Here is a 57,671-nt window from a genome sequence, read left to right on the forward strand (position 1 = left end):
TTAGTTTCCTATACTTTTCCATGTCCCTCGTAATGAACACATTGACGGATCTCATTGCAAATAATTGGACAAAAGAAGAGTTGTTAAAAGACTTTCGCTATAAATCTCGTTGGATTGCTGAAGGTATACAATAAAAAGAAACAGCTATGTCTATTTGTCCTGATATTTTTATCAGGATAGTAGAGTATACATAGCTGTTTTTTGATTGTTTATAGTTCAAATAAGCGGATCAGTTCTTCTTCATTTGCGAATGACACACTATCATCAATCAACATATAAGGAACATGGGTATTCGGAATTGGTTGATTCGTGACGATCAGGTCATACTCAAGAAGATTGTACTTCGAAAGTTGATCTTCAGTGATAGCAGTTGTTTCAGAGTGAATCTTATGCACAGCAAGAACATCACTGACATATTTTTCAATGTATCGACTATGTCGAAGACTTAAATCACTGACGATTAGTATTTTTTTATCTGAAGTATAATGGTGTATTTCAGGATTACCGATAAGCATCCAAAATATATAGCTAGATAAATAACAAATCAAATTTCGATTCAGTAGGGTGGAATAAAATTGAAGTTCTGCACGAAATCCAGCATATAGACGTATATGGCGATGTTGCATCTGTTCTGCAAAGTAAGTGGCGCGAATCGTCAAATGAGTCGTGTCGTATGGGAAGATACGTGAGAAAAAATAAATTTGAGTTAAGAGTCGAACAACAAATTCTTCGTTTTTTTCTTTGCAATCAGCAGATGAAAATGAACAGTAGGATATATTTCTTCGTATTTGTTCACTGATTTCATTTTTTTCTTTCTCCGAAAATTCCGAAAAAATCGTATTGACAAAATAGTTCACTACTTTTATATAGCTGCTGTACTTCAATTTCCCTAAAAGATTTTTCAAGATCAAAAAGTCTTTTTTATCGATATTTATCAACTGTACATAAGAGTCTCCAGCTTTCCATTCGAATGGATTTCCTTGTGATTCCCGCATAAGATGCACAACAAAATACATAATAAAGAAAGATTGCTCATAAGGACTTTCTTCCTGAAACAAATTCAACTGACAATTATTCTTGACCATAATTTCTTTGATCTTCTTTTATTCGATTGGAAATGGCAACGTGCGTCTTCCGTAGTAACTTAAAAAGAAAAAGGTGACAAAGATACGCAGCTGGAGCTCACTTTTCAGGCTAGTCAACTGAAACCCTTGATCGACGATTACTTTTAATAAATAGCTTTCTAAAATTTGATTGCATTGTTTCAACTTACGCGTAAAAGAAGAACGACTAATCGAGATTTTTTCACAATAATACTCGATCATTTTGCCCGGATTGACAATGATTTCATTTAATAGACGACTATTTGTAGAACTTTGTGACATTTCCATCAGAACATTTAAATAAGCTGGTACATTCAAATGTTCAAGACGATACCCCAATTTTTGTGAAGATTGAATCGTTATATCCGTTCCCCAGCGGATTTTGATCTCTTCGATATACCTTACAAATGTAGATTCTGAACTACCAATTCGTTTGGCAAGTTCTTTTTTAGTCATCCACTTGTCAGAAATGGACAGAATTCGAATGATTTTTTCCATCTTTCTATAGTTTCCTTCCAACAACCTGATCATATGTTTTTCTCCCTCAACCCTTTTCTTTCAATGAAACGCTCAATAATCGAAGGAATCAACTTCATAAATGAACCCAATTGGTATGAAAATTGGTGTGATTCCCTTTAGCGCCCTTCGTATAATAATTATCATATTAAAATAAATAAAATTATGTAACGCCTGTTTATTTTAATAATTTTCACTATTCACGTCAAAACAGAAAAAAAGAAAAAGGAGGGGAAAAATGACGACCACAGGGAAGAAGCTGAAAGTTGTTTTTGTGCTGATATTATTGAGTTTATCGAACATCCTGCCTGTAACTGCAATAGCAGAAGCTGCAGATAATCCAACAATGTTAGAAATCATTTCAGCTGAAATCACTTCAGATCAATCTGGGAAAAAAGCACTGAACGTCAAACTAAATGCGAATAACAACAGTACAAAAAAGGTAGAGAAGGAAATTGGTCTAGTTGAGAATTACTTAAGTGATGTGGAAAGAAAGGAAGGAGATGGCTATGCTTATCAGGTAAAAAGCGGGAAAACCATGCTGGAAATCTCACCAAATACTAAACAAACGATCAATCTAAGTCTTCCAATCGATCCAACACTTTATCATAGCCAGACAAATAAGCTGATCGTCGATAATAAAGAGTATGACATTACTGATGCGAAAGAACACAAGAAAGAGACAGAAGTGTCAACATCAAATACAGACGAAACAAAAGAAGGAGTATCAGAAGAAAATGAAAATTCTGTCAGCCCCTTTACATTGCCTAGATTGTCTTTGCCGGCTGTGACTGTTTCAACTAACCAGACGATTTCTACAGAGTATACGACAGATGATCAAGGCACTTATCCTAAAGCCAATTGGCAACCTACAGGAAATACAAATGTTCTTGATCACCAAGGTAATAAAAATGGATCAAATCAATGGGATGGGATAAATTCTTGGGATGGAGATCCTAATGATCGGACTCATTCGTATATCGAATACGGGGGAACAGGCAATCAAGCAGACTATGCGATACGTAAGTTTGCAAAGGAGACAACTACACCTGGATTATTTGATGTTTATTTAAATGCCCGTGGAAATGTACAAAAAGATATCACACCTCTTGATCTCGTATTGGTCGTAGACTGGTCAGGAAGTATGAACGACAATGATCGGATCGGTGAAGTAAAAATCGGTGTCGATCGTTTTGTCGATACTTTAGCAGATAGCGGTATCACAGACAAAATCAATATGGGATATGTCGGCTACTCCAGCGAAGGCCATAATTATAGTAATGGTACTGTACAGATGGGTTCATTTGATTCAGTAAAAAATCAAGTAAAATCCATCACACCTTCATGGACAAATGGCGGTACTTTTACACAAAAAGGACTAAGAGATGCAGGAGACATGCTATCCGTTCCAAATGGACATAAAAAAGTGATCGTTTTGCTGACGGATGGTGTACCAACATTTTCCTATAAAGTACAGCGGGTACACGCACAATCAAGCAGCAATTATTACGGAACTCAGTTTTCTAATACGCAAGATCGGCCGGGAAATACTTCTCTAATCTCAAGAATCTATGATGCACCTGACCAAAACAATCTATCCAGAAGAATCGACAGTACGTTTATCGCAACCATCGGAGAAGCGATGGCACTCAAAGAACGAGGAATCGAAATACATGGTCTTGGCATCCAACTTCAAAGCGATCCGGCAGCTGGTCTCTCAAAAGCAGAAGTAGAGTCTCGTATGCGGAAAATGGTTTCAGCAGACGAAAAAGGAGACCTTTATTACGAATCAGCCGATCATGCAACAGATATCTCTGAATATCTGGCTAAAAAAGCTGTACAGATCTCTGCAACTGTAAGTAATGGACAAATAAATGATCCAATCGCAGAACCATTTATTTATCAACCTGGTACACTTTCAGTCAAAAGCGTGGGAACAAACCCTACAACAGTTACTCCAACTATTTCTATAGACGGAAATACGATCAAGAGCAATCAGATTTATTTAGGAAAAAACCAAGAAATCCAAATTCATTACCAAGTGAGGATCCAGACAGAAAATGAGGACTTCCACCCGAATTTCTGGTATCAAATGAACGGTAGGACGACTTTTCAACCAAGTATTGACACTGACGAACTAGCTGAATTCGGTATACCATCTGCTAAAGCTCCAGGAGTCAATCTTCACATCAAAAAATTATGGGAAGAATTTGACAATAATCCAGCTAATCGTCCAGATCAAGTCACTTTTGAAATCCAACGGAACCATACAACAGATGCTGCAGCTTGGAAAAACGGATATATCCGCATCACTAAACCAACTAAAGATACTGCAAATACGTGGGAACGTGCAGACGTCGAAAAACTGTCTGCAAATAGTGGAGAAAGTTATCAAGAGATACTATCACTGCCTCAATACAATAATCAAGGTCAAGCATTCAGTTACCAAACAATCAAAGAACTTCCTGTACCAGGATATGATTCTCAACAAATAAATGCACTGACATGGAAGAATACTAAACAATTCACACCGTTAGACTTAAAAATAACGAAAAATTCCTCTACAGGAGAAAAGGATCTCATTGGCGCTGTTTTCAAATTAACAGGAGATTCTATTGATACTTTACTAACTGATAATGGTGATGGGACCTATTCTCTTCCGGAAAATGTCAAATTGCAAAAAGAAATGACTTATACACTGACAGAAACAAAAGCTCCAGAAGGACATGAATTAAGCAAAAAGACTACTTGGAAAATCAAGATTGCTTCTAATGGTACGGTAACCGTTGATGGAAAAATAGTCACTACTTCCGATGATACGATTCAGTTGACCATTGAAAATCCTTTTATTGAAATTCCTATAGCAGTACGTAAGTATACGATGCAAGGGACGGGCAAAGAGATGAATCTTAAAGGTGCAGCTTTTGCCCTACAGAAAAAAGAAACAAACGGTGCTTATCAGCCAATGGACAACCAAACAACGAATGAAAAAGGTCTTGCCATTTTTGATTCACTCACACCTGGAGAATATCGAGTCGTTGAGACAGCTGGTCCTGCAGGATATGATACTTCACCGGGAAATTATGAATTCCAAATCGATAAATATGGAAAGATTATTTACACGGGGAAAAACATCGAGACAACGAATGGCATGTGGACGCTTACTCATCAAAATCGATTAAAAGCGTTTGACCTGACAGTACACAAAAAGGAAGACAACGGACAGGCATTAAAAGGAGCCAAATTCAGACTGCAAGGACCAGAAATAGACTTAGAATTGCCAAAAGATGGACAAGAAACGGACACCTTTTTATTCGAAAATTTAAAACCTGGAACTTATAAGCTGACCGAAACCTTTACACCAGGAGGATACCAAGGACTAAAAGATCCAGTTACTATCATCATAAAAGAAGATGGATCGATTCAAGTGGAGGGACAAGATTATGAGTCTGTTCTTTCACCAGGAGCCAAAAACAACCAGATTTCTTTAGACATCACGAATCAGGCAAAAGTACCATTACCTGAAACGGGAGGAATTGGCCGCTTAGGAATCTATCTAGTAGGGATGATTGGTTGTACATTTTCTATTTGGTATCTTTTTTTCAAAAAAGAAAGAGGGGGCAGCTAATATGAAAAAACTTGGTTGGCTTAGTATGTGTCTCTTCTTATTACTATTTAAACCTGTTTTTACTCAGGCAGTAACAGCAACAGAACCAGATATGGTCCAGATCACTTTGCACAAATTACTGTTTCCAAATGGCCAACTACCGGAAAACCAGCCAAGTGATGGACAAGAAAAAGAGTTATTGCAAACGTATCGGGGATTGAATGGAGCCACATTTCAAGTTTATGATGTCACAGAATCTTTTTACCATTTACGAGAAAAGGGGAAAACAGTAGAGGAAACACAAACAGAGATTGCAAAAAACGGTGTGTCTTCTGGCACGTTTATCGCAGAAGCAACGACCGAAACTCTGAACAACGAAGATGGTATTGCTTCTTTTTCTCTACCTGTCAAAGATCATAAAAAAAGAGAGAAAGCGTATCTTTTTATTGAATCCAAAGCACCAGAAGTCGTCAAAGAAAAAGCAGAGAACATGGTAGTTGTTCTACCTGTATATGGACAAAACGATCAAGAACTTTCATCTATCCATTTGTATCCTAAAAATGAAGAAAATAACTACCCTGATCCTCCTTTTGAAAAGGTATTAGAAGAATCGAGGGATGATTTTACGATTGGTGACAAAATCACTTATTCCTTGCACACGACGATCCCTATGAATATCTTAGACTATCAAAAGTTCGTATTATCAGATAGTGCGGATGGAGCATTAACGTTTTTACCTAATAGTCTAACGATTTCATCGAATGGACAAAAGCTATCAGAAGGATTTGTCATACACACGAAACCACACGGATTTGAAATTGCATTTTCGATTCCTTCGCTAGAAAAATATGCTGGAAAAAACCTGAATATTTCTTATCAGATGCAGCTAAACAGTACAGCTCAGGCGAACAAGGAAATCAATAACAACGGAACACTAGATTTTGGTTTTGGTATCAGTACAAAGAAAGTCTCTGTATATACAGGGAGTAAGCAATTTGTCAAAATCGAGACAAATAAACCAAACAAACGATTAGCTGGCGCAGTATTCCTTATTAAAAACAAAGCAGGAAATTACCTCCAGCGAACAGCCAATGGATACAAGTGGACAAGTAACGAATCAGATGCGCTTCACCTGACCTCCGATAAAAATGGCGCTTTTTCCATTATCGGGTTGAGAACAGGAGATTACTGGTTAAAAGAGCTCAAAGCACCATCTGGTTATATTTTAAGTGAAACAGAAATTCCGTTTACCATTTCAACTAGTCTCTCTGAGGATAAAGAGACTGTCGGTAGATTGAAAGTAGTGAACAGAAAAGAAAATAGTCGTCCATTTCTTCCTAAAACAAACGAAACGAAAAACATCCTTCTAGTCGTTGTTGGCATGGTGTTCGCAAGCCTTGCAATATGGTTGTTTATTAAAAAAAGAACAGGAGTGACAAAATGAAAAATCATAAAAAAATAAGCATTATATTAGGCGCACTTTTTCTTATTTTACCATTAATCACAAGTAGCTTCGGTGCAAAAAGAGTGTTTGCGGAGGATACAGCAGCTCAAGTCATTCTCCATAAAAAGAAAATGACTGATTTACCCGATCCTTTGATTCAAAACAGTGGAAAAGAAATGAGCGAATTCGATCAATACCAAGGATTAGCCGATATTTCATTTTCTGTTTATAACGTCACTCCAGAATTTTATGCGCAACGGGAGAAAGGAGCGTCGGTGGATGTAGCAAAACAAGCAGTCCAATCTCTGACTCCTGGTACACCAATTGCATCAGGAACGACAGATGCGGATGGAAATGTGACTTTATCTTTACCTAAAAAACAAAATGGGAAAGATGCAGTCTACACAATCAAAGAAGAACCAAAAGACGGAGTGACAGCTACCACAAACATGGTGCTCGCTTTTCCTGTATATGAGATGATCAAACAAACAGATGGCTCTTATAAATATGGGACAGAAGAATTGGACACTATCCATCTCTATCCTAAAAATATAGTTGGTAATGATGGAACGTTGAAAGTAACCAAAGTCGGTACTGCCGAAAACGAAGCACTAAACGGTGCAGCATTCATTATTTCTAAAGAAGAAGGAACACCAAGCGTCAAAAAATATATCCAAAGCGTCACAGATGGATTGTACACTTGGACAACGGATCAAACGAAAGCCAAACATTTCATTACTGGTCATTCTTATGATATCGGCAACAATGACTTTGCCGAAGCAACGATTGAAAAAGGACAGTTGATCGTCAATCATTTAGAGGTTGGAAAATATAATTTAGAAGAAGTAAAAGCTCCTGATAATGCAGAAATGAATGACAATCAAACAAACACACCGTTTGAGATCTTGGCAAATAGTCAAACACCTGTAGAAAAGACAATCAAAAATGATACGTCCAAAGTCGATAAGACAACTCCACAATTGAATGGAAAAGATGTCGCAATCGGAGAAAAAATCCAATATGAGATCTCTGTTAATATTCCTTTAGGTATCGCTGATAAAGAAGGAACACAAAACAAGTACACGACATTCAAACTCATTGATACTCATGACGCTGCTTTGACATTTGATCATGAAACTTCAGGAACGTATGCGTATGTCTTGTATGATGGGGATAAAGAAATCGATCCAACAAATTATTCTGTCACTGAACAAACAAACGGATTCACGGTTTCAGTTGATCCGAATTATATTCCTTCACTCACTCCTGGTGGTACGCTGAAATTTGTTTACTATATGTATTTGAACGAAAAAGCAGATCCAACAAAAGGGTTTTCTAACCAAGCAAATGTCGATAACGGACATACAAATGATCAAACACCACCGTCAGTCGATGTCGTTACTGGCGGCAAACGATTTGTCAAAGTAGATGGTGATGTTGCATCAGATCAAACACTTGCTGGAGCAGAATTCGTCGTTCGTGATCAAGAGAGTGACACAGCCAACTATTTGTCGATCGACCCATCTACAAAAGCCGTCAACTGGGTTTCGACGAAAGAATCAGCAACAGTTTTTACAACCACAAACAACGGTTTAGTTGATGTGACAGGTCTCAAATACGGCACGTACTATCTGGAAGAAACGAAAGCACCAGAAAATTATGTTCCATTGGCAAACCGCGTAGCATTTACTGTCGATGAACAATCTTACGCAACAGCAGGACAGTTGATTTCTCCTGAAAAAATACCAAATAAACACAAAGGTACACTTCCTTCAACAGGTGGTAAGGGAATCTATCTTTATATTGGTGCAGGAGTGATCCGTCTATTGATTGCTGGATTGTACTTTGCTAGACGCAAGCATAGTCAGATTTAATCTTTGTACATGAATTGGAAAGAGGAGCAGTGGCTTACGCAATTGCTCCTTTTTCTTTTATTAACAACTAGTCAGCACAAGGAGAACACAAATGAAACAAAAGAAAAGGAACTATCTAGACCTGCTAATGATTCTTCTGCTTCTGTCAGGGATAGGCGTCTTGGCTTATCCATTCGTTAGCGATGCGCTGAATAACTACCTAGATCAGCAAATCATCTCTCATTATCAGCAACAAGCAGTAAAAGAAAATGAAGCAGTCATGGCCAAAATCCAAAAAGACATGACAAAGAAAAACCAGCAATTAGCAAAAAAAGGAGGAAATCCCGGTGTCGATCCCTTTACTAAGAAAAAGGAACCAGTGAAAATGGACAAAACCTATTTTGAAAAACATACGATCGGCGTTCTGACGATTCCTGAAATCAATGTCCATTTACCGATTTTTGACGAAACAAATACCGTGCTGCTAGAAAAAGGCGCTTCGTTATTGGAAGGGACATCTTATCCTACTGGGGGAGAAAGTACGCATGCCGTTATTTCCAGTCATCGGGGACTGCCTCAAGCAAAGTTGTTCACTGACTTGCCAAAACTGACTTTCGGTGATTCTTTCTATATCGAGATCAACGGACAGACACTTGCTTATCAAGTCGATCAGATAAAGACGGTAGAACCAACTGATACAAAAGACCTGAGAATCGAAAAAGGGAAGGATTTCGTGACACTACTGACTTGTACACCTTATATGATCAACAGTCATCGCTTACTTGTCAGAGGGCATCGCATTCCTTATCATGCAAAAAAAGTACAGAAAGAAGTACAGAAAGTATCTGAGAACAAACGTTTCTTCCTGTACGGATTGATAGCTATAAGTATACTGATTTTTCTGTTTCTTATTTATCTTTTTCGGCAGACATTTAAAATAAGAAACAGAAGGTAACTGTGTCTCTTTTCTATGATAGATATATTCAAATCAATGCGTAAACAAATAGACTGGCTGAAGTTTGAAAAAGAAAACTTCAGCCAGTCTATATTTATAACGATATCAAAGAAAGCTTATCTCAATTTTTCCGATATTCTTTAAGAAGGCCTTTTTGCATCAATTCTTGTTTGTTTTTCAAGTTGCGGATATTCTCTTCAAAATTTTGAGAATATATCACTGAGAATAACGTATTTAATACGTAATCGAAGGCAATTTGAGAGGAGAAAGTCGCTACTTTAGCAAAATCATATTCCTCCTGCGATATAACAAGACACATATCAGCCTGTTTGGCCATTTCTGAATGCTGATTTCCGGTAATCAATAATGTTGGAGCTCCTACATGCTTTAGATAGGTCATTATCCGTTCATAATGATGAATACGACCGCTGTAGCTAATAAAAACTGCGCAATCCTCGCTAGTCAAATTGGCTGCATTCCAAGAAGAATCGCTATATTCTTCGGCCAAGATCAAAAATTTATTCAACTTGACCATTTTATTCTGGAACTTCCTTGCCGTGATTTGGGAATCACCTTTTGCAAAAAGAAAAATTCGCTGTGCGTTGTTCAATACTTTACTGATGTTTTCCAAATCTTGATGCTCGATCTGCAATTGCGCTTTTTTTATTGACTGGATCGACAAATCTGCCATTTTCTTTGCAATTTGCTGTGTGTTATCTTCACTTGAAAAAGGAAAATTAGGATCAATCGTTTGATTAAACTGGGCAATCAATTGATGAACTTCCCGTCCTAGTTCGAAACGAAATTCTTTAAATCCGCTGAAGCCCATTTTTTTGCATAAACGAATGATAGCTGAATGGGAAGTATACGTAGCTTTTGCTAATTCTTCAATCGTCATGTAGACTGTGGCTTCGATATTCCTCCGAATATAATCAGCGATCCGTTTCTCTGTCGTGGTAAACAACTCTTGTTTGGTTAATTTTTCTTCAATAAGCATGATCTGACCTCCAAATTCTATCTTACTGATAAATGCTTGGTTCCGCCACTCTCTTTTTGATTTTTTACCTTACTTTGAACATAAATTTCACCAAACCAAATGATAACAAATGTTTTTCTGAACTTTTTTGCCAGAATAGCTATTATAGACACTTTCTATATTTTTCTAAGATATACTGAAAACAACAATAAAAGGAGGCACAAATCATGCTTACAATCGCTTATCTCGGCAATGGAAAGAGTACAAATCGCTATCATTTGCCATTTTCAAGAAAACTTACGGACAAAATCAATATCAAAAAAATTTTTTCCCCATCTAAACCAGTGTGGGAAACATTTGAAGACATCGAATATACCGATCAGTTGTCTGATCTTTGGAATGATCCTGAGATCCAATTAGTTGTCATTACTACACCAAGTCAATTTCATTATGAATATGGAAAAATGGCACTTGAACATGGAAAGAATGTATTGGTAGAAAAACCTTTTGCAGAAACCTCAAAGGAAGCAGAAGAGTTATTTGCATTAGCAAAAGAAAAAGGGCTATTTATCCAATGTTACCAAAACAGACGGTTCGATTCTGACTTCTTGACAGTCCAAAAAGTAATCGAAAGCGGGAAATTAGGGGATATTTTAGAAGTAGAAATGCATTACGATTATTTCAGACCGGAAGTACCAGAAAATACACATGAATTTTCTACTGCAAACAGCTATTTATATGGACATGCTTGTCATACAGTAGACCAAGTTCTTTCTTATTTCGGCGAACCAGATGATATCCTCTATGATGTTCGTCAACTATTAGGGAAAGGACGAATGAATGATTACTTCGATTTGGACTTTTTCTACGGAAACATGAAAATTTCGATAAAATCCAGTTATTTCCGTATAAAAGAACGTCCAAGTTTCGTCGTTTATGGAAAAAAGGGGATGTTCGTGAAACAAACGAAAGATCGGCAAGAAGAACATCTTAAAATGTTTTATATGCCTGATCATGAAGACTTTGGGATCGACTTGCCCGAACACTACGGTGTATTGACTTATATAGATGAACAAGGGGATTATCATGAAGAAAAAGTGATTTCCGAGGTCGGTGATTATAGTCGCGTCTACGAAGGCATTTACGAGACATTAGTCAATGGCGCTGAAAAAGTCATTAAAGATGAAGAAACAATCTTACAGATGAAAATTTTGGAAGAAGGAATCAAAGGCATTCAAGAATCAGAAAATAAAAGATGAAAACATGACATATTTGTAAGAATCGGGTTTGTTTTTTGACGCACAAACTGTCTTATTGTACGATGAAAAAGTATAGAATTACTAGGAGGAACCAATATGACAAATTATGATGGTGAAAAACACAAACGATTAAGAGGTTCAATGGCCCCTAAAACGGAAGATGAAGTAGCTTTAGCAGGTACTAATTCTGGTGAAACAGAAGATAAAGAAGAATCATTAGCTGGTACAAACTCCGGTGAAACAGAAAACAAAGAAACAGCTTTATCTGGTTCAAATTCCGTAGAAGAAGAATCAGAATCTAACGAACCTAATCACCTCGAAAAAGATATCGAAAAAGCGGTTGAAGAGGTCAAAGAAAAATTTGAAGAACTGACTTCAAAAAATAAACACGATCATCATTAATTCATAAAAGCAGGGAGCCATTTGGTCACCTGCTTTTTTTATGTAACTCGATAGAGGTCGTTTAGTACAGTCGTAAAAAAAATCTAACTGTAAGTTGTACCAAACAATCCTCGCTTTAAAAGCGGTATCATACTAGAATACAAATAGGAGGTGAACAGCGCTGTGAATTACAAAATTAGTTATCTCCTGAAAACACCCAGAGAAATCAGTCTAGAAAAAGCAGCCGAGATCATCGAAGTAAATATAGACGAGGCAATTAACCAACTAGCTCCCTTTGCCGAATATATGGATGAGACCCATATCCGTCTGAAAAAATTTCGAGCGATCGACTGGGCAGAAAAATACGTGAATATCACTCGCTTTGAAGCGGTGTACACCGAACAAGAGCGTAGAGATCTTCTTTATTTGATGGTCTATTCGAATACCATACCTATTTCTGTATTTCATTTTCAAGACTTTCTTCAGGTTTCTAAAGGAACAGTCCTATCGGATATCAAAAAAGTAAGAAAGGAATTAGAAGGGGAAGAATGTCAGCTGACATATACTAGAAAAGCAGGCTTTAGGCTACTGGGGGCAGAAGTAATATTGAGAAAGGAAGCAAAAAATCGCACCGCTCGTTTAATGCAATCGCTTGCTGGAAGATTTGGTCTCACGTATTTAAACGCAATGCTTTCTCTTGATTGTTATGCAAAAGCTAGAGATTTGTTAGATAACACAATCTCTCTATCAGATCTACGCTTTGCACCCAATCGAATGGATGAGTTAGCGTATTATTTAAGTTTGACCACTAATCGAATGGGGAAAATATCTGTAGAAAAGGTAAAAGATGCTGAACTTTTAGCTTCTCTTGCAATCAATGACATCAGTCGACATGTATTGACTGGCTTAGGCTATTCCGAACATCTAGAGTCAGAGATTCTATTTTTCTCTCTTTGCTTAGCCTCCATTGTTGAAGGAGATATCCAGGAGCCTGCGCTTGATTTTTTGCTGGAATGTTCTTCAGAAGTCATCCATCGCATGGAATTCCTGATGGCCATAGAATTTGATTCATTTCGTGAATTATTGATGAATGTCTTTTATCACTTGGTACCTGCCTATTTTCGTATTTCTTATTCTTTTTACTTGCCTAATGTGATGATTGATCAAATCAAACATCAATATGCTACCATCTATGAAATGACAAGAAAAGCATTGCGTCCGTTAGAAAAACGGATAGGGAAGAGCATCCCTGAAGAAGAGGTTGGTTTTTTCACTATACTATTCGGCGGAGAAATAAGAAAAGTAGATGAAGAAGAAAGAAACAGAAAAATAAGAGCCGTGATCGTCTGTCCAAGTGGCATTAGCTCTTCATTGATCTTAAAAAGCGAACTTCAGCAATTATTCCCGATGATCCTTTTTACAGAGACCAATTCAGCTGATCGCTTGCACGAGGTTGATGAAACTTCTTACGATATTGTTTTTTCTACTGTGCCTCTCACGCTTACGAATAAGAAAAAGTCACTGTATGTCCTACAACCAATCATGACTGACTTGGAAAAAAACCAGCTGATCAATCAAGTACAAAGAGATTGGCTGATACCAGGATTCTCCATGCCTTCTGCTCAAGAATTGCTAGCTGCGCTACTTCCATATATCGAATTAAAAGAAGGTGTAGATGAAGAAAAGCTCTATCAAGTCTTAAATCGTAAAATGAACAAACTTTTAGAAAAGAAGGAGGATCAACGTCCTATGCTATCTGAATTATTAACAGAAGAAATGATCCAATTATCCGATCAACCAAAAAAATGGCAAGAAGCAATCACACTTGCCGCACAACCGCTATTATTAAAGAATAAAATAGAGGAGAGTTATATCAAAGCGATGATTGAACGTGTGGAGCAGTATGGTGCGTTTATCCACATCGGCGACCACATCGCACTGCCGCATGCTCGTCCGGAAGACGGTGTAAACGAAGTAGGGATGTCTTTGCTGAAACTTCAACAACCAGTTGATCTAATCGATGATCCTGCTCACCCCATCAGCTTATTTATCTGTTTAGCCGCTATCGATAACGAGGCACATCTTCGAGCGTTGGCAAATTTAACCAAGCTGCTTTCTAATAAACAAAATCTTCAACAGCTATTACAAGCCTCAACAAAAGAAGAAATACTAGCAATCATAAAAAAGGGAGACGAATAACATGAAAATTTTTGCAGTGTGTCAAAGTGGATTAGGAACAAGTTTTATGGTAGAGATGAACATCAAACAAGCTCTTGCAGATCTTGGAGCAGATGTGGACGATTTCGAAGTAAGTCATACGGATGTTGGGAGTGTATCTAGCGATATGGCGGATTATTTCTTCATTGAACATTCTTTGAAAGATACACTTACTTCTATACCGGATGAAAAACTCGTGCCGTTGCAATCGATCATCGATAGTGATGAAGTAAAAGAAAAAGTAGAACAGATTTTGTCAAAAGAATAAAAATGATTCAAGGGAGGAAATATCAATGGATAAATTGTTGAATTTGTTTGTTTCAATCGTCAGTCAGCCCTCCATCCTCGTTTCTCTGATTGCACTGCTTGGGCTTGTTCTGCAAAAAAAGAAATTTTCAGAAGTGATCCAAGGAACCATTAAAACATTTGTCGGGTTCTTAGTATTGATTGGCGGTGCTGGGCTGATCAGTAATTCATTAACCCCTTTCGCTTCGATGTTCCAAACGGCTCTGCATACCCAAGGTGTAGTTCCAAGTAATGAAGCAGTAGTGGCGATTGCTTTACAACAATTCGGGACACCTACTGCCTTGATCATGCTAGTAGGGATGATCGTGAATATTCTACTTGCTCGATTCACAAGATATAAATTTATTTTTCTTACAGGTCAAGCGATGCTTTACGTTTCTTGTCTGACAGCAGTCATTTTAGTAAGCGCTGGATTTACTGCAAACGTGTGGATGATCTTATTAGGAGGGATTTTTGAAGGAACACTATTAACTATTACGCCCGCACTTTGTCAACCATTCATGAAAAACATTACTGGGAACAACCAAGTTGCGCTAGGACATACCGGCAATATCGGTTACGCGTCTAGTGGGTGGATCGGTAAGTTCTTTGGAAATAAAGACCGCTCTACGGAGGACATAAAGATTCCTAAAAGTTTCAGTTTTTTGCGAGATTCTACTGTATCGATCATGCTCTTGATGTCAATCGTATATGTCGCACTTGCCTTATTAGCAGGTCCTGGATTTGTTGAAAGAGAATTAAGCAATGGAGATAATGCTGTAATCTTTGCATTGATCCAAGCTGGAACATTTACAGCAGGGTTTGTTATCGTCCTTCAAGGGGTTCGGATGGTGTTGGCAGAAATCGTTCCAGCATTCCAAGGAATCGCTAAAAAACTTGTACCTGATTCTAAACCAGCGTTAGATGTCCCTATCGTTTTTCCATATGCACCTAATGCTGTATTGATTGGCTTTTTTGTCAGCTTCTTTGTAGGAACACTATCGATGTTTGCCATGATAGGCTTACAGACTACAGTTATCATCCCTGGAGTAGTTGGCCATTTCTTCTGCGGAGCTGCTTCTGGTGTTTTCGGCAACTCGACTGGCGGTAGAAGAGGGGCGGTATTAGGTTCTGCTTTCAATAGCTTATTGATTAGTTGGTTGCCATTATTTATCCTTCCGGTATTAGGAGATCTTAAAATCGCTTCTTCTACATTTGCCGATACTGATTATCTAGTACCAGGACTTGTACTTGGGAAACTAGGAGAATACGGTCAAATGGCATTGACAGTCGGAATCATCGCTTTCTTTTTACTTGTCGTATTATCTAGCTTTCTTTTTGCCGGAAAAAGAACAAACATTGTTTCTAAAGAACAGAATTAAGCAAGTTTCAAAATAAAAACTGCTTGGACAATATCAGAAGACGATCGAATGTTTTCTGATATGTCGCAAGCAGTTTTTTGTTTTATGCATTTATTATTGAATGGCTTGTTAAGACAAGTGGCTGTTTTGCTAGAAGAGGATAACTTTTACCATTCATTTTCACTGTTCCGCCTGTTCTATCAGAAGTAATCACGATCTTATCTTCTGTTTTTTCCAGCGAAATCATTCCATCTTTGATAGGTAGCGTACAATTCAGTGTTTCAAATGAATCTAGATTAGGTTGTATCATAAATTCTTCATAACCTGGCTTTGTTGGATACAAACCGATAAAATAGCGTCCTAAAAGATAGATTGGGCTTGCTCCCCATGCGTGGCATAAGCTTTTTCCATAAGGATCTCCGTACATACTGTACTTTTCATTTCCTGTTTGAGTAGGGTCGTATTCTTCCCAGAAAGTTACCGCATCATGAGATAACATCCCTCCCCAATAATCAAGAATCGTTTGGTAGACGATTTCCGTCTGTCCGAGTTTGCATAAGGCATCTTGTTCATAGAATTTAAAATAGGGTGTAGTAATCTGTGTGATAGTATCATTCAATAAGACATTCTTTAAAATCGATTGCTGTTGTTCTTTGTTAGCAAAATCGAATAAAACAGCGAAAATATTCGCATGACGCGTCACATTTCTTTTCCCAGATTCATAGCAATCGATAAAAGCGCCAAGTTCTTCATCCCAAAAGTAGTCAAATAGGTTTTGTTTCAATACCTGATATTTTTCTTGATAGAGATCAGTAGGATAAATTTCAGCCTCTCCATATGTTTCAGCTAAGATATCTCCGCAAGTGATCATAGAGTGGTAGGCTTTCAGTAATAGGACTTGTTCTGCAGCAAGCGTTCCTTCTTTATCCATTTCAGACCAATCAATAAAGATCCAATCTTTTTCTCTTCCATAAATAAACCCTAATTCATTCGTTTGTTCCATCAAGTACCTCATCAAGGATTGCATCTTAGGATAGACAATGCGTAAAAATTCGCGGTCTTTCGTCATCATATAGTGGTTTTCGATGCCAATCAGCCATAAGATCGAATAGTCGACAATCGTATTCATATGTTGCTTGATTTCATTTTGTCCTCTTAATGCGAATATCGTTCGCTTATTGATTTCCTCGTCAAAGAAAAGATATTGATTGATCATGAATGATTGATACGCATCTCCAGACCAAATCCAGCGATCTCGTTTGATACCGTCGATAAAAAACAAATCACTACATAACTTGAAAGTTTCTTCTGATACTGACCAGATCTGATCCAATAAAGAAGAATCGCTTGAAAAAGTAGCTTGTTTCGAAAGAGATAAAAATTCATGAAAAACTTGAAGTTGAACCATTCCAGTAGAAACCTCTGGTATAAACAAATAGCGAAAAGCGCGTTTACGAGCTTTCATTTTTCTTGTCATTCCAATTTGTTTATAGTAACAATACTCGATATCCATAGCTTCTACATCGGACTCTCCATAACATAGAGTGTTGGATTCGATAGGATCGTCCAGAGACATTAGTTCTACACAGCCATTCACTGCTCGTCCAAAATCGAATAAGACTCCTCCATTAACTTCCCTTTCAGTAACTGGATGGACACATTCTTTTTGATAATAGATTTGATTTGGATCTTTAGCGATATCGACATAGAGTGGACTCCAACCAGCTGGGTATTCTTCAATAAAGTTGCTTGCTGTCCAGCCGATATCTGATTTTATTTCATCTCCCTCGATAAACATCGCTGGTAGCCCAGATGTATGTCCAACGAAGATCCGGATTTTTACTTTGCCAGCCGGACAAGTCAGCCATTTTCCAGATGGATGCTTTTCCCCATTAATTTCTACGTACCCAACTCCTTGGATCGTCACTTTGATCATGGAAGGATGATCAAGAAAGTAATATCTCTTAAACTTGACGTTCCGATGACAATCATCCATGTACCAGTACGCCGGCCAGTCGAAACCTCGTTCTTCTCGTTGGAAATTTTGTAGCAGTCCATGGCGGATCTCAAAGTCTCCAGGATACCAAAGCCATCTATTTTGTGATTTTTCATTTGTCATTTTGCGCGACCTCCATCAAAATTATTTTGTTGTCAATTGTTCTTTTATTTCTTCATCTACTCTTATTACTGACTTTCTATTCGTCCTGTATACCACTAGAACGCTAACAAGCGCGCTAATCAACAGCAAGATACTGCCATTAACGAAAACAGCAAGTGTCTTACTTCCAAGAGAAACAAAAGAGAGGAAAAGCAAACCATATGGTGCAATGAAAGTGCCTAAATTAGCGCCAACTAGTAAGATCGAGGTATTGAAATTCTCCGCATGCTTAGGCGCTTGGATGCTCACTTGGTTGAATAAATAAGGAATGAATAACGAAAAAGAAATCCCAGTTAAAATCGCGCCAAATCCAATCACATACAGATTCATGGCACTGGCAATCAATACAAAGCCAATACCCATCAGTAGTAAAGAAAGAGTAAGCATATAACGATATGCTTTTGCCTGAAGCCAGCCAAAACAAACTCCGGCGGCCATACTTGCCAACTGCATGATGGTCAAGATATTCGCTGCATTGGTTTCGTCTCCTAGAGAATAGGTCGTCAAGACTGTGGCTAATTTGATTGAGACAGCGTTATATATCACGATGATCAGTAAGAGAAAAATACCATAACTAATCATTTGGGGATTTGTTTTGATTACTTGTCTTGCTGAAGCTGTGCCTTGTACTTGAATCTTAGTTGTTTCAGGTCTAGGAACAAACAAAACAAACAAGATTAAAATAGGTAAGCTGATGGCGTAGACTAAAAAAGTATATTGCCAGCCGAACTGTACTAGTTGTCCTGCAACAAATGTCATTAGAGCTGCACCAAATCCCTGAAATGCACTTTGAAAACCAATCATAGATGCACGTTCATCTCCGTGATAAAAGGCAGCAATCATGCTGACTGCCAAAGAATTGATCAATCCGAAGCCAATGCCTAGCCCAGCTCGTGAAGCTAAGACGATACTGTAACTTTGCGAGAAGAGGGGGAGGACACCACAAATCGATGCAATCACTAACCCGATGATCACAGTCTGTTTTTGTCCGATTCTCCTAGCAATAAAACTACTAAACAAAACGAAAATAGTGACCATAAAAGATGGAGCAGTCGTTAGTAATTCAACAGCAGATAAAGAACGCGTGGCATAAGTAGCTGACATACTGGGAATCGCTGATGTGACCGCACCAGCAGAAGTCAAAATAAGAGAGACTGACAGTAGAGAAAATTTCATCATTTTTTTATTCATACACATATTCCTTTCACTTTTTGTAAGCGCTTATCAAAAATATAGTATGAAGTAGCTCTTCACTCAATAGCGGAACCACAGGAAATTCATGTCCCAACCATAGAAAGTCTTTGTGAAACCCAAAATAGCTTTGCATATAATTGCAGTACAGCGTAAACTAATAAGCGAAAGAAACTGCTTACAAGAAGGAGGAAGTCAATTGGAACTAGCTGAATTAGACACTTTTTTGCGTAATGAAGAATCAATCGAAACTCTGCAGCGTGAACAAGGAAAGAATGTCAATGACTTAAACTTAGCTTATCATCTTCAGACACCACCAAAAATCCACCGAGGAGATTTATTTCAAAACGGAAATATTCATATCAGTAAACACCGTCGATATGCGGAAGTTCCTGAGCATACACATGATTTTGTTGAGATCAATTATATGTATAGCGGAAGATGTTCACAGGTCATCAATGGGGAAAGGGTGGATATGGAAGAAAGTGACGTGGTAATCATTGATAAAGAAGCTACTCAAAGAATTGAATACACAGGGCAAGAGGATATTTTAATCAACATCTTATTAAAGGAAGAGACCTTATCTACAGAAATATTGAACCATTTGGCAAGCACCAATAATCTGCTTTCTTCTTTTTTGATCAATGCAGCAAAAGAAAAGGGAGAACATACGCAATTCATTCATTTTCATGGCGGAAAAACGAGTCGTTTGACGCATTTGATTGAAAATATGCTGTTGATTTATTTTGATACATACAGTCATAAAATCCGTTCACTAAACCTATATATATCACTACTACTAATCGAATTGACTCATTTATTAGAACAGCAAACCTTTTCGTCAGCAGATGGATACGCAGAAAACGAGATGCTTGGTATATTGGATTATATCGATAAGCATTTTACTTCTTGTACGTTAAAAGAAACAGCGGCTCATTTTGGCTACAATCCGGTCTATCTTAGTAATAAATTGAAAATGTATTTTGATGCTTCTTTTCAAGAACTGGTTCTACAAAAAAAATTTGACTTTGCATTGGAATTGATTCAAGAAACGAGTTTTTCGTTGGAAGAGATTGCTAATCGCATCGGATATAAACAAACCACTTCTTTATTCAAATTATTCAAAAAGTATTCAACATGTACGCCCAATGAATGGAGAAACCCCCGATAAGAAGAACAGTCTGACATGTAAAAAACAGATAAGACTATTCAAAGTCTTACCCGCGTATTAACTAAACTCAATCAAGAGAAGCAGGAAAAAGTTGATGGCACTATATAGGAGATAAGTTGCTATAAATAGATGTTTTAGTAGTGGCTGTTTCCACTTGTGCCTTCTCTTCATTTGATAAATACTCACTAGTAAGCATACAGTGATGATAGATACGCTGATCTTTCTAATTTGGAAGATTAGCGTCCAGAGATGGGAATCCATTGTTAATTGGATACGTGGCAGAAAAAAATAGAGGACACTCAAAAAGACATACTTTATCCAAGATGAACCATTGGACTTATTCTTAATAATATTCACTCATTTCAATAGGTTAGTCAGACAGATAGGCTTTTGTTTGGTACATATCATAAGGTATATCCGATACTAGTGTACTCATTTCTTATCTTCCAATAAACATATAGAAGGAACAGTTTTTTCATAAATAAGAAAAAGCAGTTCCTTTTTTAAACTTCTTTTATTGTATCCTTTAGATAATGTGATTGAAGAAGGGAGGAGGAGATGAAAATGGTAAAGGCTTGGTTGAGTGGTTTAGCTGCTTACAGCGTTGTTGGACAAACTGATTTATTTTCTGCGTTCGCTATGTATTTGTCTAAGTATCGTTTTGTATTATTAGGTGCTCTTTTTTTCGTGATTCTATTAACTGTTCTGTTGAGCAAAAAGATGTCCGCAAGTTCAAGTACGAAGAGTAAAGCACCTAGTAATAAGGGTTTTCAGAAGCAGCAGCAATATAAAAACTATCGTAAATGATATTTTCTATCTCTTTAAAGAAATCAAAGGATGATACGGCAATTATTTACTATTTACAATGAGGTGAAGCATGGGAAATTTTGCATTTATCATAACTTTTTTAAGCGAATTTGCTGTCTTAGCACAAAATGAAGGAACTGGTATTTTTGCCACCTTCGTTGCTATGTATCTCATCCGATACGGATTATCCACTTTTTTTGCCGTCTATCTGTTCATTTTTATCGTCAAACAGTTCTATGAATATCTAAAAGGCACCAGTATACGAAAAAACAAACGCCGATTTAAAAGACAGTTAGCTGCATCCTATAAAATACAAAAGAAAACGATCCAAGAAAATTATGGAAAAGGATTGACTGATACGGACAAAGTAAAGAAAAACGTTTATAACAAAACAAAACTTTAGATGTGACAATGAGGGAGCAGAGCAAATGGATATAGGGATTGCAATCGTAAATGAAGGGATATTGATTTTAGGTGCGATTGGCTTTTTATTATGGTTAATTATTTTTGGCTTGGTTTTATTTTCAGTTCTAAAGCGTACAAGGAAAAAGTATAGCTTTGATAAAGGTGGAGCTAAAGTAGCTCCATTAGTGATAGCGTTAGTACTTTTAGTTGTGTTGGCAGGGTACATGGGTGTAATCGTTTATCAGTTATCTGTTGTACGTATTTAGGAATTCGTTTCCATCAAAAATTATAATAACAGCTATTATAATTAACATATTGATAAAATGAATAAACAAGACTATAATTTCCATGAAAGTAACAAATAGTTATGAAAAAGGAGCTGTTTATTCATGAAAAAAACAAGTCGTAAAGTAGTAATCGTCGGTACAGGTTTTGTTGGAACAAGTATCGCTTATGCAATGATCAACCAAGGAATCTCTAATGAATTAGTCTTGATCGATGTGAACCAAGAAAAAGCAGAAGGGGAAGCACTGGATCTTTTAGATGGTATGGCTTGGGGCGATGAAAACGTTGCTGTATGGTCAGGCGGTTATGAAGAATGCAAAGATGCAGATATCGTTGTTGTCACAGCTGGTATCAACCAAAAACCTGGTCAATCTCGTTTAGATTTAGTTAAGACAAATGCGTCAATCATGCGCCAAATCGTCAAAGAAATCATGGGATCAGGATTCGACGGAATTATCGTTGTTGCTTCAAATCCAGTAGATATTTTGACATATATCGCTTGGAACGAATCAGGCCTGCCAACATCACGTGTTATCGGTACTGGTACAACATTGGATACAACTCGTTTCCGTAAAGAAATCGCATTGAAATTAAAAGTAGACCCACGTAGCGTTCACGGCTATATCTTAGGTGAACATGGTGATTCAGAAGTTGCTGCATGGTCACATACAACTGTTGGTGGTAAACCAGTTTTTGAAATCGTAGAAAAAGATCATCGTATCGCAAAAGACGAATTAGATGTAATTGCTGATAAAGTTCGTAATGCTGCTTATGAGATCATTGATCGTAAAAAAGCAACTTATTATGGTATTGGTATGAGTACTGCACGTATCGTAAAAGCTATCTTGAATAACGAACAAGCTGTATTGCCTGTATCTGCTTACTTAACTGGTGAATACAACGAAAAAGATATCTTTACAGGTGTGCCATCAATCGTTGACGAAAATGGTGTTCGTGAAGTTGTTGAATTATCCATCAACGAAGAAGAAAAAGCAATGTTCAGCAAATCAACAAGTGCTTTAAGAGAAGTATTGAACACTGTATTATAAGAAATAATGAGTAAGAACTAAAAAGTCAAAAACTGCTTAACAGATATTTCAGCTGTTAAGCAGTTTTTTTATTGATATCTATAGGTAAGCAAATAAACGGAATGATTATAATCGATTCGGTCGAAAATGATCCATACGTATGAAATGTAATCTGCTGATTAAATAATCGAATCGATATCAGTGACAACTAAAACTTAAGTAAATGATTTATCTATGTGATTAAAAATCCTTCAGTGATGGCAAACATAAATACAGTGAGTCGTAATCTGGATTAACTGTATAAAGAAAATGGTTTTTATCATTTAATTAAACGTTAAAAAAGAAGAAAAACTACAAAATTTTTTTATAATTTTGCACAAGTAGATTTTGATGGAAAAATGACGATTTTTGATAAAAAACCGTTCGAGAGAGGTTTATTATTTTTTAAATCTACTTAGTATAATATATATTATGTAAACTAAAATATATAAAAAATCAATCCACTAGTTCTAAACCACTATTTCCTACTCTTCACACTTTTGTATTCCTTTTAAATCAATTATTTCAAAATTAATCCATATTTTTATGAAAAAACTATTTTGTATGAACAACCATACAAAAAATCAGCATATTCTTTAATGACATGCTGATCGAATGGAGAAATAAATTTTTTTAATTCGTTCATTTTATTGCGGTTTGTCGTAAATAATTGGTTATCTTGGACTTCAGTGAATCGAAATCCAATGAACTAGTGGTAATCATTATAATAAAATCAACAGCTTCTTGACGAGAAAAAGCAACTGAACAATTATTCAATTGAAGAAACAACAGCATGGCAACAAGAGCAGTTCGTTTATTACCATTATGAAAAGGATGTTTTTTAGCTAAATTAATTGCTAAAATTGCCACTTTTTCATAGACTTCGGGATAGAGTTCTTGATTAAATACTGCTTGTGAAGGCTGTTTAACTGCCATATCTAATGCATTGGCATCTTTTATACCAATCATTTCGCCTGGTGAGTAACGTAAAATAACTTTTGCGTTGATTTTGATAATTTCTTTAGTCGAAAGATACCTCATAAATCAACCAAATCTTTTAACGCGTCTTCATATTGATTCATGATCGAATCAACTAATAAATCAATATCAGGTTCTTCTTGTGCTTTGATCATTCGTACAGAACCATCAGATTGAAAAACATAACTGATTGCGTCACCCGTCTGCACACCCATGAATTCTTTTACTTCTGGTGGGATAGTTGTTACATCGCTATTGCCGGATTTTCTAATTTTATACTTTTTCATTTTTTTCATATTTCGCCACCCTCTATATTCTATATCATTCTATAGTAAGTACATTATATCTAAGTATATACATTTAATCAATGTATATACTATTGATTTACTTTTTCTTACGGAAAAACGAAAAAGAAAAAAGTTAAAAGAGTTTGTGACATGACTTTTGTCACAAACTCTCGTATTTTTAACCAAAATATTGATGGAATACTTGTGTAATAACTGGTAGGAAATAAATAATGATCATAGCCCCTACCACCATCAACAATTGTTTACGCTGTTTCTTTCGCTTCAACATGCTTGTCGTTTTATGAAAAAAATAAGTAGCGCTTTTAGCTCCTGCAGTCAAAGTCGATAAAATCAGCGTTGGTGAATATGCTGTTTGATTGTGCGTCAATGACAGCAACTTCGTCCCGTAATCAGGATACTTTAGAAATGCTTGGTATACAGCCACAATCGTGATTGCTCCCATAAGATAATTTAAAAATGAATGCACTTTTTTCAAATAAAAAAACTCCTTGCTATCTATATAAAATCAGCCTACCCCAACATTTTTGCTTGATTGACTGATATTTTTTGGTTTTATTGGCATTTATATTCTGACTTTTCGGAATAAATATTCTGCTATTTCATTGTTTTCATTTACTCTACTTCGTTTTCATTATTTTTTCTTGATGTTTCTTTGTTTCCATCAACTGCTTTTGTTCCGCTGTTTTCGATCCATGGAAAAGAAAAACCGATCGTCATATCTTCTTTTAATACTAAAACTGCATCGAATTTCCCTTTTTTACCAGTAAAACCTTTGACAACTTTACTTGTCTTTCCTTTTGAAAGCAAATTTCTGAGATTTGTTTTAGTCAGCTTCTTTTTAGCTACTGTTGGCCACAATTTGAAGTCGCACTCCGGGTTCAAACATGTAGCGATTTTAGGATAAAGCATGACTACCCCTTTTTTACATTTTGGACATCTTCCTAATTGGTCGTTTTTCTTCTCCATCGCTTTTATCTGGCGTATTCCGCTGATCTCATCTGAGAAATCTACCTTATCGATTTGATTAGGTACTTCTGCCAATAAATGTAAGATGAATTTTTTGATGTTTTCTAAAAAAACAGATGGCGTTCCTTCTTGGTTACCGATTTTTCTCAAGTATCCTTCCCAGCGTGCAGTCATTTCTGCACTTGTCAGCAATGGTTCATTAGCTACTGCCTTACAAAGAGTGATTCCTTTTGGCGTAACGATTATTTCGTTTTTATTGACTTCGATGTAATGTTTCTGCTTAAGATTTTCAATGATATTGGCCCGTGTAGCTTCGGTCCCTATTCCTTCTACTTCTTTGAGGATTTCTTGCGCTTCATCATTATCCAGCGTTTTTCCCGCAGTTTTCATTGCTGTGATCAAGGTTCCTTCGGTATAGGGTTTCGGAGGTTGTGTTTCTTTCTCCATACTTTTCAGCTCTACTTCTGCTTCTTCATTTTCTACGATAGGAGGAAGCGTCTGAGCTTCTTTCTTTTTTGACTTGATGCGCAAGATTTCCTGCCACCCTTGCTGTAATGGGATCTTTCCGGTGCTTTTTAGCTTTAATTGCTGTACACCCGTCGTGACAGTCGTCTCTTCATAAATATAATCTGCGGCAAACATAGCCACAGTGGTACGTAAGACTTGCAAATAGATTGCTTGCTGTAATTTAGATAGCTTCGCAAAGCGTGCAGGAGTCGGAATCGTCTTTGTCGGAATGATTGCGTGATGTTCTTGAACTTTTTTCGCATCGACATACCGTTTCTTTGCTCTGATCTCAGTTGTCTGTACTTCTTCTATTCCTAAAAACTTTTTATAGTTTTGCAGATGTTTAACCAGATACTGATGCTCATTTTCTGTGATATAAAAGGAATCCGTTCTTGGATAGCTTAGAAATTTGCTTTCATACAATCCTTGAGCAGCATCAAGTGTGGCTTTAGCACTTGCTTTCATTAGCTGATTCATCTTTGTCTGCAAACTAGATAGCGAAAATAAACGTGGGCTATGCAACCTCTTTTCCTTTTTCATAACTTCAAGAATCCGTCCGTTTTGCTTACCTAAATGCGCTCCGAGTCTCTCTATTTCCTTTGTTAACTCTTCTTGTGTTTTAAATGCTTTTTTTGGTACGATTTTTCCTGAAAACTGTCCTTTGTTTGTCGTAATTAAACCTTCTCCTTCAAAGTACGTTTCTTTTTTGAAGTGTTTGATTTCTTCTTGCAGCTGATAAATCATGTAAAGTGTCGGCGTTTGTACACGACCAAGAGAAAAACTACCATCAATCCCTTTTCGTTGAAGCAGTAAGCTATATAATGGGCTTCCGTTCATTCCAATCAGCCAATCAGCATTCTGCCTTGCTTGCGCTTCTTTATATTTTGGAAAATAGTTCTTTCCAGGTTGGAGATTCTTAAAACCTTCATATATTGCTTCTTTTTCAAGAGAATTGATCCATAAACGTAAATAGTTCTTTTCTTTAGAAAAGGCGTTTGCTTGACGAATAATCGACCACGCGATGGCTTCACCTTCTCTATCACCATCTGTTGCAATAATGATGGTATTGGCTGACTGTAACTCTCGCTTTACAATCGAAAATTGTGCACGTTTGTCCCTTGGAACTTCGTAACGGAAGGTTTCTGGGAAAATAGGCAAATTTTCTAAAGACCATTTTGCCCAACGCTCTTCATAAGCTCCTGGGGCAACCATATCTACCAGATGTCCAAAACCATAAGTGATGGTTACTTCACCAGCAAACAATGGATCGCTGATTTCATAATACCCTTCATGCCGCTTTAGCTGTTGGAAGGTTTCGGCATAGGCTTTTGCTTGTGAAGGTTTTTCAGCTAGTATCACCGTCTTCATCTTCTGACCTCCGTTACTTGATTTTTTGCGGACTTCTCTATTATGGAACATATTTTCGCATCTGGCAATAAAAAAAAGATACCGTATAGTCGAAATAGGCACAAAAAACATCAAGCAAGCAAACGTTGTTCCGTTTGCTGCTTGATGTTTCTAGAAAATATTCATCTTTAGCTGTCACTCTTGGTTAATCTGCCAATTGATGCCAAATCGATCAGTTACCATCCCATACAACTGAGCCCACGGAACAGCATCCAGCGGCATCTCAATCTTACCACCATCAGCTAAGCTTTCAAATAGACGCTTCGTTTCTTCTTCATTTCTTGTTTGGATGACTAAAGAAACATTATTTCCAACAACTAATTCAGGACCAATTCTTTCTGGCATATCTGCAAACATAACTAATGTATCATAAATGTTCAACCGTGCATTCGTGATTAGATTTTTTGCTTCTTCTGGCAAGTTCATTTGTTCTATTCCAGGCATTTCACCGTATGTGGTGATACCTGATGCTTCAGTCTCAAAAACTTTTTTCATAAAAAGCGATGGCTTCACGAGACTCATTTTTGAAGTTCAGATAGATATCCAATGTAAACAGCTCCTTTCTTGGTTATAATCTATCATAAGAAAGCGTTTTTTACGAGTGAATCGTTTGATTGATTCATGACAAAAGCCTTGTCGCAACTTCTTCTTAATCTTTTTTATGATCATTTATTCAAAAAATCTGTAATAGCTGATTGATTCATTTGATTATCAATTTCAAGAATGCTACCAGCATAATCACTTTGCCCATAATTCCACGAACCGTCTACTGGCACACTTATTCGATCAATGCCACCAGCTCCTCGTGCAATCGAAAAGAGGTTTTTCGTCAAGAACCAAGCAGTGACATCTGTGGATGTATACCCTAAAGCTTTACCAGCTGCATAAGGTGCACGAATCAGATTCAATGGATTCTTCAATTGGCTGAAAATAGCGTTCATTACTTGCTGTTGGCGTCTGACACGGCCAAAGTCTCCTTCTTCATCCATTCGGAAACGTGCGTACTGCAAAAGAACATGTCCATCCATCTTCTGGACCCCTTTTTTAATATCTACACCATCCAGATTCAGATCTTTTTCTGCATCGATCTTCACTCCGTTCATGAACAAGGCATCGATCACTTTTTCAAACGATTTGAAATCGACTTTCGCATAGTATTGACAATTGATTCCAAAATTTTCTACTAAAGTTTGACGCACTAGATCGGCTCCTCCGTATGCATAAGCTGAATTGATCTTATTTTGTCCTACCCCTGGGATCGTAACGAAGCTGTCACGCATAAAAGAAATCAGTTTCGGCTTATGGGAAGGACCATCCAACTGTAAGACCATGATCGTATCAGCTCGTCCAGCATCTTCTCCGCGTGTATCACTCCCAAGAATCAAAATATTATGCGCACCATTTGTCGCTTTTTGCCCATGAAAGGTTTCTGAAGTCGCTGCCTCTAAGCTTGTGTCATGTTCAGCTACATATTTACCAATAAAAAATGAGATACCTGAATAAAGGATCAAAACAAGCAAAATCGATAGAATGATTTTTTTCCACGATCGCTTTCTTCGAGATTTCAACGGTTTGTTCTTCTTTTGCCGATTGAAAAATTTTTTATTTTTTTGTTGTTCTTCTGTTCTTGGTGCATCTCTATATATCTGTTGTTCGTGTTGGTTCAAATGTTCAAATGAGTGCTGCTCTCTTTCATAAATACGGGTAGCATCTTCCTCATTTTCCATACGCGTTCGTTTTCGTTCTCTTCTAGCAAAAATACTCCCCGTATCCCGCTTCAGAGGTTTCGCCTTCTTATGGATGTCCTTATAGCGATCCATCCGACTCATTGTGGTTCCTCCTCGTTTCTTACTGATAAATAAAGGATACGATAACCAATCGACAAAAGCCTATCATTTTTTGATAATTTAATAAAAAATAACGAAATAAATGCTTCGATACATAAAGAATTACTTTTCTTGAGACCGTTTATGCGAGAATAAAAAATCTTTATCTATTATCCTTTTTTAATCAAACAGTTTTTCAATCACATGGATCGGCATCTTTTCCTTTGTCCATAATTCAAACGCGATTGCTCCTTGGTAGATCAACATGCCAAGTCCATTGTATCCTTTTGCTCCTACTTTTTTTGCTTCTTTTAATAAACGTGTTTCTCTAGGTGCATAAATCAAATCAAAAACCGCTAGTTTCTCATGCATCATGTTTATATCTAAGAGCGGTGACTGATCGATTTTCTTTCCCATCCCGATATCTGTTGCATTGACTAGAAGGCAGCTTTCTTTCAAGTCTTTTCTTAATTGATACGTATCGGCAAAATCACGAACTTTTATCTCACAAGAAGTTCGATAGCTGAGTTGTTCGAATGTTTCTTTTACTTGAGCGAATGTTTGATTGTTTCGTTTATAAACTACAATTTCCTTAGCACCGTCTAACGCCGCTTGAACAGTGACTGCCTTTGCTGCCCCTCCAGCGCCCAGCAGAGTCACTTTTTTCTTTTTGACCGAAATCCCAGCTTCTTGTACGGATTGCATGAAGCCCGCACCATCGGTATTATAGCCAATCAAACGACCTTTTTCGTGCACGATCGTATTCACTGCTCCAATCAATTGTGCTTCCTGGCTTACCTCATCCAGATAAGGAATAACCGCTGTTTTATTCGGCATCGAAAGGTTCACACCTAACATATCAAAAGTTCGTATACTTTCGACTGCTTGCTTCAAATTCATTGGGTTTACTTTGAAAGCTAAATACACCGCATCGATGTTGTTTGCTTCAAAAGCAGTATTGTGCATCAATGGAGATAAACTGTGAGAAGCTGGATCAGCAAAGAGTCCAGCTAATTTGGTTTGTCCAGAAATCATCTTATTCCTCCTTTGTTCTTACTTCAATAAAAAAAGCCACTTAGCGTTTGATACGAAAAAGTACGAAACGTCTAGGTGGCAAAGTAGCAAATTCTTTTCTCATCGTTCACTTGTCAGAGCAAAGAATATTCTATTTAATTGTTAAAATCATTGACTACGTGATCCTACAAAACACCCAAATATGTTCCAATTGTTTATTGTTTTAAGTATAGGATGAATCAAAGGAAGATGTCAATGAGTTTTCAAGTCCTTCTACTGAAAGGAGACTTTCTGTCGAAATCAATCTACTACTTCTTCAAAGAACTGCAAAAGGTCGCCCATTGTCAAATGTTGCTTTTCTTTTTCAGAAAGATCCTGAACAATTTTTCCTTTTTGGAGTACGATCAGACGATTTCCGTATTTCAAGGCGTCTTCCATTCGATGCGTGATCATGAGACAAGTCAATTTTTGTTCATTGATCCGCTGATTTGTTAACTGCATTAATGCTTTAGCTGTTTTAGGATCTAAAGCGGCAGTATGTTCATCTAATAACAGTAATTCAGGAGCCGTGATCGTCGCCATCAGCAAACTTAATGCTTGGCGTTGACCGCCAGATAATTCCCCTGCTGGAGTATCCAAATGTTGTTCTAGGCCATTACCGACTTCTTGACATAGTCTGAAAAAATCTTCTTTTTGATTTTTCAAGTTACGTAAACGGAATTTCCGCTTTTGCCCTCTTTTTTGTGCAAGTAGCAGATTTTCTGCTACAGTCATCCGGGGAGCCGTTCCCATCTTAGGGTCTTGGAAAACCCGAGAAAGGAATCGTGCTCTTTTTTCTTCTGAATCTTTTGTAATCAGCTGATCTTTAAAAGAGATCGATCCTTGACTGAGTTGAAGCGTACCAGCGATGGTATTGAACAGTGTGCTTTTTCCAGCACCATTCCCGCCAAGAACAGTGATAAAGTCCCCTTCTCTGATTGTAAGGTTGATTTCATCCAATAGTACTTTCTCTTCATTCATCCCATTGTTTACGACTTTTCTGCCGTTTTTGATTGTCAATATATCTGTCATTACTATGCCTCCTTCTCAAAACCCGTTTTTAAGTTCAGTGCTTTCTTCAATTGCGGGATCATCAGACAAATAGCTAAGATGATAGCGGAGAACAACTTCAGATAAGTCGTGTCAAACCCTAGTTTGATTACTACTAAAATCAATAGTTGATAAATGATACTGCCGACAACAATAGCAATCAATCTTTCTGCTAGCGTCAATTCTTGGAAAATCACTTCACCGATGATGATGGAAGCAAGACCGATGACGATCACGCCAATCCCTTTATTTACATCTGCATATCCGTCATTCTGGGCAATCAGCGCACCGGATAATGCAATGACACCGTTCGACAAAGTCAAACCTAAAATTTTCATACGATCGGTTTTTATCCCTAACGACCGAGCCATCGTTTCGTTGTCTCCTGTCGCAATATAGCCTTGACCTAAATCTGTATTGAAGAAGAATAGCAGTACAGCAATCAAGATGCCCAAAGAGATGAAGCCAAGAAGGACTGTGTCAAAGTAATCAGGTAATCCAAAGCGATGAAAGCTGTCTTGTAGAATCGGATGATTCAATAAAGATAGATTTGGTGTTCGCATCACAAACAAAATAATTGAGTTCAATCCTGACATCACTAAAATCCCTGCTAGAATAACCGGTATCTTTCCTTTTGTATAAAGTAACCCTGTAATGAGTCCTGCTACCATACCAGCACCTACGCCCAATAACGTAGCTAAAATCGGTGCTACCCCATGAGTGATAGCTGTCACACAGACAGCAGCACCTAATGGGAAGGACCCTTCTGTCGTCATATCAGGAAAATCTAAGATCCGATAGGTCATGAAAATCCCTAATCCTAATATTGCCCAAAGCATGCCTTGTGAAATAGCTGATACGATCATTTGTCATCCTCCTTAGATGTTTCTTGTTGCGACTCATCTGTAATGATTTTGGCTTTTTCTTTCATCGATTGAGGAATAGTGATTCCTAAGTGATCAGCCTGAGATTGATTGATCACTGTATCCCCTTGATCAAACATATAAACAGGTGTCGTTTCCGGTTTTTCTTTTCCGCTCGCAAGTTTTGCCGCCATCTTACCGCTTTGAAGCCCTAATTGATATTGATTGATCCCGATTGTTGCTAGTCCGCCTTGTTCTACCATTGTATCAACAGAAGGAATGACGGGGATATTTGCTTTATTCGCTTCTTTAACCACTGTCTGCATAGCATTGGCAATCGTATTGTCTAATGGAACATAGATAAAATCGACTTGTCGGCTCATCACTTGTACCGTTTGTGCAATCTCATTAGTGGAAGGCACCGCATATTTTACTGCTTCTAACCCTTCTTTTTTTGCAGCTTCTTCCGCTTGTGCTACTTGGTATTTTGAATTATCTTCCGAAGAAGCATACAAGATCCCGACTTTTTTTGCATTTGGCAGCAAATCAGAAGCAAGCTTGATTTGTGAAGCAACAGGTGGCTGATCAGAAACACCTGTCACGTTTCCACCAGGTTTCTCTAAAGAACCAACTAATCCAGCCCCCACAGGATCCGTTACAGCACCTAATACAACGGGAATCGACGAAGTCGTGTTTGCTAATGATTGAGCAGCAGGCGTTGCGATTCCGATCAAAACATCAGGATCGGATTGTACTAGCTGTTGACTCATTGTGGCTAGCTTGCTCTGATCGGCTTGTCCATTTTGAAATTTGATTTCAAGATTTTCTCCTTCTTTTAATCCTTCTTCTTTCAGACCATCTTTGATCCCTCGATAAATCTCATCTAATGCCGGATGGCTCACATATTGCAATACCCCGACAACTGTTGTTTTTTTTGTCTGGTTCGTCGAAGTACTTTCTTTTTCTCCTGAGGCTTTTCCATAAATAAATGCACCTGCTAAATAAACTAAAATAATTACTACAACTGTTATTAAACGTTTGTTTTTCATTTTTTCCTCCTGCAAAGTCAAACTTTTTATTTATTAAAATCAGGCAAGTATCCAGTCTACAAAAAAAGACAATGGCCAAAACGGTCATTGTCTTTACACAAAAAACCGCATAGATAGGATCTATGCGGCAGTCAATGTTCATGTCTAGCATAGATACAAGCTTTAGAAATGCACTCTAAAAAGTTGTATCTATGGGAAAGTTTCACCATTAATACAACTTATCTACGCCAGCTGCGCCAATTTTTTTTGTTCTCTGCTGAAATACGTTTTGATAAGTTCATTACAGGTCACCCTTTCCTTAAGAATTGATTTAAGTCTAATCGAATTTTTGAATTTCGTCAACTATATTTTTTATTTTTTTCATTTGTTATTTTGAAGATCAAACATCACTTGTTCTGATAATTAAAAATAGCGCTATATAGAGCCACCATTTCATCACGTTAACGACTCAATTAGCAGTCTCGGCATTTGGGGAAGCTGTTCCTGTTCTATCCATTTCTTCTTCTAATTGTTTGATATTGGCTAACGGTAGTCGATTCAGCTCAGGGATCAACTCCTTATCAAAATCAGTTATTCCTCCCTTACCCGCAGTTATCCGATTTGCTTCTTTTCCTCCATCAAAGAAAATAAATGTCACTTCATCCGTTCGTATGTTATATTTTTGTTCCAGTTCATGTACGTCATAAACGATCGGATAATAAAAGATCGGTCGATTCAATTCTTCCATAAGCTCAGGGTCATTAAAGACATCCAGCATATCCTGATAGGTTTTCCCGTTCGGTTTGCTGAACATCACCGATATCGCTCGGCTTTGTTTGATTTTCTGATCCGCTTGACTGTAATCAAAAGGTTTTAATTTGCTGGTTGGTATGGATGAATAAACGAGACTATTTACTTGCTCTTCTCGGATTTTTTCCGGCAACAAAAACATCGCAATTGTTAGTAGCAATGATAAGATGAGCAGAAACACAAGACGTCGAAAATACTTAATTGGATTTTCTGCGAATGACACTGAGAAATGATCATTCATTTCTTGTACTCTCGATTTAACTGCTTCCCAAATAACAAACACCTTCTTTTCTACTTTTTCTCCTATTTTTTATTATACCTAAAAATTTGGATTTCAACGATAAAAACACTGTTTTTTATGTAATTAGTCCAATTTTTTCTAGACTTTTGCTTCACTATTCGGCCAAATTGGTTTTTCTTCTTTTTTTCGTTATAATGAATATACTTATGAAAAGAAATGAGGAATGAACCATGTCCTTTGATGGTGTATTTACCCATGCGATGGTCAACGAATTGCGTGAAACGTTACTATCTGGCCGGATCTCGAAAATCCATCAGCCTTATGAAAATGAAATCGTGCTGGTGATTCGTTCACGCGGCAAAAACCATCGATTATTATTATCTGCGCACCCTAGTTATGCTCGTGTACAGATTACCCAAATCGATTATCAGAATCCTGATAATCCGCCTAACTTCGTGATGATGCTTCGAAAGTATTTGGATGGTGCTATTTTAGAAAGCATCGAACAAATCGAAAACGATCGAGTGATCCATTTTCACTTTGCTAAGCGCAACGAGTTGGGCGATTTACAGAATATCATATTGATCGTTGAATTAATGGGGCGTCATAGTACGATCGTCTTAGTTAATCAAGAAACTGGAAAAATATTGGACGCGATCAAACACATAGGAAGCTCTCAAAACACTTATCGTTCTTTGCTTCCCGGCGTAGAATACATTGCTCCGCCAAAACAAGAGGTCTTGAACCCATTTAGCTCCGATAAAGAAAAAATCTTCCAGCGACTTTCTCAAACTGAACTAGAACCAAAAGCAATCCAATATCAGTTTCAGGGAATCGGTTTCGATACTGCTCAAGAGCTGACCAAGAGATTGCTTGAACGTCCTAATGAAAAAATGGTTGTTTGGGACGAATTTTTCTCATCGATCATCAATCACCCAGACCCTACTTTTTACGAAACGACAAATAAAGATTTCTTTACGCCGATTGTTTATCAGGTATTTTCCGAACAAGCATCTGCTGTGACAACTTATCCAACACTCAGTCAATTATTAGATAGCTATTATCACGAAAAAGCGGAGAAAGATCGGGCAAAACAACAAGGCGGAGAACTGATCCGAAAAATCGAAAATGAACTAAAACGAAATAAAAATAAATTGAAAAAACGTGAACAAACACTCAAAGAATCCGAAAACGCTGAGAATTACCGTAGAGATGGCGAACTACTTACTACTTTTCTAACACAAGTACCACGTGGCGCAAAAGAAGTTGTTTTACCTAATTATTATGAAGAAGACCGGCCAATCAAAATAGCATTAGATCCGGCGTTGACGCCAAATCAAAATGCACAGAAATATTTTCATCGATACCAAAAGCTGAAGAACGCCGTTAAGTTGATTGGCGAACAAATCCAAGAAGCCAAAGATGAAATCCAATATCTTGAATCTGTCTTGTCTCAACTGGAAATTGCCGGTCCGATGGATATCGAAGCAATCAAAGAAGAATTGACTGCTGAGGGCTATTTGAAAAAGAAGACACAGAAAAAACAAAAGAAAAAGAAACCATCTCAGCCTGATCAATACTTTTCTTCTGACGGAACGCTCATTCTTGTTGGTAAAAACAACCTTCAAAATGACCAGCTGACAATGAAAACAGCTAAGAAAACCGACTATTGGCTCCATGCAAAAAATATCCCTGGTTCGCACGTCATCATCAAAAGTGATCAACCTTCAGATGAAACAATTACCGAAGCTGCCGAGTTAGCTGCCTATTTTTCAAAATATCGATATTCTGCCCAAGTACCAGTTGATCTTGTACAAGTGAAGCATATCCGCAAGCCAAATGGTGCCAAACCTGGTTACGTCATTTATGAAAATCAGAAAACAGTCATCGTGACACCAGAAGAAGAGAAAATTATAGCTATGAAACAAAACGGGTAATGAATGTATTTTCTTAGAATCATATTTTCGTACTTTTTCATAAAAGCAATCAGTTATAAATTGCTTTCTATAAAAAGAGGGGTTGTGACAAAATTCGTGTCACAACCCCTTATTTCGAATAAACTGTTTTGTTTGGCTGTTCTTTCTACTTAATATCAGTCAGATGTTCCGTCTGCTTTTCTTAATTCTGTTGGTCCAGTAACCGAGGAAGCTCTTTGATAAATCTTTGAGCGATTTCACTGAGCGGGCGCTTTGCCGAATAAATGATATAAAATTCATTTAGCTCGCCTTCTGCTAAAGGAATTAACCGCAAGTGCTCACGAATTCCTCCAATCACAATACCAGACCCTGAAGCGTACGCATCAGTTTCAAGAACGATATTCATCAAAGTCCCTCGATCACTGGTATAGATCACTGTTTCTTGATCAGGAATCTCGATAAGGTCTTCATAAAAATACGGAAAATTATTTCCATCCTGTGTAAAACGAACTTGAGGATAAGATAACAATTCTTCTTTTGTGATCTCTGCGTGTGTAGCTAGCGGATGTCCATGCCTTAAAAAAATGTGTGTTTTAAATTTTCCAATGCTGCGGCCACTTAGTTCTCCTTGTTGCAAATATCTTCTGATACCAGCTTGATTATGCTCGTTCATATAAATAATGCCGATTTCACTGTGCTGCTCTTTGACTTCTTCGATCACTCTCGCCGTCGTCGTCTCCATGATCCGAAATTGTTTGATTTCATCTTTGAATTCCTCGAGTAGCTGTGCGGTCAAAGGACCTAAGAAATCATAATGCTGGGCAGCGATTGAAAAATTCTCTCTCTTTTCACTCGTTAGATAGTGACTTTCTAATGTATCAAGCTGAACCAAGATTTTTTCGGCACGATTTAAGAAATCTTGTCCTTCTTCTGTTAAATATGCACCTCGATTCGTTCGAGTAAATAGCGTGATTCCTAACTCGGTCTCTAATTCTTTGATACCAGCTGAAAGACTTGGTTGTGAAACAAACATTTTCTTTGCAGCTTCTCTGAAACTACCATTATTTGCCACAGCGACCACATATTTCATTTGTTGAATATTCATTGCTCAAACTCCTCAAAATAATAAATTTCTCTTCCATTCAAGGGTTGAATTGGTCGGTTGTTCGGCTGTGCATACTGCCCTTTGAAGGGTAGAAGAAACTCTTGGTTCAATTTTTCTACATGATCCATCACAAACCATTGGATTGGTCCGCTGGTAGGTGGAGTTGTCAATGAACCTACATAATGAAAATGGCTTTTTTTCTCTGGAAAAAAGACATCTGGATTTACCCAGTGTTCATGTTTTTCTAAATTCCATCTCTCTCCATTTTCTTGATTATAAAACCAACCTTCCTGTTCCATTAACTGATACATGACGCCCACGACCAGATTCTCTTTTTTGCTGTTCATATGAACAAAATGAAACTCAATATCTTCCTGTTTCCCGTCGATGATATGTTCTGATGGTAAGTGGAAATGAATATCTGTCAAATAATAGCGTTCTTTCTTGAACTCTACATAACTGAGTTGATCAAAAGGTACTAAATGAATCGTATTTTTGAATTCCTTGTCAGTGAAGCGTTGCTTTTGATAATGAAACGAAAGTGTCTCTCCTTTCATTTTTATTTCTTCACCTTTTGTTAAATGAATAGGTGACTGCAACGGAAATTCCGCACCTCTCGCAAACCAATCACATAAATTCGCCCAATTTTCCGGACCTCTGTCTCCAGAATAGCCCCATTCGACATCCATATTCTTTTTCAACTATACTTCCCCCTGCATCTCATATCGTTTTTATTTTTCTTCTTTCTTTACAATCGTTGAGACAGTTTCTAAAAACGCCTCTTTTCCATAAAATTCCTGGTTCAATAGTTCCGGAAATATCTCTTTAAAGAAATACTGAACAGAAGGCCGATGTTCAAAGCTTTTGATAGTCGTCACTGCCTCAATGAACATCTCCTTGTAAACTTTTTCTGGATTATTTTTGATGATTTCATCAAAAGACTCATAAAGAAGGTCAACCTTATCTGAAATGGCTAATAGTTCTCCTTCTACAGTTTCATCTTTTCCCTCGAACAACCGACGGCGATAAACTTCTTGGAACTCAGCTGGAATCTCTTGATTGATGAATTCGTCCGTCATCTTTTCTTCAACTGTTTGCAGCATCCCTCTTAATTCTTTGCTTGCATATTTCACTGGTGTTTTGATATCACCAATAAAACGTTCTGTGTAGTCATGATTCAGTGATTTTTCATAGAGCAGTTTCCAATCGATTGGCTGCCCATTTGCTTCTTCAATATCTCCTAGAACTTGCGCAATAGATGCTACACGATACGAATGTGCTGCGACTGTATGCTCCGTATATTTAAAAAAACCAGGTGCCCTTGTGATCGTCTCTAAATTGTTCAATCCTAAAATAAATTCATTCAATCCCATAAAAGTTACCTCCCTTTGAGATTTCTTTTTCCGAATATCATATCATTAAATAACTGACATTCGCAACATTTCCGCTCTTTTCCATTTTCGCAACAGCTCGCTTACCAAAAAATAGAGAAACTCTCGATAGAATAGAATGCAGAGAAGAGATTATTCTCTTTTCTCTGCTATTTAGTCTTAGCAAAATAAATTTTGCAAAAATCAAAAACTGATCACGATAGAAGTTTCTTTTCATATCTGATGAAAAGATACTTTTCGCAATCAGTTTTTGGATTGTTTTTATATCGATTGATAGCCATTTTTTCTCACAATCAATTAATTATATGCTTAAGATTCTTGTTCAAAAATTTCACGAAGTTTCGGGGCATTTAAATCTTTTTCAGATAGTTGAATCAATCTATATCGTAAGTTTCGATTATTTGAATGATATCGTTCAAGTCATCAATCACGATATCTGCTTGTGCCTGATCAAGGGGCAGATCTTGCTTTAATGCAATCGTATATAAATTAGCTGCTTTTGCTGACGCAATACCAACAGGAGAATCTTCTACTGCGATGCAATGTCTACCATCCAATGCATTTACTGCGATTTGATAAATTTCTGGATGTGGTTTGCTTTTAGATAGCTTTTCTCCTGAAATGACAAAATCGAAGTATGGTGCTAAAGCATTCTGTGTCAGCATTTTGTCGATTTCTCTTTGAGGAGAAGAAGAAGCAAGAGCAATTTTGATACTTTTCTTTTTTAAATAATCCAAGATGTCTTCCGCACCCTTTCGCAGTGCTATTTTAAAGTCAATAGGATGTTTTTCCCGGTACGCAAGGTATTCTTTTCTAAGATCAGCTCGTTGGTCTTTTTCTGAGACCAATACTTCCCAAATCCCATTTTCTGTCAGTCCAACGAAATCCAACTTATTCGTCGAACCTGGTAGGATGTTTTTTTCTTTGAAAAATTGCATACGTCGATCAAAATAAAAATTTTCTGAGTCAATTAAGACACCATCCATATCAAAAATCATGCCTAAATTCACAAACCTTCCTCCTATCCATAAATAATTTCATGAATCAATCGTAATTCCAACGTGGAAATCTTGATAGTATACTCACTCTCTATTTCGAAAAAGGCACGATGGATCTGTTCCATTTCTGCACCTGCTTGAGTCGTATATTCCTCTATATCTTCTTGTTCATCCACACTTTCTTTCCTTAAAATTCGTTCAATCATACAGCAGCAATGTAGGTATAGTAAAAACAACTTACTATTAGATAGAGTGATCTCTAAGGTTTCCTCAGCTACGGATACAGCACTTTGCACTAAACGCAACAGTTTGGTTGCGTCCAAAATCGTTAAATTTTCGATGATTTTATTAATTGAAAAACTGAACATCAGCTGTTCTTTTAAATCTTTATCACGTATGTCAAAATAATCTTGTAGAATTGAAATGAACTTCTCAACATCTTCACCGTTAATTAAATGATCAAGACCAATATAAGGAACCTGTTCGATTTTGGGATCTTCTGTTCCTACAATCATCAATACTTCATATATTTGGAAAGGATCCTCATACATTTTATTTTTTTGCAATTTTTTGTAATCATACGGAATAATCGTCAATTCTTTGCAATGATTTTCTAAACAAGATTCCAAAATCTCTTGTATTTGAGTAGCTGAACCTATTCCGGTGTAACAGCAAGTTAAGATTGCCTGTGTTTTTTCTTTTTTTGGTAGTATTAGTTGTTTTTTTACTTTGTTTTCTATATCGATTTTTTGGCTGATTTCTGCGATAGACATTTGTCTTTGAATCAACTGCCCAATCTCCAATACAAGAGGCGTAGAGACATAATCGATAATCAGCAGTGGACCACGTATTTTATCTGCTAGCTTTTTTCCGATTTCGTTCAACGACCCCATATCTACTAATAAAATCAACCCGGCGTCCGTTTGATGATCATTGATAAAGCGAATAACTTGTTCTTCTACTTTAGCTAACGTGATATTGATTGGCATATCATAAGCTTGAAAGATATTCTGCTTCAGTATCCGATTGCCTACGTTCGCCATACTGCTAGCAGTAGAATAACCATGAGCTAAAATGATACTCTTGATTTTCTTTTCTCCTAGCGTGATCTGCAACCCATGAAAATAAAAGGAAATAAAAATCAAATCTTCCTCTTTAAAATCTTGATCTAATTGTCGAGAAATATGTCCTAGTACTTTTTTAGCATACCAATAAGAAGTATCTATGGAACTCGAAACCAATTCTAACAACTTGTCTTTGACACTTTGCCATTCATGATTTTCTGCAATCATATCTGTGTTGTTTTTATGGTAGAGATACTGTGCTAGGGCAATCACACGATTACCATCTTGTTCCAATCCGTAGTTTTCATGCATCCAATCAAAAGTTTCTCGTATCTGATAGGTTAGTACAGAATAAAATGATTCTTCTTTCGAATAACTATCTTTAAAAATAAACTCGTCCATCAAATGATTGATTCGATTTACCGTATGATCAATAAAATCTTTGATCATTAATTCTTGCTTTTCAACTTTTTGATACATTTGCACTATTTTTTCAAATAACTGTCTGATTTGCCTGACTTCTGAAGATTCTAAAAAGACTTGGTTAGCTGTATGCGGCAAATATTGGCGGTCTGGTAAAGCTTTAATCGTTTTTTTTAGCTGCTCTTTTAGCTGCATGGTATTTTCAGTTGGAAGATCCTTCAAACGAACTCGAATAGACAGACTATTTTGGTTTTTGGCGTACGCACTACCGCAGACATATTTCACGATGTTCTTTATCTTCCCTACATTGCCTTCTAAGTCACTATTAAGCAAAAAGTCCACTAGTTGATAACTTACATCGATGCGTTTTGACAAAATATTCGCTTCATTGATAAAAAATGTGTCTATCAGTTGCATACGTTCTGATTGCGGACGACGTTCATAATTCGGCAACATGACAATCACTGGCAAACGGCGAATAAAGGTCGGCAAAAATGTTTGATAGACATTCTCAGTTGTTGCAAATATCATACGGACGTTTGCTTTATGTCTGATTGCATTGTCCCCCATCGGTGAAATTTCTCCTGTATCCATAAATGTAAAAAGCTTTTCTTGCCCTTCATCACTTAAGCGGTGAACCTCATCCAAAAATAATACGCCATTATCAGCTTTTTCTATCAATCCAATATGTTCTTTTTCTGCTCCGGTAAATGCTCCTTTGACATGGCCAAACAAAGCAGAAGACAAGAGTTCAGGATTGTTGAAATATTGGGCACAATTATAAGAGATAAACGGAGCATCTTTTGGGATGACCTTTTCTGCTACAGCATATTCATAGATTTTTTCTGCTAAAAATGTTTTTCCTGAACCGCTATTGCCCGATAAAAGAATAGGTAACCCATTCCCAGGATAAAGTACTGCTGTTTTTATTTGATCAACTGCTTCTCTTAAGCTGCCATTTGCTCCAATCACCGTTTCTAATGCATTGGCTTTTTCTGCTGCAAATAAGTCTTCCCAAGTTTCATATTCAGATTCTCTGTGAAAAATGCCAAGTTCAGCTAAAGCTTCAACATGTAAAAAAGAGACGGGGTAACTCTTGACCTTGACCAATACTCCTTCTTTCATTCCTTGATTTAAGTAGAAGCTTGTTGTACTTCGATTCAAACCGACATTTTCGCTAATTGATAAAGCTGAAAAATCTTCTGCATGATGCTCACTGTAATTTTTTGTCAGCTCTTTTAAATATTTTTCTACTTTTTTGTTCATGATCAACACCACCCAATTTACTCTTGCTCAATCAATTGTACGAGAATAAGAAACCCTTTTCAATGCAAGGGAAGAAAAGCCGAGGCACTTGGCCTCAGCTCTAGTTTAATACTCTAATTTCCACATATAACGACGCTTTGTCAGTGGATGCTGGCGTACTTCAGCTAATTCTTCTGCATAGACGCGGAATACTGCTGTGATGACGAATGGATTGAAGTAATCAAGAACCTCTTTCGCAATGTGGGCAGACAGTCCCCAATCCAGTGCATCTACGATTTCTATTTTTGCATCGAAACGATTCAAAAAAGTCAGTGCTCGGGCATCCATTTGACGCGTACGACCATCATTCATCAATAAGATAAATGGTACGTCTTTGTCCGTGATTTCAAATGGACCATGGAAAAATTCACCAGAATGGAAAGTACCAGAGTGAATCCATTGCATCTCCATCATTAAACAAATAGAAGTGGAATACGCAACTTCATGAGTCGCTCCTGAACTCATAACATATATCACCTTTTCATTTTTGAAACGTTCGGCGAATTTTTTTGCTTGTAGACGTGCTCCCTTTGCACTTTCTTGCGACAAATCATAAATTTTGTCGAAACCATCCATCATCTTATCGTAGTCTTTATATCCTTCGATCTGATTTAGTAGTTCAACTGCAAGTTCTAAGCAGTAACCTGTTTTTTCTAGTTTTGCTGCGTAATCTTCTGTGAAACGATGATAAATCACATAGTCTGCGTCTTTCGTTAACGGAGAATCTACGCTATGTGTTAAACTAATAACTGTGGCACCTTGTTCTTTCGCTACTGCGTTAGCTTGAACAGTTTCAGGAGTCGTACCTCCCAATGAAGCTGAAATAACTACAGTATGATCGTTGATCGAGCGAGGTGTCGCATAATTGAATTCATTTGCCGTAAAGTGGCTGATACGTAATTTGTTTGCGTTTTGTTCTAAAAAATATTTTGCTGGATATAGATCTGCTTTCGATGCACCACAGCCGACAAATACGATGGACTCCACCTCTTTGTTCGCGATGATTTCTTTGACGATATCTTTTGGACTTAATGTTGAATTCATGTTTGAATTCCTCCTCATACTATTTATTTTTAACCTAAATTAGGTTGGTCCCTTAATTAAAAATCCCGCATAAACTTAGTAAAACACCACCAGCGATACAAATAGTGAGCATCAAACCGGTCCGAACTTTCTTTTGCAACAACCAATACATAAAAAACGTCAGCCCTAAAGGAATCAACTGGGGCATGATATTATCTAAAACATCCTGTAAAACAAACGCCTTGCCGAATCTTAGCGGCGTGGTGATCCCAATCATACTAGCAATCATGGCTCCAATGACCATCAAACCGATAATCGTACAAACATACATCACTTTATCCATCAAACCTTCTTGATACAGTTTCGCTAAATATTTATTCCCAGTATTATAACCAATTTTTCCGCCATAATATGTAACGAAAAAGGACGGAATGAAGGAGATGATAATGGCCAAGATAGGGCCTAAGATACTACCTTGCTGAGCGAGATTGATTCCAAAGCCAAAGGCCAAAACACGTATGGTTCCTTGGAAGAAAGAGTCTCCGATTCCTGACAAAGGGCCCATAAGCGAAGTCTTCAAAGCACTGATGGTTTCCGGATTGAAATTCTCTTGATCTTCGGCATATTGTTCTTCCATAGATGCTGTTAGTCCTAAAACGAATGAACTTGTTTGCGGCGTACAATTGTAGTAAGCCATGTGCCGCTCATAAGCATCGATTTTCTTTTGTTTGTCTTCTGGCTTGTCATAGATTTTATCGATGATTGGTGCAATACCATACATAAATCCCATATTCATTTGTCGTTCGTAATTCCACGAAGCTTGTATTGCCCACGAACGCCAGAAAAATTGCCAATACTTCCAACTATTTTGATCTTTCTTAGTCATAAAAAAACTCCTTTCTATAAATCATCTAAAGGATCAGGTTCGCTTACTGCTGTCCTATTATCTTTACCATTGAATTTGACTTGTGCCATCACAAAGGCCACAATGCAAGCAAAAGCTGCGATACCTGTGATGCTTAATCCGGAGTAAGCTGTGATTAGAAAACCAAGTAATAAAAACGGGATCATTTTTTTCGTCAACATCGTTTGTAACAACAAAGCAAAACCATATGCTGGTAAAATTTTGCTTGCTAAAGTCAGACCATTTGTCAACCATACTGGGATACTGCTCACGATATTTTTCACTAAATCTGTTCCAAAGTAAACAGCTAAAAAGATAGGGATAAAATACATCAGTGAATATAAGACCGTACCATAGATTATGTGGATCCGTCGTGCTCTGCTGAACTTTCCTTCATTGATTAAATTATCTGCCCAATGTGTCAGATTTGAGAGTACCGTCCGCATCAATATTCCAAGCATTTGTCCTAATACAGAGATTGGAATGGCAATAGTCAGAGCAGTTTCAGCATTGGAGCCAGATAGAATAGCAAAAGCTGTAGCAATAATGGACGCCATATTCATATCCGGTGGCGCTGCTGCTCCGATATTTACCAGACCAAGCGACATCAATTCCAGAGAAGCACCAACCAACAAACCTTTTTCCAAGTCACCTAATACTAACCCAACTAACGTACTCACGATTAAAGGCCGTTCAAAATTCATCCTCCCTAGTAGTCTAGAGTCCAAGATGCACATGATTCCGACCAGACCTAAGGCAATCGATTGAAACAACATAACGTAAACTCCTTTCTTTTTAAATCATTGTATTCAAATCCTCTTTTTTGGAGGTTGGAACCTGTTGCATGAACTGTTTGATGCCCATTGATTTTAGTACTTTCGCATCTTCTATCTCATTTTCAGTCAAGAAGATAGCATTACTGAATTGTTTTGATCCTTCTTTTTTTATGATGCCTCCGTAATTGATTTCCTTAACGTTTGAGTAACTTTCGCAAAACTGACGAACATCCTTGGTATTTCCAAAGATCATCATGATGTTTTCACTCAATGCTTCTATTTTAGATATTTTTGTCAAGGTATTTTCAACGGTAAATATATTGAGTTTGATTCCTTGAGGTTTTGATAGTTCTAAAGACATTTTTTTAAATTCATCATTGGCTGCTTCATCATTCACCACCAGAATTCGGTTGATTTGTAAAGATTTACTCCAAGAAAACACCACTTGTCCATGTAACAATCGGTGATCGATACGAATGAACTTGATCATAGATCATCTCCTCCTTCATTTGATTTTTTTAGTAATCGATTGCAATCAATCAATGACTGCCGACTTTCTTCGATAATCAATTCTAAATCTGCAGCAGCAATTGGGTTAACTTGCGTGGCGATTGAAATCACTAAGGGTAGATTCATTCCTGTGATCAAGCGTATTGCTGGCTCTTTCTTTAACAGTCCTATCATTTCATTATTGACACTTCCTCCTAAGATATCTGTGAGAATAAATAGATTTTCTTTTCCTAATTTTGAAACTATACTTTGTATTTGTTGTTCTATCGGCTCATCTTCATCGCGATAAGCCGATAATGCATAAATATTAGTGGCAGGTCCCAAGATCATTTCAGCTGTTTGTTTTAGACCTTGAGATAATGCGCCATGACTAGCTAGAATAATCGTATTCATTTTTATTTCCTCCTCGCTGACAGTTTTATATAAAGCAAATACCGTGCCAACTTCTGTTCAGCCTGTAAAAGCTATAGTTACAACTATTTCCCAACACTTTTATCATTTACTGATAAGTGTTCAATCTATTTTGTAAAAGTGTTGAACTGCTTTTCTACATATATAAAACAAAAATAGCCTCTCGACTGTGGGATAGGAACACAGTTGAGGGGCTGTTTTTGACTCGTTGAAGTCGTTCATACTTTGTGTAATCAGCGCTATTGAAGATCATGCATATGTATTTTATGGATGTATCTCCTCATCCAAATCATCCATGCAGGGTTATGAAAAAAATAAGGATACAGTTACATAAACTGTATCCTTAAAAAATATAACGGTGTAGAGAAATGGTAATTTAGAAATATTCAAAATAATATAGCTTTATTTCTTCAATTATCTAAGTATTTTTGTACTTAAAACTGCCAATTTTCAGGATCTTTTTTCCATTCTTTTAGCAGAGTTAATTCTTGCTCATCGATATAACGATCTTCTAAAGCTGCTTCGATCAATACAGAGTAATTGGTCAACGTCATAAGAGGGATTTCGGCTTTTTCGAAATTTGCTTTTCCTTTTGGCAACTCATACGTAAAGATAGCTGCAACACCAAGGATAGCTGCACCTTCTCTTTTTGCTGCTTCAGCTGCTTCCAAGACGCTACCTCCTGTAGAAATCAGATCCTCGATCACAACCATCTTCTGACCTTCAACTATACGCCCTTCGATTTGGTTGCCTTTCCCATGATCTTTCGCCTTACTTCGAATATAGACCATTGGCAAGTCTAATATTTCCGCTACCCATGCAGCATGAGGAATTCCTGCCGTTGCAGTTCCAGCAATTACTTGTACTTCAGGGAAAGCTTCTTTGATTTTTCTTGCTAAGCCTTTTGCGATCTCTTTTCGGACTTTTGGATAGCTCATCGTGATTCGGTTATCACAGTAAATGGGGCTTTTGATTCCACTTGCCCAAGTAAAAGGATTACTTGGATTTAAAAATACTGCTTCAATCTCTAATAGATCTTTTGCGATACTTTGTTCTACATTCATTTTAGGTTGGCTCCATTCTGTTTGAATCGCTCGGTATGCTTCATAAGGATCAGTTGCCTGTGTGATTGGTCGTCCCACAACGATGAAAGTTGAGCCAATCTCTCTTGCTTGAGAAGGTGTGACTACTCTTGTCTGATCTCCTACGACTGTTCCTTCTGGTCTTATCCCTGGAGTTAAGCAAACAAATTCATCTCCCGCCGTTTCTTTGATCGCTTCTACTTCCCAAGCAGAAGAAACCACACCATCTAATCCTGCTTTTTTGGCACAGTTAGCGTAATGGATCACACTTTTTTCTAAAGGAACCTCGATTAGTTGGTCTGCATGCATCTCCTCTTCACTTGTAGAGGTAAGTTGAGTGATAGCTAGAAGTAGCGGACGTTTCCCACCTTCTGGCGTTCCTTCTTCTAATCCACGCATTGCCGCCTCCATCATGCGAATACCGCCAGCTGCATGAACACATGTGACATCAACACCAAGCTTTGCCAGTCCCCGCATTGCTTTTTCGACCGTATTCGGAATATCGTGAAGTTTCAGATCTAAAAACACATCGTGACCAGCATCTTTTAAATAACGTACGATTTCAGGTCCTTCTTGGTAGAACAATTCCATTCCGATTTTCACAAACAATTTTTCTTCTTCTGGGAAAAAAAGAAGAAAGTCTTCTACTTCTTGCCAAGTTGAAAAATCTAATGCAATGATTGGTCGTTGGTTTAGTTGGTTCATCGTTCACGTTCCTCTCTCACTTCTTTGATTAATCTTTCCAGTGACTCAATACCTAGTTCGTTCATTCGCACTGGGAGCTCTTTGATTAGTTTAGGACAGATATAGGGATCGGTGAAATTCGCAGTCCCTATAGCTACAGCGCTTGCTCCAGCCATAAACATCTCAAGAACATCGTCCACTGTCTGCACGCCGCCCATCCCAATGATTGGAAGATTGGATATACTTGCCACTTGATGAATCAAACGGATAGCGACAGGCTTGATTGCTGGTCCGGATAGTCCACCTGTTTGATTGGCTAAAATTGGTTTTCTTGTCTTAAGGTCAATCCGCATACCAAGTAGTGTATTGATCATTGTAAATCCATCTGCCCCTCCAGCTTCGATTGCCTGAGCGATTGGAACGATGTCTGTCACATTGGGAGATAGTTTGACATAGACAGGAACAGAAGCAACTTTCTTTACTGCTTGTGTTAATTGAAAAGCAACATCAGGATCTGTTCCAAAAGCGATACCGCCATGCTTGACATTTGGACAGGAAATATTCAGCTCGATTGCTTTCACATTTGGCGCTTCGCCGATTTTGCTACAAACTTCTACATAGTCTTCTTCACAAGCACCAGCAACATTTGCGATGATGGGTAACTCATTGTACTCCTCTAATTCTGGAAGAAGTTTATTCATAACAACGTCTAGACCAGGATTTTGTAAACCAATCGCATTCAACATGCCAGATGGTGTTTCCGCCACTCTCGGTGTGGGATTGCCAAAGCGAGCATTTGGAGTCGTTGCCTTGACCATGATCGAACCAAGCTGATTCAAATCATAGTATTTTCCATATTCTTTGCCAAAACCGAAACAGCCGCTTGCTGGCATGATAGGATTTTTTAATTCTAGGCCAGGAAGTTTGACTGCTAAAGGATTCTCATTCATATAATTACCTCTCCTATTTTAAAAATCGGTCCTTCGTCACAAACTTTCACACTTTTTGTTCCTGTTTCATCTTCCGGCGTATGACAAACGCAAGCATAGCAAGCCCCTATCCCACATGCCATGCGGGATTCTAATGATAACTGGACATTTTGATGCGAAGAAAACAGCTGTTCCACTGTCTTCAATAACCCGTTTGAACCACATGCAAAAACTGCTGTAGGTTTCGTCTTCGTTCCTAATAATAAATTACCGACATTTCCGTGCATACCGTATGTGCCATCGTCAGTAGCGATTCTTGTTTCTCCAAGACGATTAAATTCTTTTTCATAATAAACGACTTCATGTGTGGCAAAACCTAAAAAGTGCGTTGGCTTGATCCCTTTTTTGACTAACTGCTTTGATAACTCATACAGAGGCGGGACACCGATTCCTCCACCGATTATAAATACTTCGTCTCCTGTATGAAGATCAGATAAATCAAAGCCATTACCTAAAGGGCCCATAACATCTAAATAGTCTCCGGCAGAAAGAGTAGAGAAAACGCTAGTCCCCTCACCTTCCACCCGATAGATAATACGGCAAGTATTTGTCTCGTGATCGATATGATTCAAGCTAATCGGTCGGCGTAGCAGCAAGTCTGCACGCGGCACGAGGATATGCAAGAACTGTCCTGGTTGCTGCATTTCTTTTACTAGATCACCTTTTAATGTCATTTCAAAAATCTTTGGTGCCAGCTGTTTTTGCTGAACGATTTCCATCATTTCTTGTTTCATCTGTCCCCTCCTGTAACGGATTTTCTTCTTTCGGTCTTAACATGTATACACCGTTAAATAGGGTTGGTTGAAAATGCACGGGATTCCATCACTCGAACGATCGCATCTGCTGTGTCTAAAGAAGTAAACAACGGAATACCATGTTCGACTGCTTCTCTTCGGATAATGAAGCCGTCTTTAGAAGCATTTCCCCGATCTTTATCAATCGTATTGACAACCACTTGTGTTTTACCATCTCGTATTAAGTCGACTACATTTTTTTCTGCTGCTTCCTCAGAAATTTTCGCAACTGTTCCAACAACCAAACCATGTTTTTCGAAATAGGCAGCTGTATGTTTCGTTCCTATCAGACTATAGCCGATTTCTGTAAAACGTTTAGCCAACTCTAGTGCTTCTTCTTTTGTTTCATCCGCAATCGTAAACAATACGGCTCCATATTCAGGCAAGTGTAATCCAGAAGCTTCGAATGCCTTGTACAAAGCTTTGTCTAATTGTCTGTCAGACCCCATTACTTCTCCAGTCGATTTCATTTCAGGCCCTAAGTAAGTATCGACTTTCTGCAATTTAGTAAAAGAAAAGACGGGCGCTTTAACATGGACTTCTTTTGTTTCCTTATAAAGTCCGTTTTCATAACCAAGTGCCTTTAATTTCTCTCCCAAAATAGCTTTCGTCGCAATTTGTGCCATTGGAATTCCTGTCACCTTACTTAAGAATGGAACAGTCCGACTTGCTCGAGGATTGACTTCGATCACATAAACCTCATTTTCATGGATGACGAACTGGATATTCATCATCCCGACACAGTTCAAACCTAATGCTAAACGGATCGTGTAGTCTTCGATCGTTTTCTTGATTGATTCAGATAATGTTTGAGGTGGATACACAGCCATTGAATCCCCTGAATGGACACCGGCACGCTCAATATGTTCCATGATCCCTGGAATGAGTACTGTTTCACCGTCACAAATCGCATCCACTTCGCATTCGCCACCAAGCAAATAGCGGTCCACTAGTACTGGATGTTCTGGAGAAGCTTTCACAGCATGTTCCATGTAGTCTTCTAAATCTCGCTGATTTTCAACGATTTCCATCGCACGCCCGCCTAATACATAGCTTGGACGAACAAGTACTGGATAACCAATTCTCGAAGCGATAACCACGGCTTCTTCTTTACTTGTAGCAGTATCCCCTAAAGGTTGAGGAATATCCAACTCTTTCAGCGCTTGCTCGAATAAATCACGATTTTCCGCACGATCCAAGTCTTCAATCGTTGTCCCTAAGATTTTTACACCAGCAGTAGTCAAAGGTTCGGCTAAGTTGATTGCTGTCTGACCACCGAATTGAACGATTACTCCTATCGGCTGTTCTAGCTCGATCACATTCATCACATCTTCGAAGGTCAATGGCTCAAAATATAATTTATCCGAAATAGAAAAGTCAGTAGAAACTGTTTCCGGATTGCTGTTCATGATGATTGCCTCGTATCCTGCCTGCTGGATTGCTTTGACAGAATGCACAGTCGCATAGTCAAATTCAACTCCTTGTCCGATACGGATAGGACCAGATCCCAGTACTAGAACTGAGGGCTTTTCTGATCGTGAACTTTCATTTTCATATTCATAGGAACTATAAAAATAAGGTGTTTTTGATTCGAATTCCGCTGCACAAGTGTCAACCATTTTATATACAGGAATCAAGTCATTTTCTTTTCTCATCTGGCGAACGGCTTCTTCGCTTATTTCCCACAGCTCCGCCACTTTTTTGTCTGTAAAACCGTTTTGTTTCGCTGTTTTCAATATCCTGTCATCCAACGGCTGCTGTTTCAACTGCTGTTCAATTTCTACGATATGCAACAGTTTATCTAAAAAGAATAAATCGATTTTTGTCAAATCTGCCAATTCTTCTATGGTGTACCCTCGTCTAATAGCTTCAGCTACATAAAACAGGCGATCATCTTGTGCTCGAACCACTTTTTGGATTAGGTCATCGTCCGTGATGTCTGCCAACTCAGGAAGTTCGATATGGTGTGTACCGATTTCTAAAGAACGCACAGCTTTCAATAAAGACTCTTCGATATTCCGACCGATAGCCATCACTTCACCAGTTGCTTTCATCTGCGTACCTAAAAGCCGTTCTCCGTTTTCAAACTTATCAAACGGCCAGCGAGGAATTTTAGCTACAACATAATCTAATGCAGGTTCAAATTCTGCAAAAGTCGTTCCTGTTACAGGATTTTTCATTTCGTCTAATGTTAATCCAAGCGCTATTTTAGCAGCTAGCTTAGCGATCGGATAGCCAGTCGCCTTACTTGCTAACGCCGATGAACGAGAAACACGCGGATTGACTTCAATCACATAATAATTAAAGCTATGTGGATCAAGAGCAAGTTGGACGTTACAGCCTCCTTCGATCTTAAGTGCTCGAATAATCGAAAGAGAAGCATCACGAAGCATTTGATATTCATGGTCAGACAATGTCTGGCTAGGAGCAAACACGATAGAATCACCTGTATGGATACCCACTGGGTCAAAATTTTCCATGTTGCAGACAACGATTGCATTATCAGCCGAATCTCTCATCACTTCATATTCAATTTCTTTAAAACCCGCAATACTTCGTTCAATTAAACATTGGGTAGCTGGGGAAAGACTTAATCCATTTTCTGAGACTATTCGTAATTCTTCTTCATTTTCACACATGCCTCCACCAGTCCCGCCTAAAGTAAAGGCTGGACGAACGATGACGGGATAGCCGATTTTATTTGCAAACGCTACAGCTTCTTCTACTGTATTGACGATTTCAGACTCGGGGATTGGCTGATTCAATTCTTTCATCAACTGTTTGAATAAATCACGGTCTTCTGCTTGATCGATCGCAGAAAGCTTCGTTCCTAGAAGTTCTATGTTCAATTCTTCTAAAATACCTGATGCTGCCAGCTCCATTGCCATATTGAGGCCTGTCTGTCCGCCTAAAGTTGGAAGGAGAGCATCTGGACGCTCTTTTCGAAGAATCCTTGATACAAATTCAAGTGTGATCGGTTCGATATATACTTGATCTGCCACTTCTTTGTCCGTCATGATCGTCGCAGGATTAGAATTTACTAAAACCACTTCATATCCCTCTTCTTTTAAAGCAAGGCAAGCTTGTGTTCCTGCGTAGTCAAATTCTGCGGCTTGACCAATGATGATCGGACCAGATCCAATCACCATAATTTTCTTGATATCTGTACGTTTCGGCATCTGTTTACTGCTCCTTTCCTGCATCCATCATTTCCATAAATTCATCAAATAAATGTAGTGCATCGTGCGGACCAGGAGCAGCATCTGGATGAAACTGCACACTGAAAGCGGGATAATCTCTGTGTTTGACTCCTTCTACTGTTCCGTCATTTACTTCTACATGGGTTACGATGAGTTTTTCTGAATCAATCGTGGCTTCATCGACTGCATAGCCATGATTTTGAGAAGTAAAATCAATTCTTCCGGTCGCTACTTCTCGTACCGGGTGATTTAATCCTCGATGTCCGAATTTCATTTTATAGGTATCTGCACCGTTGGCTAAAGCAAATAACTGGTGACCAAGACAAATACCAAAAATCGGTACTTTTCCTTGGATTTTTTTGATCATTTCGATTGCTTCTGGCACATCTTTTGGATCACCAGGTCCATTCGTCAGCATGACTCCGTCTGGTGATAACGCTAAAATCGTCTCGGCATCTGTGTTATAGGGAAGTACTGTGAGGTTACAGTTTCTTTTACTCAATTCTCGTAAAATACTATGTTTCAAGCCGAAGTCAATGACGATAACTTTCCGTCCTGTTCCTGGACTTGGATAAGGTTTGTTAGTGGAGACTTGCTGCACTTGATTGGTTGCTAGAACGGTTGCTTTCAGCTGATCAAATGCATGTTCGAAGGAATCTCCAGCATCAACGATACTTGCTTTCATCGTTCCGACTTCACGGATTTTACGAGTAAGGGCGCGCGTATCGATACCTGATATTCCAGGAATCCCTTTTTGTTTCAAAAATGAATCTAGCGTCATTTGGTTTCGCCAGTTTGAAGCTACACGCGCGTGCTCTTTTACTACTACTCCTTTGCATGTTGGAGAAATCGATTCATAATCATCTCTATTTACCCCATAATTGCCCACCATAGGATAGGTAAATGTAATGATTTGACCGTTGAAACTTTGATCGGTGATGGTTTCTTGATAACCAGTCATACTTGTTGTAAAAACGATTTCTCCGAAGACATTTGCATCCGCGCCAAAAGCTTTTCCTTCGAAAACTGTTCCATCTTCTAATATAAGCAAACGTTCCATATTTTTATTCTCCCTTCTGCCACACAAGTTTTCCGTTGACAAAAGTCATTTGTGTTTCACCTTTTACTTTCCAGCCGATAAAAGGTGTATTTTCCCCTTTTGATAAAAAGTCTTCTTTATCGATCGTGCAAGTTTTTGTAATATCAAAAATTGCTACATCAGCGGGTGCGCCGACTGTCAGCGTTCCTGCATTCAAACCAAAAATCTCAGCCGGTTTAACTGCCAGCCAATTGATTACTTGTTCCAATGTGAATTGTCCAGTTTCTACAAAATGAGTGTAGATCAGTTGGAATGCTGTTTCGCTTCCTACTATGCCAAATGGCGATTTCATGAAGCTTTGGCTTTTTTCTTCTAATCCATGTGGGGCATGATCTGTAGCGATACAATCGATCGTGCCGTCAAGCAAACCTTCGATCAAGGCTTCCCTGTCCTTCCGTCCTCTTAGCGGTGGATTCATTTTCCAAAAGCCGAAATCTTCGGGAATATCTTCATCGATCAAAATAAGATGATGGGGCGAAACTTCCGCTGTTACGTGGATTCCTGCTTTTTTTGCGTCTCTGATTACTCGGACACTCTCTTTAGTAGATACGTGGCACACATGGTAATGAACACCAGTTGCTTCAGCTAGCAACAGATCTCTGGCGATTTGAGAAGACTCGGTTACACTTAAGATCCCGGGAAGACCCAGTTCTTCTGCCTTCTTGCCAGCATGCATAACACCGCCAAATAATAAAGATTCGTCTTCTGTATGGGCTACTAGTGCTTTATTGTTTTTCGCAGCTTCTTTCATAGCCAGATACATCGTTCCAGCCGTTTGGACACCTACACCGTCATTTGTGAAAGCAAAAGCACCTTCTTCAATCAGTGCTTCTTGATCAACTAATTTCTCACTTCGCAGATTTTCTGTGATTGGCGCATACTGTAATACCTTCACAACTGCATCTTTTCTAATGATGTCATATACTTGTTTCAGCTTTTCTGCCTTATCAGGTACAGGATTTAAATTCGGCATCGCGCATACAGTAGTAAAACCACCACGTGCAGCTGAGCGAGTTCCAGCTTCGATCGTCTCCTTGTATGTAAATCCTGGCTCTCTCAAATGGACATGGACGTCCACTAAACCAGGTGTGATCAATTGTCCCTTTGCATCAAACACTTCATCAAATTCGGCTTCTGAGAATCCTGTACCGATTGCTTTGATTCGCCCATCTTCTATCCAAATTTCTGCTGGTGTCGTCATATTTTTTCGTGTATTGATCTGACCGTTTTTAATGAGTGTTTTCATTTTTCCATCCTCCTATAATTACGCTTTTCCATTTAGCACTGCTTCTAAGATTGCCATTCTGACAAAGACACCATTGCTCATTTGTTGAACGATTCGTGACTGTAATCCTTCCACTAATGAATCAGCTAATTCCACATCGCGGTTAACTGGTGCTGGGTGCATAATGATTGCATGTTTTTGCAGCTTCTTCGCACGTTCAACTGTTAAACCATATTCCTGATGGTAGCCTTCTTTTGAGAAGCTTTCTTTTCCATCATGGCGTTCGTGTTGCACTCGAAGCATCATCATGACATCAACTTGATCTAGTAGTTCGTCCAATGGCATATAATGTCCGTATACTTCGAATTCATCGTCGTACCATTCTCTAGGACCTGAGAAGAATACTTGTGCACCTAAGCGTTTCAACATCTGCATATTGGATTTCGCTACCCGAGAGTGGGTGATGTCCCCCACAATGGCAACTTTCAGTCCTTCAAAGTGTCCAAATTCTTCATAAATGGTCATCAAATCAAGCAAGCATTGGGTTGGATGCTGTCCGCTTCCGTCTCCCCCATTAATAATCGAGCACTGGATGGTTTTGCTTTGTATCAGTTCGTCATAATAGTTTTCATCACCATGACGGATGACCGCTACATCTACACCTAATGCAGACATCGTCAGTACTGTATCGTATAACGTTTCTCCTTTTTGGACAGAGCTTGTACTTGCTTCAAATTCAATCACTTCAAGCCCTAGTTTTTTCTCCGCTACATCAAAACTTTTATGTGTGCGGGTACTATTTTCGAAAAAGAGGTTTGTAGCAAAGTACTGGCGCTTTTGCGGAGTCCAATTAGCCCCTTGCTTGAATTCTTGCCCTCTGCGAATCAAGCCCATAACTTCTTGGTCAGTAAGTGCCTCAACGGTCAATAAATGCTTTAAACTGATACGTTCTGATTTGATGATCATAATGTTTCCTCCTTAGTTTTCTTCGCTTCGTGAAGTTTCTGGTAAGATAAGATTTAAAACGATGCCAAGTACAGTTGCTAACGCCATTGCCGACAATGTAAATGTGCCTACTTCAAAGACAAGTCCGCCAATTCCTACTACTAGTATAACTGAAGCAATCAACAGATTTTTCTTTTTGTCAAAATCGATTTTGTTCTCGATCAAAATCTTCATTCCGCTTGCTGCAATGACACCAAACAAGATAAAACTGATTCCTGAGATGACTGGTCCAGGGATACTTAAAATCAAAGCGCTTAATTTTCCTACGAATCCCAAAACGACTGCAAAAACTGCAGCTCCCCCAATCACAAACACGCTATGGACGCGTGTGATAGCCAGAACACCAATGTTTTCGCCGTAACTTGTTACAGGAGGTCCACCAACGAAGGCTGCTACGATTTGTGCTAAGCCATCACCTGTCAACGTCTTATGAAGACCCGGTTCTTCAAAGAAATTACGTTTAGTTAGTTTATTCAATACCATAAGATGGCCGATATGCTCTGTCATCGTCACAAAAGCGATGGGCGCCATTGTTGTGATTGCTCCAAGATATAGCTTTGGTTCATATTGTAAAAATGGAATCTCAAAGTTAGGAACAGCAAACCAAGCAGCGTCTACGATTGGCTTAGTATCCACGATTCCAAACAGCAAGGCTACGATGTACCCGCTAATAATACCTAGTAAAATCGGAATCAATCCGAGAAAACCTCTTAGCCACATGTTGAAGAAGATGGTCAATCCTAATGTGATCAGTGCTACGGCAATATACTTGAAATCATATGTGCCTTGATTATACATAGCATTTGTTGCTGCATTTGCCGCAAGTCCCAACCCGATAACCATGATGACTGGGCCGACGACGATCGGAGGCAAGATTTTATCTAGCCATGCTGAACCGATCTTTTTGATGATCAGCGCAACAATCAAGTAGACTAATCCAGTTGTGACTGCTCCTTGTGCAATCGCTGGATAACCATCTGTTTTCATCAAAAGCTGCATCGCTGCAATGAAAGCGAAGCTGCTTCCTAAGTACGCAGGTATCTTTCCTTTAGTAGTAAATAAGTACACCAATGTACCTAGTCCTGAACTGACTAGTGCGATACCTGGATCGATCCCTACTAAGATAGGTACTAACACGGTTGCTCCGAACATCGTGAACAAGTGTTGTAAACTTAATCCAACCCAATGTCCTGGGGTTGGGCGATCGTGGATATCTAACACCACGTCATCATTATGAAATCCTTTTTTCTCCGACATGTTTCTCTCTCCTCTAATCTTCCTCTTTCAAAATCATGATGCGATCTTGTCCATCAAGCTCTTGCATCTCTACTAAAATCTCTTCCGCCCGAGATGTTGGAATGTTCTTCCCAACATAATCTGCACGGATTGGCAATTCTCGATGCCCACGATCTACTAGGACTGCTAATGAAATTTTTCTTGGTCTGCCAAAATCCATTACTGCGTCCATTGCTGCTCGAATCGTTCGTCCTGTATACAAAACATCATCAATCAAAATAACTTCTTTTCCTTCTAAGGAAACTGGGATGTCAGAAGAATGAAGTTCCGGTTCTTCTGGATTTTCTTTTTTGTCATCTCGGTATAAAGTGATATCTAGTTCTCCTACAGGAATATCGATATCTTCTAGCTGCTTCAGGCGTTCAGCGATTCTTGATGCAATGTAGATCCCTC

At 38.1% G+C, this 57,671-nt stretch carries 51 protein-coding genes and 2 pseudogenes (2 of these 53 running past the window's edge); 16 read left to right on the forward strand and 37 right to left on the reverse strand.

The window, feature by feature from the left end; genetic code table 11:
* Positions 1-134: the 3' end of a TetR/AcrR family transcriptional regulator gene (locus OZZ83_RS01400; RefSeq protein WP_002309256.1), read on the forward strand. Its footprint begins 514 nt before the window's first position; only the last 134 of its 648 coding nucleotides appear in the window; the start codon falls outside the window, past its left edge; the stop codon is at positions 132-134.
* Positions 135-209: 75 nt separating this feature from the next.
* On the opposite strand, the gene OZZ83_RS01405 is transcribed toward OZZ83_RS01400, so the two are convergent.
* On the reverse strand, positions 210-995 hold the full coding sequence (locus OZZ83_RS01405; RefSeq protein WP_029745052.1) for a hypothetical protein: 786 nt from the start codon (positions 993-995) through the stop codon (positions 210-212).
* 108 nt (positions 996-1,103) lie between these two features.
* Complete coding sequence (locus OZZ83_RS01410; RefSeq protein ID WP_278023294.1) at positions 1,104-1,634, reverse strand: helix-turn-helix domain-containing protein; 531 nt, start codon at positions 1,632-1,634, stop codon at positions 1,104-1,106.
* A 223-nt stretch (positions 1,635-1,857) separates the two neighbouring features.
* On the opposite strand from OZZ83_RS01410, the gene OZZ83_RS01415 reads away from it, so the two are divergent.
* The 4 genes from OZZ83_RS01415 (at position 1,858) to OZZ83_RS01430 (ending at position 9,478) form a co-directional block, all read left to right on the forward strand.
* Positions 1,858-5,247 (forward strand): SpaA isopeptide-forming pilin-related protein, encoded by a 3,390-nt coding sequence (locus OZZ83_RS01415; RefSeq protein ID WP_278023293.1) that lies wholly within the window; start codon positions 1,858-1,860, stop codon positions 5,245-5,247.
* 1 nt (position 5,248) lies between these two features.
* Positions 5,249-6,670, forward strand: a complete 1,422-nt coding sequence (locus OZZ83_RS01420; RefSeq protein WP_278023292.1) for a SpaH/EbpB family LPXTG-anchored major pilin — start codon at positions 5,249-5,251, stop codon at positions 6,668-6,670.
* Positions 6,667-8,544: a SpaH/EbpB family LPXTG-anchored major pilin gene (locus OZZ83_RS01425; protein WP_325066002.1), complete on the forward strand. Its 1,878-nt coding sequence runs from the start codon at positions 6,667-6,669 to the stop codon at positions 8,542-8,544. Before OZZ83_RS01420 ends, OZZ83_RS01425 begins: the two co-directional genes overlap by 4 nt.
* Positions 8,545-8,635: 91 nt before the next feature.
* Positions 8,636-9,478: a class C sortase gene (locus OZZ83_RS01430; RefSeq protein WP_002320040.1), complete on the forward strand. Its 843-nt coding sequence runs from the start codon at positions 8,636-8,638 to the stop codon at positions 9,476-9,478.
* Between the two features lie 121 nt (positions 9,479-9,599).
* On the opposite strand, the gene OZZ83_RS01435 is transcribed toward OZZ83_RS01430, so the two are convergent.
* Positions 9,600-10,475, reverse strand: coding sequence for a MurR/RpiR family transcriptional regulator (locus OZZ83_RS01435; RefSeq protein ID WP_002309266.1), 876 nt, complete (start codon positions 10,473-10,475; stop codon positions 9,600-9,602).
* A 206-nt stretch (positions 10,476-10,681) separates the two neighbouring features.
* Here OZZ83_RS01435 and OZZ83_RS01440 point away from each other — a divergent pair, with 206 nt between their 5' ends.
* From OZZ83_RS01440 to OZZ83_RS01460, 5 genes are all read left to right on the forward strand, one after another.
* Complete coding sequence (locus OZZ83_RS01440; protein WP_002309267.1) at positions 10,682-11,713, forward strand: Gfo/Idh/MocA family oxidoreductase; 1,032 nt, start codon at positions 10,682-10,684, stop codon at positions 11,711-11,713.
* Positions 11,714-11,809: 96 nt separating this feature from the next.
* Positions 11,810-12,115: a hypothetical protein gene (locus OZZ83_RS01445; RefSeq protein ID WP_002313766.1), complete on the forward strand. Its 306-nt coding sequence runs from the start codon at positions 11,810-11,812 to the stop codon at positions 12,113-12,115.
* A 162-nt stretch (positions 12,116-12,277) separates the two neighbouring features.
* Complete coding sequence (locus tag OZZ83_RS01450; RefSeq protein WP_278023290.1) at positions 12,278-14,293, forward strand: BglG family transcription antiterminator; 2,016 nt, start codon at positions 12,278-12,280, stop codon at positions 14,291-14,293.
* A 1-nt stretch (position 14,294) separates the two neighbouring features.
* Positions 14,295-14,579, forward strand: coding sequence for a PTS sugar transporter subunit IIB (locus OZZ83_RS01455; RefSeq protein WP_002309270.1), 285 nt, complete (start codon positions 14,295-14,297; stop codon positions 14,577-14,579).
* 25 nt (positions 14,580-14,604) lie between these two features.
* Positions 14,605-15,978, forward strand: coding sequence for a PTS ascorbate transporter subunit IIC (locus tag OZZ83_RS01460; protein WP_002313768.1), 1,374 nt, complete (start codon positions 14,605-14,607; stop codon positions 15,976-15,978).
* Between the two features lie 82 nt (positions 15,979-16,060).
* Here the strand turns inward: OZZ83_RS01460 and OZZ83_RS01465 are convergent, their stop codons facing one another.
* Together OZZ83_RS01465 and OZZ83_RS01470 are read right to left on the reverse strand one after the other, a co-directional pair.
* Entirely contained in the window at positions 16,061-18,076 is a 2,016-nt protein-coding gene (locus tag OZZ83_RS01465) for an alpha-L-rhamnosidase-related protein (protein WP_325066003.1), read from the reverse strand.
* 21 nt (positions 18,077-18,097) lie between these two features.
* Positions 18,098-19,312 (reverse strand): MFS transporter, encoded by a 1,215-nt coding sequence (locus tag OZZ83_RS01470; protein ID WP_172966956.1) that lies wholly within the window; start codon positions 19,310-19,312, stop codon positions 18,098-18,100.
* A gap of 220 nt (positions 19,313-19,532) precedes the next feature.
* Between OZZ83_RS01470 and OZZ83_RS01475 the strand changes: the two genes are divergently transcribed.
* The 5 genes from OZZ83_RS01475 (at position 19,533) to OZZ83_RS01495 (ending at position 23,023) form a co-directional block, all read left to right on the forward strand.
* A complete protein-coding gene (locus tag OZZ83_RS01475) occupies positions 19,533-20,477 on the forward strand; it encodes an AraC family transcriptional regulator (protein ID WP_025476932.1) in 945 nt (314 codons plus the stop codon).
* Between the two features lie 564 nt (positions 20,478-21,041).
* A complete protein-coding gene (locus OZZ83_RS01480) occupies positions 21,042-21,284 on the forward strand; it encodes a hypothetical protein (RefSeq protein ID WP_002345094.1) in 243 nt (80 codons plus the stop codon).
* Between the two features lie 70 nt (positions 21,285-21,354).
* On the forward strand, positions 21,355-21,687 hold the full coding sequence (locus tag OZZ83_RS01485; protein ID WP_278023288.1) for a hypothetical protein: 333 nt from the start codon (positions 21,355-21,357) through the stop codon (positions 21,685-21,687).
* Positions 21,688-21,712: 25 nt separating this feature from the next.
* The gene (locus OZZ83_RS01490; RefSeq protein WP_002309278.1) at positions 21,713-21,955 is read left to right on the forward strand and encodes a hypothetical protein; all 243 of its coding nucleotides are present in this window, start codon (positions 21,713-21,715) and stop codon (positions 21,953-21,955) included.
* Positions 21,956-22,078: 123 nt separating this feature from the next.
* Positions 22,079-23,023, forward strand: a complete 945-nt coding sequence (locus OZZ83_RS01495; RefSeq protein ID WP_002309279.1) for an L-lactate dehydrogenase — start codon at positions 22,079-22,081, stop codon at positions 23,021-23,023.
* A 660-nt stretch (positions 23,024-23,683) separates the two neighbouring features.
* Here OZZ83_RS01495 and OZZ83_RS01500 read toward each other — a convergent pair.
* The 11 genes and pseudogenes from OZZ83_RS01500 to OZZ83_RS01550 form a co-directional block, all read right to left on the reverse strand.
* Positions 23,684-24,082, reverse strand: a complete 399-nt coding sequence (locus tag OZZ83_RS01500) for a type II toxin-antitoxin system death-on-curing family toxin (protein WP_002313772.1) — start codon at positions 24,080-24,082, stop codon at positions 23,684-23,686.
* Positions 24,079-24,315, reverse strand: coding sequence for an AbrB/MazE/SpoVT family DNA-binding domain-containing protein (locus OZZ83_RS01505; RefSeq protein WP_002309281.1), 237 nt, complete (start codon positions 24,313-24,315; stop codon positions 24,079-24,081). Before OZZ83_RS01505 ends, OZZ83_RS01500 begins: the two co-directional genes overlap by 4 nt.
* A gap of 169 nt (positions 24,316-24,484) precedes the next feature.
* Positions 24,485-24,769 carry a hypothetical protein gene (locus OZZ83_RS01510; RefSeq protein WP_002313773.1) on the reverse strand — a complete coding sequence of 95 codons (285 nt, stop codon included), beginning with the start codon at positions 24,767-24,769 and terminating at the stop codon, positions 24,485-24,487.
* A 170-nt stretch (positions 24,770-24,939) separates the two neighbouring features.
* Entirely contained in the window at positions 24,940-27,168 is a 2,229-nt protein-coding gene (gene topB, locus OZZ83_RS01515) for a type IA DNA topoisomerase (RefSeq protein WP_278023287.1), read from the reverse strand.
* Positions 27,169-27,342: 174 nt separating this feature from the next.
* Positions 27,343-27,754, reverse strand: a pseudogene (locus OZZ83_RS01520) (VOC family protein).
* A 118-nt stretch (positions 27,755-27,872) separates the two neighbouring features.
* Positions 27,873-29,036: an LCP family protein gene (locus OZZ83_RS01525; protein ID WP_002313776.1), complete on the reverse strand. Its 1,164-nt coding sequence runs from the start codon at positions 29,034-29,036 to the stop codon at positions 27,873-27,875.
* Positions 29,037-29,213: 177 nt separating this feature from the next.
* A complete protein-coding gene (aroE, locus tag OZZ83_RS01530; RefSeq protein ID WP_002309292.1) occupies positions 29,214-30,068 on the reverse strand; it encodes a shikimate dehydrogenase in 855 nt (284 codons plus the stop codon).
* Positions 30,069-30,347: 279 nt separating this feature from the next.
* A complete protein-coding gene (locus tag OZZ83_RS01535) occupies positions 30,348-31,118 on the reverse strand; it encodes an ABC transporter ATP-binding protein (RefSeq protein WP_002309294.1) in 771 nt (256 codons plus the stop codon).
* A gap of 2 nt (positions 31,119-31,120) precedes the next feature.
* Entirely contained in the window at positions 31,121-32,002 is an 882-nt protein-coding gene (locus OZZ83_RS01540) for an ABC transporter permease (RefSeq protein ID WP_278023286.1), read from the reverse strand.
* Complete coding sequence (trpX, locus tag OZZ83_RS01545; RefSeq protein WP_002309296.1) at positions 31,999-33,048, reverse strand: tryptophan ABC transporter substrate-binding protein; 1,050 nt, start codon at positions 33,046-33,048, stop codon at positions 31,999-32,001. The genes OZZ83_RS01540 and trpX overlap by 4 nt, the downstream gene beginning before the upstream one ends.
* Positions 33,049-33,496: 448 nt before the next feature.
* Positions 33,497-34,120: a hypothetical protein gene (locus OZZ83_RS01550; RefSeq protein ID WP_002309297.1), complete on the reverse strand. Its 624-nt coding sequence runs from the start codon at positions 34,118-34,120 to the stop codon at positions 33,497-33,499.
* Positions 34,121-34,308: 188 nt separating this feature from the next.
* On the opposite strand from OZZ83_RS01550, the gene efbA reads away from it, so the two are divergent.
* A complete protein-coding gene (efbA, locus tag OZZ83_RS01555; RefSeq protein ID WP_002313779.1) occupies positions 34,309-36,015 on the forward strand; it encodes a fibronectin-binding protein EfbA in 1,707 nt (568 codons plus the stop codon).
* A gap of 181 nt (positions 36,016-36,196) precedes the next feature.
* Here the strand turns inward: efbA and OZZ83_RS01560 are convergent, their stop codons facing one another.
* From OZZ83_RS01560 to pyrR, 21 genes and pseudogenes are all read right to left on the reverse strand, one after another.
* Entirely contained in the window at positions 36,197-37,099 is a 903-nt protein-coding gene (locus OZZ83_RS01560; protein WP_002309299.1) for a LysR family transcriptional regulator, read from the reverse strand.
* A complete protein-coding gene (locus tag OZZ83_RS01565; RefSeq protein WP_002316248.1) occupies positions 37,096-37,788 on the reverse strand; it encodes a carbonic anhydrase family protein in 693 nt (230 codons plus the stop codon). Before OZZ83_RS01565 ends, OZZ83_RS01560 begins: the two co-directional genes overlap by 4 nt.
* A 42-nt stretch (positions 37,789-37,830) precedes the next feature.
* Positions 37,831-38,472, reverse strand: a complete 642-nt coding sequence (locus OZZ83_RS01570; protein WP_002288886.1) for a YfbR-like 5'-deoxynucleotidase — start codon at positions 38,470-38,472, stop codon at positions 37,831-37,833.
* Between the two features lie 37 nt (positions 38,473-38,509).
* Positions 38,510-38,788 carry a hypothetical protein gene (locus OZZ83_RS01575; RefSeq protein WP_073490441.1) on the reverse strand — a complete coding sequence of 93 codons (279 nt, stop codon included), beginning with the start codon at positions 38,786-38,788 and terminating at the stop codon, positions 38,510-38,512.
* Between the two features lie 76 nt (positions 38,789-38,864).
* A complete protein-coding gene (locus OZZ83_RS01580) occupies positions 38,865-39,500 on the reverse strand; it encodes an HAD family hydrolase (RefSeq protein ID WP_002309302.1) in 636 nt (211 codons plus the stop codon).
* A gap of 11 nt (positions 39,501-39,511) precedes the next feature.
* A complete protein-coding gene (locus OZZ83_RS01585) occupies positions 39,512-42,241 on the reverse strand; it encodes a sigma 54-interacting transcriptional regulator (RefSeq protein WP_002316245.1) in 2,730 nt (909 codons plus the stop codon).
* Between the two features lie 105 nt (positions 42,242-42,346).
* Positions 42,347-43,324 (reverse strand): SIS domain-containing protein, encoded by a 978-nt coding sequence (locus OZZ83_RS01590; protein ID WP_002313783.1) that lies wholly within the window; start codon positions 43,322-43,324, stop codon positions 42,347-42,349.
* A 52-nt stretch (positions 43,325-43,376) separates the two neighbouring features.
* Complete coding sequence (locus OZZ83_RS01595) at positions 43,377-44,189, reverse strand: PTS system mannose/fructose/sorbose family transporter subunit IID (protein WP_002309306.1); 813 nt, start codon at positions 44,187-44,189, stop codon at positions 43,377-43,379.
* Between the two features lie 14 nt (positions 44,190-44,203).
* Positions 44,204-44,983, reverse strand: coding sequence for a PTS mannose/fructose/sorbose/N-acetylgalactosamine transporter subunit IIC (locus OZZ83_RS01600; RefSeq protein WP_002313784.1), 780 nt, complete (start codon positions 44,981-44,983; stop codon positions 44,204-44,206).
* 19 nt (positions 44,984-45,002) lie between these two features.
* Positions 45,003-45,473, reverse strand: a complete 471-nt coding sequence (locus tag OZZ83_RS01605) for a PTS sugar transporter subunit IIB (RefSeq protein ID WP_002309310.1) — start codon at positions 45,471-45,473, stop codon at positions 45,003-45,005.
* Positions 45,470-45,886 carry a PTS sugar transporter subunit IIA gene (locus OZZ83_RS01610; RefSeq protein ID WP_002309312.1) on the reverse strand — a complete coding sequence of 139 codons (417 nt, stop codon included), beginning with the start codon at positions 45,884-45,886 and terminating at the stop codon, positions 45,470-45,472. Before OZZ83_RS01610 ends, OZZ83_RS01605 begins: the two co-directional genes overlap by 4 nt.
* Before the next feature lie 452 nt (positions 45,887-46,338).
* A complete protein-coding gene (gene pyrE / locus OZZ83_RS01615) occupies positions 46,339-46,968 on the reverse strand; it encodes an orotate phosphoribosyltransferase (RefSeq protein WP_029680876.1) in 630 nt (209 codons plus the stop codon).
* A 9-nt stretch (positions 46,969-46,977) separates the two neighbouring features.
* Positions 46,978-47,691 (reverse strand): annotated as a pseudogene (gene pyrF / locus OZZ83_RS01620) (orotidine-5'-phosphate decarboxylase); the annotation flags it as partial.
* Positions 47,688-48,620, reverse strand: a complete 933-nt coding sequence (locus OZZ83_RS01625) for a dihydroorotate dehydrogenase (protein ID WP_002309316.1) — start codon at positions 48,618-48,620, stop codon at positions 47,688-47,690. The pseudogene pyrF and the gene OZZ83_RS01625, both read right to left, overlap by 4 nt.
* Entirely contained in the window at positions 48,617-49,393 is a 777-nt protein-coding gene (locus tag OZZ83_RS01630) for a dihydroorotate dehydrogenase electron transfer subunit (protein WP_002309317.1), read from the reverse strand. Before OZZ83_RS01630 ends, OZZ83_RS01625 begins: the two co-directional genes overlap by 4 nt.
* Before the next feature lie 53 nt (positions 49,394-49,446).
* Complete coding sequence (gene carB, locus OZZ83_RS01635) at positions 49,447-52,632, reverse strand: carbamoyl-phosphate synthase large subunit (protein WP_278023285.1); 3,186 nt, start codon at positions 52,630-52,632, stop codon at positions 49,447-49,449.
* A gap of 4 nt (positions 52,633-52,636) precedes the next feature.
* Complete coding sequence (locus tag OZZ83_RS01640; RefSeq protein WP_002309321.1) at positions 52,637-53,713, reverse strand: carbamoyl phosphate synthase small subunit; 1,077 nt, start codon at positions 53,711-53,713, stop codon at positions 52,637-52,639.
* 4 nt (positions 53,714-53,717) lie between these two features.
* Positions 53,718-54,998 carry a dihydroorotase gene (locus OZZ83_RS01645; protein ID WP_002313786.1) on the reverse strand — a complete coding sequence of 427 codons (1,281 nt, stop codon included), beginning with the start codon at positions 54,996-54,998 and terminating at the stop codon, positions 53,718-53,720.
* Between the two features lie 18 nt (positions 54,999-55,016).
* The gene (locus OZZ83_RS01650; RefSeq protein WP_002309323.1) at positions 55,017-55,943 is read right to left on the reverse strand and encodes an aspartate carbamoyltransferase catalytic subunit; all 927 of its coding nucleotides are present in this window, start codon (positions 55,941-55,943) and stop codon (positions 55,017-55,019) included.
* Positions 55,944-55,955: 12 nt separating this feature from the next.
* Positions 55,956-57,239: a solute carrier family 23 protein gene (locus OZZ83_RS01655; protein WP_002309324.1), complete on the reverse strand. Its 1,284-nt coding sequence runs from the start codon at positions 57,237-57,239 to the stop codon at positions 55,956-55,958.
* A 13-nt stretch (positions 57,240-57,252) separates the two neighbouring features.
* Positions 57,253-57,671, reverse strand: the 3' portion of a protein-coding gene (gene pyrR / locus OZZ83_RS01660; protein ID WP_002295862.1) for a bifunctional pyr operon transcriptional regulator/uracil phosphoribosyltransferase PyrR. The gene runs 121 nt beyond the window's last position; only the last 419 of its 540 coding nucleotides appear in the window; its start codon lies beyond the right edge, outside the window — the gene reads right to left on this strand; its stop codon occupies positions 57,253-57,255.

Origin of the sequence: Enterococcus sp. E5-162 (assembly GCF_035725965.1) — a bacterium.
Taxonomy (GTDB): Bacteria; Bacillota; Bacilli; order Lactobacillales; family Enterococcaceae; genus Enterococcus_B; species Enterococcus_B lactis.

Excerpts from the sequence above, each read along its gene's own strand:
- OZZ83_RS01505 (WP_002309281.1), bottom strand. The coding sequence starts at position 24,315 with ATGAAAAAAATGAAAAAGTATAAAATTAGAAAATCCGGCAATAGCGAT.
- OZZ83_RS01585 (WP_002316245.1), bottom strand. The coding sequence starts at position 42,241 with ATGAACAAAAAAGTAGAAAAATATTTAAAAGAGCTGACAAAAAATTAC.
- OZZ83_RS01415 (WP_278023293.1), top strand. The coding sequence starts at position 1,858 with ATGACGACCACAGGGAAGAAGCTGAAAGTTGTTTTTGTGCTGATATTA.
- OZZ83_RS01535 (WP_002309294.1), bottom strand. The coding sequence starts at position 31,118 with ATGACAGATATATTGACAATCAAAAACGGCAGAAAAGTCGTAAACAAT.
- OZZ83_RS01565 (WP_002316248.1), bottom strand. The coding sequence starts at position 37,788 with ATGGATGTCGAATGGGGCTATTCTGGAGACAGAGGTCCGGAAAATTGG.
- OZZ83_RS01470 (WP_172966956.1), bottom strand. The coding sequence starts at position 19,312 with ATGTGTATGAATAAAAAAATGATGAAATTTTCTCTACTGTCAGTCTCT.
- OZZ83_RS01625 (WP_002309316.1), bottom strand. The coding sequence starts at position 48,620 with ATGAATGAGAATCCTTTAGCAGTCAAACTTCCTGGCCTAGAATTAAAA.
- OZZ83_RS01425 (WP_325066002.1), top strand. The coding sequence starts at position 6,667 with ATGAAAAATCATAAAAAAATAAGCATTATATTAGGCGCACTTTTTCTT.
- carB (WP_278023285.1), bottom strand. The coding sequence starts at position 52,632 with ATGCCGAAACGTACAGATATCAAGAAAATTATGGTGATTGGATCTGGT.
- OZZ83_RS01500 (WP_002313772.1), bottom strand. The coding sequence starts at position 24,082 with ATGAGGTATCTTTCGACTAAAGAAATTATCAAAATCAACGCAAAAGTT.
- OZZ83_RS01610 (WP_002309312.1), bottom strand. The coding sequence starts at position 45,886 with ATGAATACGATTATTCTAGCTAGTCATGGCGCATTATCTCAAGGTCTA.
- OZZ83_RS01650 (WP_002309323.1), bottom strand. The coding sequence starts at position 55,943 with ATGATCATCAAATCAGAACGTATCAGTTTAAAGCATTTATTGACCGTT.
- OZZ83_RS01460 (WP_002313768.1), top strand. The coding sequence starts at position 14,605 with ATGGATAAATTGTTGAATTTGTTTGTTTCAATCGTCAGTCAGCCCTCC.
- OZZ83_RS01440 (WP_002309267.1), top strand. The coding sequence starts at position 10,682 with ATGCTTACAATCGCTTATCTCGGCAATGGAAAGAGTACAAATCGCTAT.
- OZZ83_RS01410 (WP_278023294.1), bottom strand. The coding sequence starts at position 1,634 with ATGATCAGGTTGTTGGAAGGAAACTATAGAAAGATGGAAAAAATCATT.
- topB (WP_278023287.1), bottom strand. The coding sequence starts at position 27,168 with ATGAAGACGGTGATACTAGCTGAAAAACCTTCACAAGCAAAAGCCTAT.
- OZZ83_RS01655 (WP_002309324.1), bottom strand. The coding sequence starts at position 57,239 with ATGTCGGAGAAAAAAGGATTTCATAATGATGACGTGGTGTTAGATATC.
- OZZ83_RS01510 (WP_002313773.1), bottom strand. The coding sequence starts at position 24,769 with ATGGGAGCAATCACGATTGTGGCTGTATACCAAGCATTTCTAAAGTAT.
- OZZ83_RS01445 (WP_002313766.1), top strand. The coding sequence starts at position 11,810 with ATGACAAATTATGATGGTGAAAAACACAAACGATTAAGAGGTTCAATG.
- trpX (WP_002309296.1), bottom strand. The coding sequence starts at position 33,048 with ATGAAAAACAAACGTTTAATAACAGTTGTAGTAATTATTTTAGTTTAT.
- OZZ83_RS01525 (WP_002313776.1), bottom strand. The coding sequence starts at position 29,036 with ATGAGTCGGATGGATCGCTATAAGGACATCCATAAGAAGGCGAAACCT.
- OZZ83_RS01495 (WP_002309279.1), top strand. The coding sequence starts at position 22,079 with ATGAAAAAAACAAGTCGTAAAGTAGTAATCGTCGGTACAGGTTTTGTT.
- OZZ83_RS01485 (WP_278023288.1), top strand. The coding sequence starts at position 21,355 with ATGGGAAATTTTGCATTTATCATAACTTTTTTAAGCGAATTTGCTGTC.
- OZZ83_RS01480 (WP_002345094.1), top strand. The coding sequence starts at position 21,042 with ATGGTAAAGGCTTGGTTGAGTGGTTTAGCTGCTTACAGCGTTGTTGGA.
- OZZ83_RS01645 (WP_002313786.1), bottom strand. The coding sequence starts at position 54,998 with ATGAAAACACTCATTAAAAACGGTCAGATCAATACACGAAAAAATATG.
- OZZ83_RS01420 (WP_278023292.1), top strand. The coding sequence starts at position 5,249 with ATGAAAAAACTTGGTTGGCTTAGTATGTGTCTCTTCTTATTACTATTT.
- OZZ83_RS01455 (WP_002309270.1), top strand. The coding sequence starts at position 14,295 with ATGAAAATTTTTGCAGTGTGTCAAAGTGGATTAGGAACAAGTTTTATG.
- OZZ83_RS01430 (WP_002320040.1), top strand. The coding sequence starts at position 8,636 with ATGAAACAAAAGAAAAGGAACTATCTAGACCTGCTAATGATTCTTCTG.
- OZZ83_RS01540 (WP_278023286.1), bottom strand. The coding sequence starts at position 32,002 with ATGATCGTATCAGCTATTTCACAAGGCATGCTTTGGGCAATATTAGGA.
- OZZ83_RS01570 (WP_002288886.1), bottom strand. The coding sequence starts at position 38,472 with ATGGGATTGAATGAATTTATTTTAGGATTGAACAATTTAGAGACGATC.
- pyrE (WP_029680876.1), bottom strand. The coding sequence starts at position 46,968 with ATGAATGTAGAACAAAGTATCGCAAAAGATCTATTAGAGATTGAAGCA.
- OZZ83_RS01630 (WP_002309317.1), bottom strand. The coding sequence starts at position 49,393 with ATGAAACAAGAAATGATGGAAATCGTTCAGCAAAAACAGCTGGCACCA.
- OZZ83_RS01405 (WP_029745052.1), bottom strand. The coding sequence starts at position 995 with ATGCGGGAATCACAAGGAAATCCATTCGAATGGAAAGCTGGAGACTCT.
- OZZ83_RS01600 (WP_002313784.1), bottom strand. The coding sequence starts at position 44,983 with ATGTTGTTTCAATCGATTGCCTTAGGTCTGGTCGGAATCATGTGCATC.
- efbA (WP_002313779.1), top strand. The coding sequence starts at position 34,309 with ATGTCCTTTGATGGTGTATTTACCCATGCGATGGTCAACGAATTGCGT.
- OZZ83_RS01605 (WP_002309310.1), bottom strand. The coding sequence starts at position 45,473 with ATGATCAAGTTCATTCGTATCGATCACCGATTGTTACATGGACAAGTG.
- OZZ83_RS01590 (WP_002313783.1), bottom strand. The coding sequence starts at position 43,324 with ATGAATTCAACATTAAGTCCAAAAGATATCGTCAAAGAAATCATCGCG.
- OZZ83_RS01490 (WP_002309278.1), top strand. The coding sequence starts at position 21,713 with ATGGATATAGGGATTGCAATCGTAAATGAAGGGATATTGATTTTAGGT.
- OZZ83_RS01595 (WP_002309306.1), bottom strand. The coding sequence starts at position 44,189 with ATGACTAAGAAAGATCAAAATAGTTGGAAGTATTGGCAATTTTTCTGG.
- OZZ83_RS01435 (WP_002309266.1), bottom strand. The coding sequence starts at position 10,475 with ATGCTTATTGAAGAAAAATTAACCAAACAAGAGTTGTTTACCACGACA.
- OZZ83_RS01465 (WP_325066003.1), bottom strand. The coding sequence starts at position 18,076 with ATGACAAATGAAAAATCACAAAATAGATGGCTTTGGTATCCTGGAGAC.
- OZZ83_RS01560 (WP_002309299.1), bottom strand. The coding sequence starts at position 37,099 with ATGAATATTCAACAAATGAAATATGTGGTCGCTGTGGCAAATAATGGT.
- OZZ83_RS01640 (WP_002309321.1), bottom strand. The coding sequence starts at position 53,713 with ATGGAACGTTTGCTTATATTAGAAGATGGAACAGTTTTCGAAGGAAAA.
- aroE (WP_002309292.1), bottom strand. The coding sequence starts at position 30,068 with ATGATTTCTGGACAAACCAAATTAGCTGGACTCTTTGCTGATCCAGCT.